This window comes from Clostridium frigoris (assembly GCF_018861865.1).
Lineage (GTDB): Bacteria > Bacillota > Clostridia > Clostridiales > Clostridiaceae > Clostridium_AD > Clostridium_AD frigoris.
Genome location: NZ_JAHLDV010000004.1, coordinates 115344 through 160273 on the forward strand (window position 1 = coordinate 115344; position 44930 = coordinate 160273).

A 44930-nucleotide genomic window follows, 5' to 3' on the forward strand; every position below is an offset into this window, starting at 1 on the left:
ACTACATTCATAATTTCTCACAGAATTTCAACAGTAATGGATTCAGATAAAATTATAGTATTAAATCATGGGAAGATCGAAACCGTAGGAACCCACGAAACGTTAATTAAAAAAGATGGTTTATATAAAAGAATATGGGAAATACAAACTAATATAGATGATATTAAGAATGATGATCAGGTAAGTTATGAATAAAAGGCAGGTAATAGTATGGCTAGAATAGATAAACGTAAACCAACTCAAAAAATAGATATAGGTATATGGAGAAAGCTTTTTAAATATCTTTCAGAATTCAAAAATGGACTTATATTTTTAGCATTTCTAATGGTTGGAGTGGCAGGTATAGACGTAGTAATGCCACTACTTACAAAGTATGCAATTGATAATTTTATAGTAGCTAAAACTGTAGATGGCCTTCCTATATTTGCAGTAGTGTATTTTTGTGTTATTGTTTTCCAAGGATTAAATGTAAGATTATTTATAATACATGCAGGCAAAATAGAAACACACTTGGCCTATCATATAAGAAAGATAGGGTTTAAAAGGCTTCAAGAGTTATCTTTTTCATATTATGATACATCCTCTGTGGGGTGGCTTATGGCAAGAATGACCTCGGATATAACAAAACTTAGTGAAATAATATCATGGGGACTGATTGACATGGTATGGGCACTAGTTATGATGGGTGGATTCATAGGAGTAATGTTTTATAATAATGTAAGATTAACTCTTATATGTATGAGTGTGGTGCCAATTCTATTTTTAATAGGAATGTATTTTCAAAAGAAAATTCTTAAATCCTATAGAGTTGTTAGAAAATTAAATTCACGATTAACTGCAGATTTTAGTGAAGAGGTATCTGGGGCTAAAACTACTAAAACACTTGTAAGGGAAGACGAAAACTTAAAAGAGTTCAAACTAGATGCAGGTAAAATGAGAAGCTCGTCGGTTAAAGCAGCAGTGTTTTCTGCTCTATTTCTTCCAATTGTTATATCTATGGGAAGTATAGGTGTGGGTTTTGTTTTATGGCTAGGTGGAAAAAGTATTATAGCAGGATCATTATCTTATGGTACTTTTGTAATGTTTATTGCCTATACGGTCCAGTTTTTTGACCCTATAAGTCATCTAGCTGGAACAATAGCAGAGCTTCAGAATGCACAAGCATCTGCAGAACGAATTATAGATTTAATAGAAACAAAACCTGATATATGGGACAATGAAAATGTTATTAAAAAATATGGCGACTTATTCCATGCAAAAAAAGAAAATTGGGAAGATATATATGGAGATATAGAGTTTAAGGATGTTTGTTTTACATATAAAAATGGAGAAAAGGTATTTGAGAACTTTAACTTAAAGGTTAATAAAGGGGAAACTATAGCACTAGTCGGAGAAACGGGTTCTGGTAAAAGCACCTTAGTAAACTTGCTTTGTAGATTTTACGAACCGTCAAATGGTGAAATCTTAATTGATGGTATAGATTATAGAAAAAGATCATTATTATGGCTTCAATCAAATATCGGATATGTGCTTCAAAGCCCACATCTGTTTAGTGGAACAATTAGAGATAATATTATATATGGTAAACTAAATGCATCAATACTCGAAATTGAAAATGCGTCAAAGCTTGTAAATGCTCATAGTTTCATAAGTAAACTAGATAAGAAATATGATACGCAAGTAGGTGAAGGTGGAGGAAATTTGTCAACAGGAGAAAAGCAACTTATCTCCTTCGCTAGAGCAATTCTTGCAGATCCAGCATTATTTGTTCTTGATGAGGCTACATCATCTATAGATACAGAAACAGAAAGAATGATACAAAATGCTATAGAAAAAGTTCTAAGTAGTAGAACTAGTTTTGTAGTTGCTCATAGACTTTCGACCATTGTATCAGCTGATAAAATTCTTGTTATAAGAAATGGAAATATCACTGAATCAGGCTCTCATAGAGAACTATTAAAGAAAAAGGGATATTACTATAGTCTTTATACAAATCAGCTCATAGAGGATAAGGAGATGGAAAGTAAAGGCATATTATCTTAAGAGTGTGTGATAATAAATTATTTATAATTTTATTAAAACTAGAATTGTTAGGGGCGGTTAATAACTTATATTAAAGTTATTAACCGCCCCTATAAACTTTAACATTTAGTTAACATGGACTTAACTTATGTCAAGTAATATAAAATTGACAAGATATCCAATTTTATCTAAAGGGGTTGCATCCAATGAATGTAAAAGCAATGATTACTAGATTAGCTACAAAAATTATATTTATAACATCTAAAACTTTCGCAAAGGTTAAAAAATTAAAAGGTTTTAAAAATATTTCAATTCCTATAAAAGTTATTTTGATAGTAGCTGGAACCTTAGTTTTTTTTATGGTTATAGAAAATGTTATTATATATAGGGTTACTTATAATAAAATAGTAAGCACGAATAAACAAAACATGAAGCTAGTGTCTAATGAAGTATATGAAAATTTTAAAAATTTGATAAAAATACAAACTAGTGATGTTGAGAAAAATGCTTTAAATGATGATGTTATTGGACTTGTAAAACATAAAAATAGTACAGAACGTGATGAGTTTAAGATTAAATATAAAGGTGAAATTGTAGAAATGACAAATAAACTAAAGACATATGCTAAAAGTAACAAGACTGATGAACATGAGTTCATTACAGATAAAGATGGAGTAATTATAGCTGATAGCGATGAGGAATATTTAAATAGTGATTTAAGTCAAAATGATTACGCAAAAAAAGCTTTGAATGGTTCGCCTTCCGTAAGTTCAGTATATACATCCGTCGTAAATTTCAAGCCAGTAGTTACATTTGTACAACCAATTAAGGACGAAAATAATAATGTAATCGGAATAGCTGGAAAAAGTGTATACATAGACTATTTTTCTCAAAGATTTGATAAATTTAAATTCTTAGACGATGGATTTTTATTCGTGGTAGATAGCTCTCAAAATATAATATATCATCCAGACAAACATCGTATTAATAAAAAGCTTGATATTCCTGAATTGATTAGCCTTACTAAGGACAATAACAATTTTAAAAAAGGTAATATGAAGGAATTTACATATAAGACTGGTAAAAATAAATTTAATGCATTTTACATTAGTGTGCCAGAACTTAAAAGTTTAGTAGTGCTGACAGTAAATGAGAGTAATATGAAAAGTGCTTCTAATACAATAGGAAAACTTATAGTGTTAATGACTTTTATAATGCTAATAGTAATGGTTCCAATATGCTATATATGCATAAGGAGAATTTTAAGGCCACTGAATACCCTTGTGAAAAATACAGTAGAAATTTCAAATGGAAATCTTGCAGTTATGAATGTAATAAAAAATGATGATGAAATTGGCAAATTAGCCTCCAGTTTTAATATTATGACGGAAAACATTAAATCCTTAGTTTATGACGTAGCTAAGGTAACGGAGGAGCTTTTGCACATTAACAAAGTTACTGGTACAACGCAGCATAATATAGTAACCGGTATGGAGATAATCACAGAAAATACTCAAGTAGTATCTAATGATACTGATAAGCTAAATAATGTAATAGATATATGTGTGAGATCATTTGAGTCAATAACTAAAAAGGTTCAAATTATTAAAGAACAATCTACAAATATGTTCTTAAAGGCTGAGAATATTAAGGAGATTAATAATATAAATATAAGTTCAGTAACTAGCTTAAAATATATAAATAAAGAAAGTACAAATAAATTAAATAGCGTAAATGATTCGTTCAAGGAGTTATATTTAGATTTTATGGGCATTAACAATATAGTCGATGTTGTAAATAACATATCTAAAAGAACCCATATATTATCTTTAAATGCATCAATTGAAGCTGCGACAGCTGGAAAATATGGCAATGGGTTTAGTGTTGTTGCTAGAGAAATTAGAAGTTTATCAGAGGGTATTGGTGAACAAATGATTAAAATACAAGATATAGTTAGTAGTGTCAATAGTAATATGGTAAGGACTGAAAATAGCATAGTCGAAGTTAATAGGGTTTTTAATGAGCAGGATGGTGCTATAAATGATACTATTGTAAGTTATAAAAAGGCATTAAGTTCAACAGAAGATATTGCAGGGTCTATTGGAAACATTCACTTTAGTATCGATGAATTAAATAATGAAAATAGAAGCGTTATAAATAATCTTAAAGAGGTAAATGTTATTTGCAGTGATTTTACAAATTCTGTTGGTCAAATAAGTTCTGTAATTGAAAATCAATATGATGAAACTAAGAATATGGATGGTCTAGTACAACAATTAGAAGATTCAACTAACGAACTTAGGGAAAAAATGAATAAATTTAATTTATAAAAATATAATATACAAATAAAAAAAAGAAACCAAATAATTATTTGGTTTCTTTTTTTTATTTGTATATTATTTAAAACTTTGGCTTAATCTTTCAATAACACGTTTTTCACCCATAGCTTGCATTACTTCATGTAGATCTTGAGTTTGTGTTCTATTAGTTAATGCTACTCTTACAATTGTTGCAACATCTGATAATTGACCTTTAAACAAATCTGGATTTTTTTTATACGTTTTTGCGTTTTTAGCATATCCAAGGTTTAAAGCCAGTTCTTTAAGCGTTGCAAACCAAGTGTCATTATCATGAGAAAAATCATATACACCTATATAACTTGAAAGTACACTTCTTACCTCATCCATTGGGATATGATCAGGAAAATTGTAACCTTGCGTAAGGCTAGTGTTATAAAGATCATCAAAGAAATACACAATATGTTCTTTTACATCTAACCATTTTACAAAATCTTTTCTTGGCTTGTCATTTTCTCTCTCTATATTAAATATCTTTTTAGAATATTCTTCACTTTCTATTAATAATTCTGCCATTTTAATATCATAATTTTTAGCCCAATTAAGATAAAGTTCATATACTGTAGCTGCATCCATGGTAGCTATAACATCTTTACTAATATCGTTAAGTTTTAAAATATCAAATAAAGCTCCACTTTTGCTCATATTTTCAAGGGTAATATTAAAGCTTGTGCAAGGTATATTAACATGCGTATCTCGCCATTCTTGAAAATCTGAATTAATTAAATTTACAAGATATTCAGTTACAGCTACAAAAGGATAACCTTTAGATCTATAAAATTCAACTGAGATTTCTGGGTCTTTTCTCTTGCTAAGCTTGCGTTTTGATGTTCCATCCATTTTCATAATTGTAGGTATATGAGCGTATTCTGGGGGCGTAAAGCCCAATAGTTCAAACAACTGTAAATGTATAGGGAGAGATGAAAGCCACTCCTCACCACGAATTACATGGGTTGTTCCCATTAAATAATCATCTATAGCATGAGCAAAATGGTATGTTGGAATTCCGTTTGTTTTAAGAATTACAATATCTTGGTCATTTTCTGGCATACTTATGGTACCTTTAATTAAATCATTACAAACAACTCTTTTCCCACATTCCTCAGGTGCTCTAAGCCTTATAACATAAGGAGTACCCTTTGCGAGCTCAGAAGTAATTTCATCCATTGTTGAATTCCTGTGAATGGCCCATTTTCCGTGATATCCGGTATTAATTTTAAGTTCTTGTTGAATTATTCTTGTTTTATCTAAATCTTCTGCAGTGCAAAAGCAAGGATAAGCGAGGCCCTTTGATATTAGAGATTTTACAAAGGCATGATATATATTAATTCTGTCGCTTTGCTTATATGGACCATAAGCACCTTTCTCGCTAGTAGAATCTATAACGCCTTCATCAAAGTTAATACCAAAATCTCGAAGCGTGTTAGTGCTATCTTCAATGGCACCAACTACCTCTCTTTTTTTGTCAGTGTCTTCTACTCTAAAATAGAATATACCTTCACTTTGGTGTGCAAGCCTTTCAGATATAAGAGCAGCAAATACACCTCCAAGATGTTGAAAACCAGTAGGACTAGGTGCATATCTTGTAACCATAGCATTAGGTTTAAGATTACGTTTTGGGTAAAGATTCCTATAGAATTCTGGAGTTTCTTTTATGTCAGGAAATAATAAATCAGCCAGTTTTAAATAATCCATATTAATCATCCTTTCTTATGTAAGTATTTTAATTTAAAATAAAAAACCTCTCATCCTTTAATATAATAGGACGAAAGGTAAACTTCTGCGATACCACCTAAATTGAAATTATACACACTTATCTTTTTTATTACATTTAAATTTAATTATACATATATTTTTGTGAAATGTCAATATACAATGGTTTATAATCTTTGGAGGATTAAATCAGATACATATATTCACTTTTTTTGATAAAGACCATATGTTAGTAGTAGAGGAGGAATATTGTGTTTAAAATTCTCATAGATTATGAAAAAGAAATAAATATATATTAATGTATAGGTTTTCATAATATGATATAATATATAAAATAAAGAAAGTTTTATAAGAAAAATTAGTTCTAAACTTATATATAGGCATATTGTAACGAAATAGATGTAAGAACATAAAAGTGAGGTGAAAATAATATGGGCGCTTTAGTTTTGCTCAGTGGTTTTACGAAAAAGGATAATGTGAATTTAATAAAGAGGATCAAAGAAATATTTTTAGATAGAAAATATACTGTGAGTTATATACCTTCAATAACTGATAAGAAATTAGAAAATTTTAAAAACACAAAAATGCAATTACGTGAATATGGAAATTTTGAATTTAACTATTTTGATATAGATGATTTTTGTAGTATAGATACTATAGATGCAATATTTAAGTCAGACGTAATATATTTATCAGGCGGAAATGCTTATTATTTTTTAAATAACATTAAGAAAAGATATTTTATAACTAGGTTAAGACGATATGTAAAAAATGGTGGTTGTATTATAGGGTTATGCGCAGGTGCAATAATGATGGCAAATGATATATCAGCTGCACAATTTGGCAGTGAGGATATAGTAGGTTTATCAAATCTATCATCTTTAGCACTAGTTGATTTTAATTTTATGCCACATTGGAATAAGCGTAGTAAGTATTTAGATGATATAAAGAAGTATTCTAATAATACCGGGAACACAGTTTATACTTGTAATGACGGAGATGGGATAGTTGTAATTAACAATGAATTACAATTTTATGGAGATATAAATATTATAAAAGAGGGAGAAATAGAACAAGTCTAATAAAAAATCAATGTTATAATTTATTTAACATTGATTTTTATTAAATTATATTTTTGTTTTGAAGAAATATATTAACTAGCAGTTCTAGCAATACTAGCTATTTTAATTTTAATCTTATTAAGTTTTAAAATTTGATGTCTTTCTAGTATTTGAAGGGACGTATAAGTATACCTTATAAATATAGCTGCAGTAATAAAGGATATTACATCTGAAATTGGATAAGCAAGCCATGCTCCGGATACACCCATATCTAAACCAATTACAAATGAATATACAATAGGTATAAATACTATTATTTGCCTAAAAATTGACAATTTAAAAGATGCCTTAACTCTGTTTATAGCTTGGCAATAAGAAATTGCTAAATAATATACCCCAATGCAAGGGAATACAGCTATAACCATTCTAAAAGCCTTAGAGGTTTGTTCAATAATGGCTTTATCATTTATAAATAGGCCTATAAGTTGGTTTGAAAAAATCATAAATATTGCCCATAATAAAGTTGAACTTACAGAAACTGCAATTATAGATGATTTGACAACTTCTTTTAACCTTGTATAGTTTCCGGCACCAAAATTATAGGCAGCAATTGGTTGCATAGCTGAGCTTATACCCATTACCGTCATAAATAAAAACATTGAAACCCTTGTTGTTAAACCTATTGTTACAATGGCTGAATCTCCACCATAGGAGAATAGTAGATTATTTAATATAGCAGCTACTAATGCATCTGATATCTCTACTATAAATGTTGAAAATCCAACACATACGATTCCAATAGATACTGCCTTATTAAGACTTAATTTAAAAGAAAACTTCAAACTTATTTTTAATTTTATAAATATAATTAAAACATATACAAAAGCTATTATTTGGGATGCAACTGTTGCTATAGCGGCTCCTTTTACTCCGTATGAGAATACATTTATTAGAAAATAATCTATAATTACGTTGAAAATTGCTCCAATAGAAGTGCTTAATAAAACTATTTTGGTGTTTCCGAAAGAAGTTATAATATATGATGCAATTACAGTAAAAGATTGAAAAAGTACACCGATTAAGATTATGCTTATATAATCTTTTGCAAGAGAAAATGTATTTTTAGAGGCCCCTAGGCTAATTAGGATTTTGTCTTGGAAAACAAAAATGCTAATAGCAATTACGGATACTATTATAAACATTAGAATTATAGCATTTGGTATAATTACTTTAAGATTTTCAAAATTTTTGTCTCCACAGCTCCTTGAAACGGAAGTTGAAGCACCGATAGCTATAAGCATAGATATGGCAAAGAATAGCCTTTGAATTGGGAATGCTATGGTTAAAGCACCTATTGCATTGGCACCGATTGCTTGACCTAAAAACATGGAGTCCACCATGTTGTACATTTCCGCTACCATTAAGGAGATTATTGCTGGTACTGAGAATTTATATAATAGTTTTCCAATCTTTTCTTCACCAAACATTTTGTTGCTTTCTGTGATGTTACTCATTGTCATTAAATTCACTACCCCTTAAAATTTCTATTTCTATAATACTATTTTACGCTATTATGCATTTTTTAACATTCACATACTTGCTAGATAAAAAGTACGAAATTGCTAACATGTGAGTTTGTGTTGCATGAAAATAACAAAAAAACACCCTAAAATGGGTGCTTTTGTACTTCTTGAAGAACTATTAATGTAGAACCATAACCTTCTATCTTTATTATGTTATTATAAACTGCCGTTTTTTTAGCATATGATAAGGAAATGTTAGGAGTAGAAATCTTAGTTAGAATTTTCCACTCATCATAACCAAGTCTTTTTGGCTTACCCATGCGTAACCAGATATCATAAGCTGAGCCAACTTTCTCTCCAATTTCATATTTAATAACTTTATAATCATGAATCAAATTTTTAATTGATAAGGAAATCTTTCTTTCAGTAATATTCTTAATACCTTTACCTTTAGATAGATCCTCTAGCTTAATTAGTGTATTAAGTTCATCACTGTAACTGTAAAGTAAAACCTGGATATCTTCATCTCTTCTTGTGATAATATATCCATCGCCTTTATCTATAACCTCATCTCCTAGTTTAGATAATAAATAATAGGCATAATACGAAGCTTTTTTTATTCCGTCTAATGTAAGGAGTCCAGGTGATCCGAAAAATAGTTCATTATTTAAAATTGAGTTTTCTTCTACGGTGTCAAAAGCCTTTAGTGCATTTAAGCTGCTAGTATCATTAATGAAATTATGAATAATATATGGAAGCATATACGAAGAGTCATAAATAGTGTTTATAGCTTCTGGACTATTAAAAGGTTCTTCTATTAAATCCTGCAATTGATATTTGTCGAAAATTTGTTTTGAAATATCTATATATTCTATAGAGAGATCTTTTGAACTTTGAAATTTCCACAACTTTACAACTTCAATTCCATATATATCAGCAAAATATAATATAAAGCTTTCTAAAAGTTTTATGAAAGAACTTTTATCTTCAAAGATTTGATCTAAAATTATTACTGGCACAAGGGATATATCCATTAAAAATTCTAATAGTTTTTCAACTTCATTCCAATTTAAAAAATTTACATTTTCATTAAAATATATTTTCATTTCTTTTCCAAAGAGATTTTGAACTATACCATTTTTAAAACCTATAGCCTCTTGAAAGGTTCTTAGGTATTCCTGTTCTCTTGCTTTAATAAGTTCCTTTGCTTGACCTAAATTTATATTCTCCTCCCATTTATGGTATAACTGTGTACTTGGGAGAGTAAAATCTGTTTGTAGTTTTATAATTTTATTTTTATAGTTAAATCTATCGTAGTCTTCTAAATAAGTAGATAAATATAGAATGGAAGTAGATAAATCATAAGTTTGTATTTTTTTAAAATTATCAAATTGATCAGCTGGTATATCATACTTTTTTCTGAATTGTAGTGGTGTACACTTATAATGATCTTTAAAACTTTTATTGTAATACCTAGCATGAGAAAAACCAACATCAAAAGAAATATCCGATATGTTTTTATCAGTATCTAATAGCAATTTAATAGATTCATCTACTCGTACATTATTAACTAATTCTTTTAAATTTGTTCCTGACATCTCTTTTATTTGATGACATAAATAATAAGAGCTTAAATATTCTATACTCGCTATATCTTGCAAACTTATCTTGTTCATATAGTTATTATATATATATCTAATAATTCTATGATATCTTTGAAATTGCGTTACATTTTCTTTTATGTCTTTCTCATCATATGAAAGATAGTGAAAATTATTTATTAAATGGAATAATAATTTTACTAAAATTGATTCTATCTGATCATCAAAATTCTCGCTTTTTTGTATTACTTCGCAAGCTAAAATAGATAAATATTTTCGTAGAACATCATACTTGTCTTCTCTTTGGGCTCCTTCTTCACTTGAATTTGTATAAAAATATATATTTTTCATATCATCATAATACTTTTCAAAAAATGTAGGATCTAAGTGAAAAATTAATACCTTATTTTCAACGCTAGAGTAAATTCTATGTGCTTCATCACAATTTATAATCTCAAGTTCACGCTCGTATACTTCATAATTACCTGATTCTATAAGTACATTAACAGTGCCCTCTAGTACAAAAATTATTTCTATAGAATTATGCCAATGTATTGGGTAGTCATTTATATTCTTAAGGGAGATACTTATAGGTAAATCATTCATATAACTTATATATTCTTTTCTCATTGTAGTAACCCCTTTACTCTGATTATGTGTATATATTATACATCTTAAATTATGATATGATATACTTTATAATCTAAATAGTAAGTTTAATTTTATATTCTATGTAATAAAGAAATATTATGTTTAATTTTATAATTTGTCAATAAGAATTTTATATATAATGAATCACATAAAAATTGGATAATTGGTAATAATATAGTCATGAGTCTAGAATATATTAATTTATAAAGATATATTATATAAAGATAGTTTTTGTGGAAAATAATTATGTTAAAGTTTATAATATAAATAATTTCATTTTTTTTATTCTAAAAATCATTATTTGTGTGATATAAAGTTTAGACACATTTTATAAGGAAAGTCACCTATTCATATAAGTGGTAACAAGGAGAAATCGAATGGAAAAATATATCTATGTTGTTATTTCAAGAACACCAACAGCTACAGGGAAGTTAGTTAGAAAATTTTTAAAAGAGAAGTACAATCATGCTTCAATTAGTTTAGATAAAAATTTAATCCAAATGTATTCATTTTGTAGGTTTTCAGTAAGTAATCCTCTTGTAGGTGGTATAGTTCGTGAGAGCGCATTTACTCTTACTATAGGATTAAAGGGAAATGTGCCTATTAACATATACCGGATACCCGTTACAACAGAAAAATATGAATTGATAAGTAAATTTATTTATGAAGTTTATAACGATACAGAGGTTTATTATTACAATTTTTTTCAAGCTATTGGGCTTATTAATAATAAAAAACATGCCATTTATAAGACATATATATGTACGGAATTTGTTATGGAGACTCTAAGTCGAGCTGGAATAAAGCTTACAACATTAGAACCATATCAGATAACACCAACAGATATTTGTAGTATTATGGGTCAATTTATTTGTTACTCAGGAAATCTGGATGAATATCCATTTAGGGCGAAGACAAAAACAAAGGCAGATGAACTCTTTTTTTGTAAAACTGGCTTTTTTTACGAAGGGTTACATACTATTAAACATTTTTGGATGGTTGTTTCTAGAGATAGGGATAGTAAAAGAGCTAGTAAAAATAAAAGAAGTAGAATTTAGGTTAAGGTAAATACTAGGGGGAAAACAATGGATGGGTATAATCATACTATTTGTATGAAATTAAAATTAGATGAGGAAGACAACAAGGCGGTTAGGAGCCTTTGTGCTATTTGTTATGAAAAACAAAAAATATATTTAAAATTGGAGCTCAATTATAAAAAATGGCAAAGAAAACAAATTAAAATGGATGAACCATTAGTAGAATTCCTTTATTATGAAAATAAGATTTTAGTAGGGTATTTAGGAGTATGCAATTTTGGAGGGAATGAAGTTGAAATAAGCGGTATGGTACATCCTGACTTTCGGCGACGCGGAATATTTAGAAAATTATATCTCATGGCGAAGGAAGAATGGCAAAAAATATTATCAGCTGATGTTCTAGCGCTATGCGACCATACATCTATTTCTGGATTAGCATTTGTAAACTCTATTGGAGGTGAATATGTTTCCTCAGAGTATAAAATGTGTCTAAATATAAAAAAATTAGAGGATAAGCTTAATCATACACAAGAGAATGCTAGTATTATTAAACTTAGATTAGCAACTAGTGAGGATGCAGCTGAAATTGATAGTCAAACTTCAGTTTATTTTGGAAAATCACAAAAAGAGATTGATGGTGAAGAGGTTAAAGGTGACATAGAAAACTCTTTAATTCAACAAGGAAATAATTTTATTAGTTACATGGCGTTATTTAAAGAAAAAATTATAGGTAAAATTCATATTAGTATAATTAACAAAGAAGGTTTTATATATGGATTAGGGGTGCTTCCAGCTTTTAGAGGTAAGGGTTATGGACGAGAAATCTTATTAGCTACATTAGACATACTAAAAGAAAAAGGCGCTGACAATATTTTTCTTGAAGTTGCGACGCAAAACAAAAATGCAATTGGACTTTACGAATCTTGTGGGTTTGAAGAGATTTCTGTAATGGACTATTATGTAATAATTTAAAGGGATTGGTGATAATAATACTTAAATAAAACCTAACAATTATTTAACCTGTTCTTAACCTTTCGTGCATATAATGAAAGCATAGAGAGGAGAGTGAAGGCATTATGAAAAATTTAAATATATGTATTGATATTGATGGAACAATAACAGATGCTTATTATTGGCTTAATATTACTAATAAATATTTCAATAAAAATATAACACAGGATGATGTAACGCAGTATTATATACATGAGATAATGGGTGTTACTTTAAAAGAATATGATGAATTTTATAAGCAAAACAAATTTGAAATCCATTCAGAGCAGATACTTCGGGAAGATGTTCAAATTGTTATAAAAAAGCTAAGTAAACTTCATAATATCTATTTTGTTACAGCAAGAGAAAAAGAACTCACTATGTTTACTCATTCATATCTAAAGAGAAATGAAATTCTATATGACGAGTTGTTTGTTTTAGGTAGTCATTATAAGGTGGATAAAGCAAGAGAATTAGATTGTAATGTATTTATTGAAGATAATTACGATAATGCGGTGCAATTATCAAATGCAGGATTTAAGGTTCTTTTAATAGATACAAATTATAATAGAAAAGCATTAAATGATAATATAGTTAGGGTTTATAACTGGAAAGAAATATATTATACAATAAATAAACTGTTATTACAAAGCTTCGCGGTGTAATAACAGTTTGTTTTATTTTTTTTGCACTAAATATTTTTCTTTGAATTCTAAATATCCTTTTTTCCTTAATTTGCAAGAGGGGCAGTCTCCACAACCGTTACCTTTTATTCCATTATAACAAGTTAATGTTTGCTCTTTGACAACATCAAGTACACCTAAATCATAAGCCATTTTCCAAGTTTCTGCTTTGTTAATCCACATCAAAGGTGTTTCAATTACAAAATCATAACCCATAGCTAAATTTAAAGTGACATTTAAGGATTTAATAAACACATCTCTGCAATCTGGGTATCCACTAAAATCACTTTGAGATACACCGGTTATAATATTACTGATACCTCTTTGCTTTGCAAATACGGCTACAAAAGTTAAAAATAATAGGTTACGCCCATCGACAAAAGAATTAGGAACGCTATCTTTGGGTGCTGACTTGTCTACTTTCATATCTTTTCTTGTTAAAGAATTTGGTGCTAACTGATTAAGTAAGCCTAAGTCTAAAACATGAAATTCAACGTCATGTTCACTGCATATAGTTTTTGCACATTCAAGTTCTAATATATGTTTCTGACCATAATCAAAAGAAACAGCTATAACTTCTTTATATTTTTTTAATGCCCAAAATAAACAAGTAGTGCTATCTTGTCCGCCACTAAATACTACTATTGCTTTTTCTTTATTCATAATTTACAGGCTCCTTTAATTTGTTTTAAAGATCGTTTATTTAGCATAAAGCATAATCAATTTATTATTTAATATTACATCAGTATTAAATCTTCCTCTGAAAGTGGTTGACATGGTTTTAGTACCTGGTTTTTTTATTCCGCGAGTAGTCATGCAAGCATGTTCACCTTCTATAATAACAGCTATGTCTGGTGAATCAGTTACTATTTGCATGATTTCTGCAATATCTGTTCCTATTCTTTCTTGAAGTTGAAGTCTTCTGCCTACCATATCAGCTATTCTTGCTATTTTACTTAGACCAATAATCTTTTTATTAGGAACGTATGCTACTGTTACTTTCATATCATACATAAGCGCTAAATGGTGTTCACAATGACTAAAAATTTGTATATCTTTCATTATAACAATATCACGAGAATCATCTTTAACTATTAAATCATCAACAAATGTTGTATCAAACATTTTAGCAATTTCAGCATTGCTGTAACACATTCCTGCAAATACTTCTTCGTACATTTTAGCTACACGTTTAGGGGTATCTATAAGTCCCTCGCGGGTGGGGTCATCGCCTAGTGCTATTAAAATGCCTCTTATATGTTTTTCAATTGCTTTTGTATCAATCGCCATAATTTATACACCTCTCTTATTTGGATCCCAAATGATTTTATGAAGTTGAACTTGAAGATTAACGCCATTCATTTTATTGGTTTTCATAAATTCTACAATCTCTTCTAGGTCAATTTGTCCAAATACTGGACTAATATATACATTTGTTTTATTTGTTAATGCATATTTATCTATTATACATTTAGATTTTTGTAAATCTTCCATGCTACTAGCTACAAACTTGACTGTATCTTTATAAGTTAAATAAGCAAAGTTATTTAAATCCATTGATTCTTCCATACCGCTTGCGGGTAGTTTATAATCCATATTAAAGCTTGGTGGGTTGTCTATACTTGCAAACTCTTCTAAATTAATACTCCCATTAGTCTCAATTTCAATATGAATGGAGTCATCGAAACATAAAATCTTTAAGAGTTCTTTAATTCCTTCCTGTAATAGTGGTTCACCACCAGTTAAGGTTACATTTCGGATTTGGGTAGATTTTATGTATTTGTATATATCGCCAGCCGTCATAAGATCATAACAGGCATCTTCATTATTAGCCCAAGTGGTGTCACAGTAGTCACAATTAAGGTTACAACCTGCAAATCTTATAAATACTACAAGTTGTCCTGATAGTGGACCTTCTCCATTAACGCTTATAAATTTTTCAACTACTTTATATTCCACTTTAATGTGCCTCGCTTTCTTCATATGATGCGCTATTATTAGGTGTTTCATAAACAGTAGTTCGTTTTACATTATATCCTTTATCTTTCATTTGTTTAAAGAAAAATTTTGCGAAGTTTTCAGCAGTTGTTCTAAAATCAACAAGTATTACTTTAAATCCGTCCTGTTTTATGCAATTTAGAGTCTCATCTCTCATGCTTCCGATTTGTATAATTAGAGCATGGTCATATGAGTCAGCCATAGACTTAACATCCCTTTTTAAATCGCCAAAATCTATTACCATACCTTCTAATTGGCCACCCTTTGTTAAGTTTTCTGATTGCACTTCGACTTCAACTTTCCATCTATGACCATGAATATTTGCACACTTACCATCGTATTCAGAAAGAAAATGTGCGCTGTCAAAACTGTGTTCTGATTTTAAAATATACATTTGGGACATCCCTCCTTAAATTTATAAAAACTTACTTCCGTAATAACAACATCCAATGGCTCCATTAAATTGAGGTTCTTTAATAGACACTATTTCATCGTAATTGTTACTTAAATACCTTTTAATTGCAACATTACTAGCAACGCCACCAGTTAATATTAATCTTTTACCACGAAATTTATTAAGTAGTGGTAGAAGCCGTTTGTATAGGGAGTAATTAACGCTAGAGCACAAACTTTCTATACTTACACCTTCAGCTATTTTGCCAATTAATTCCGATTCAGAAAACACAGCGCAAGTTGAATTAAGCTCTACAGCATTTTCGTAATGTTTGCTCATCTCGCCCATTGATACTTCTAGTACATTTGCCATATTTTCTAAATATCTACCACAAGATGCAGCACATTTTTCATTAAGTTCCAGGTCTGTTGTGATACCTTTTTCTACTTTTACAATTTTAACATCCTGACCACCTATATCTAAAAGTATAAAATCTTTTAAACATGTTTGATAAAATCCTCCATACACATGGGCTTTTATCTCATTAATAGGCGAAAATAGTGCTAAATCAGTATTGTTTTTACCATAACCTGTAGAAACTGCCTTATCTATTTGTTTAATATTTAGTTTTTCTAAATCAACAATAATTTTACCATTGAAATTACAGTAATTTCTGTAAAAACTCATGGTGCTTACTTTTTTCTTTTGTATTATCTTATTGTCTTCCATTAAAACTATTTTGACTTCGCGGCTTCCAAGGTCTATACCTAGTACTCTCATTTTTTAGCCTCCTTTAAGTCAAGTAGCATATCAAGAAACGCTTCTAATCTAAGTTTTGTTCTTGCATCTAGGACGTTTAATTTGTCACCTTCGATATTCAATATGGGAATATTTAAATTTTCCTTTAAAACAATATGATTAACCGCTCTATAGCAAAATGCTTGAGTGTAGTGAATTATTCCATCTAATTTCCGCTCGCATATTTGTTTTTGAAGCTCTAAAATTCTAAAATTAGTATCATAAGGATAAGTGTAATCATAATATTGATTATATATATCAAGGGTATCATTAGCCCTTGGAAAAGCAAATTCTCTTTGAACTTCATTGTATACAAAACTAGCATTAAGATTTTCAACAAAGTCGTAGATATCTGTAGTCATAGGAGGAACACCTATGTACCCGAGTCGAAGCTTTCTAACTATTGGTTTTCTATTTTTTATTTCATAAATAATATTCTTTAGTTCAACGTCAAAATCATCTATGTTACAATTAAAATCACTTGAACTTACTTGATAAAGATGATTTTCAAAGCCTGTTGCTTTATTATCTATATAGGTTAATTCATCAATTTCTTTAACTAAGGAGCGAGTCTTATTAAGGCGCTTCCTAATTATTTCAACTTCCTTTATTGTTACATTAAATACATCCATAAATTTTTTTATTTCATGTTCTACATCTTCTAACTTGTGATCGCAAGGAAATGAAAATGGATAGACCTTTATTCCTCGAAGTTCAAGTACTTCAATAAGGGCTTTTGTATTGGAACAATCACCCTCAACAACGCCAACTATCTCTTTTATGCCATTTTGTAAACAGGCTCCATAAATTCCCTTTATCCAAGTGCACAGGCTCCTAGGGAAGCCATCTCTTTCTGCAATATCTATATAGTTTAAATAGTCATTTGAAGTTATAAAAATATTATTTAAATCAACAGGCGTATAACCTGCTGCAATTAGAACTTCTACTGGAACAGTAGTTGTTAAACCTATTTTCTTCATTATAAATCCTCCTAAAAAATAAAAAGGCTCTAACCGTTAGTAAACAAAAAAAACTACCCTAAAACGGTAGTTACGTCCTAGTTTTGTTTATAGACAGGATGGTTTAGAACTGTCTTATTTAAGTTTTATATTAATAAAGTTTACTATATTTTAATTGCTATGTCAAATTGACTCAAAAAATGGAAACTGCCACAGAAATAATATCTGTAGCAGTTGTTATAGGATTTTCTATAATTAAATATATCTAATGTTTAGTTTAGTATATGCACCGTTACGTATTTTACACCCCAATTACACGCTTCACCGTTAGTATTAAAGTATAAATCTATAAAGTTCCCTTTTATTGCTGAACCTGTATCAGCTGCAATAGCATTTCCATAACCCTCTATATATAATCTTGTTCCCAGAGGTATGACACTTGGGTCTACAGCTACAGTACTATATCCATTTGGATTTCTTGCTGCTTTTTTTCCTGAGGCAGTATAAGCGTTACCAGAAGATGAATAAGCAGTAGTTTTTACAGAAAAAGTCTTGCCAGATGTTTTTGTAGAGATTTTCATTACATTTGAGTTTACATCCTCTCTAGAAGTTGTTGATCCTCTTGAAAAGGAAACTGCTGGCATTGTACCTTGAACTATAATTTTATCTTTAGGTTGTTTAACTAATGTTTCTTTAACAACTTTCCTAGTTACTTCTTTTCCATTTTCATAAGTTACATTCAAAGTAATACTTTTTACACCTTTAACTCCATTTTGTGAAACTTTTTTTTGTGATTTTAGTATACTATTATCTTTTTTAATAACAGTTTTAAAAGCGATAGGTTTTGATTGCTTTATTGTTTTTGAATTAACCCTAGTTATTGTTATACCTAGGCCACTCGATAATTTAGTTTCTTTTGAAGGCGAAATTTTATCAGTAGGGCTAACCATTATTTTTTGCGCATTTAACATTAAGGCAACATCTTTTTCGGCAGATTTAACATTAAACTCTTTGTTATCTACGAAAACTTTAACATTTATTGCACGGGTTATAGTTATAACACCATTGTCTTGTACTTTAGAGTTTAAATCTTTATCAATCTTATCTTTTACATCTATGCTTATTCCAGATTTTTTTAGAGCGTTACCAAATGTATTTTGATAAGTTACGAGATTAGTTGATTTGCCGTCTATAACTACTGTAATATTTTTTCTAATGAAGCATACAAAAATAGTTGAAGTTGTAATTATTGCCACCAGTATGAATCCAATTACAAATTTTATTCGTCTACCTGTCATAAATCTAAATATAAAAATCATCTCCTATTATTAATTTAAGTATAAGGCGTCAATGGTTTATTATTATAGATGCCTACGTACTTAGGTCTACAGTACTCTTGGGTATACTATAATTAAGAGCACTCTCATAAGATGCATGAGAAGTAGGGGAGTCATGTATACTTATACCAATATATGCATTGGTAATTATTGTAATAGCATCATAACACATTTATCAAGAACATGCAAATGATAACGATTTCTTACCATGCATTTGCTTAAGTTCCTTATTTATTATAGCATATAAAAGCTTACTTCATATAAATTAAGTCATTTTAGTAGTATTATTAATTTAGAGGTGATTAGCGAGTGAAGTTAAACGAGTTACAAAGTATAATATTTAAATCATCTTCAGATAGTATGAGAAGACAGGGTAACAAGGCTTTTAATAATGGATTAGTTACTAAGACTAAAGGAAAAAAAATTAATAATATGTACAATATTTATGGAAAAGTTAAAAATGATACTAAATCAAAAGAATTAAACACACATATAAAAATAGATTTATCAAAGAAAAAGTTAGATCGTGTAAAATGTACTTGTGATGATTTCAAAGATGTTTCGATTCTAGGACATTCATTTATGTGTAGCCATTTAGCAGCTACAGCATATAGTTTTTTGAGGCTAGCTGTAAAAGATAATTCTGAAAAATCATATAAAGAAAAAAAGGTCGAGAAACTAGGGAGTAATGATACTGGTAAGAAGGACCTAGGTAGTATTATAAAGTTAAATAGAAAAGTAACTAAAGAATCAATTTATTATGAGGCTCAGCAACAAATAGGGATGGAAAAAATAAAAATTGAGACCGCTTACTTAAAAGTTTTTTTTGAAGGGCTTAATGATAAAAAAGTTAGATTGAATTATGATGGCTTTGAGTTTGAAGCGCTAATTGTAAAGCAGGATCTACCTTTAGCTTTTACGTTAAAGATGCGACAAAAGTATTTTGTTTTAACTACGCATAAGCAATTTCCGATATCGTTAAATGACAAAAATGATGTGTATTTATTTAATTGGAGGTTGTACTTACCATCAAAGGATCAAGTGCAAAGGTATATTGTTATTTGTGAAAAGTTAAGAGAAAATGGTGAAATCTTATATGGTGGAGGTATTGATAACTATAATAAAATTACATCTTTTCTAGGTACTATTTCAAGTAATATAAATATTGGTGAAGAAGTAAAAACTTTTGCATCAAATTTTATAAAAATAGAATTCTACTTGTATGAGGTAGAGCATGATATTTATTGTGATTTATTAGTAGTTTATGGTAATGAAAAAATTAACATATTAAGGAATGATAGAAGTAAAGATAGTATGTCGCATAATTATAAAACGAGTACGCGTGATTATAAATTTGAAGAAAAAATAATTATGGAACTGGAGAAGTATAGGTTTGTAAAAAGAGATGAGAGGTTACTTTTTATAGGGTCGGATGAACAGCTATTTGATATACTAAATAAGAGTAAAAACAATCTTTATTCCCTTGGAAATGTTACTTTAGGAAATGGACTTAAGCATATGGAAATACATAATGCAAAGAATATAAAAGCAGAGCTTAAAGAAATGGAAGGTTATTATGAGTTTTCGTATAGTATAGACGATATTTACGATAATGAATTAAAAGATGTTCTCAATTCGTTTAAACAAAATGATAGATTTTATAAAACTAAGAAAAATAATTTTTTGAACTTTGAAGATGAAACAGTTAAGAGTTTTTTTGACCTAATATTGGTATTAAGTGCTGATGAGTTGTTAGAAAATGGATCAATTAGGATAGAAAAAAATAAGGCATTATATTTAGAAAACAAAATAAAAGATAAAAAGTTTGATTTTATTAAGGGGTGCGAACTGCTAAAAGATATAGAAGATATCTATGATAATATAAATAAAATGGACATAAGGGTACCTATAAACTTAAAGGCTAAGCTTCGCAAATATCAAATCGATGGTTTCAAATGGCTTAAAAGTTTAAGTGCCTTAGGTCTTGGAGGTATACTAGCAGATGAAATGGGCCTTGGAAAAACAGTTCAGACAATAGCTTTCCTTTTATCAGAAGAAAATAAAAAATCTATTATAATTAGTCCAACTTCCCTTATTTATAATTGGAAGGCTGAACTTGGGAAATTTGCGCCTAGTTTAAAGGTTGCAATTGTACATGGAGAAAAAAAAGGAAGATATGAGCTAATTCATAATGTAGCAGATTATGATATAATACTCACGACTTATGGAACTTTAAAAATGGACTTAAATAAATATGATAATATTGTTTTTGATTTTTGTTTTATAGATGAGGCACAAAACATAAAAAATCATTTAGCGCAGAATGCAAAGGTTATTAAAAAAGTTAAAGCTAAAGTACGATATGCAATAACTGGCACACCTATTGAAAATAATTTGACAGAACTGTGGTCTATTTTTGACTTTGTAATGCCTAACTATTTATATTCCAAAGAAATTTTTGAAAGTAAATTTATTTCTGGAAAAAAGGTTGATTTAGGAGAACTAAAATTACTTATTAAACCTTTTTTATTAAGAAGAACTAAAAATGAAGTGCTTAGAGAATTGCCAGATAAAATAGAAAAGAAATTTCTAGTTGAGATGACTACATCTCAAAAGGCTGTATATAAATCCTATATCAAAGCTGTTAGGGATAAAATGAAAAACAATACTGATGGAAAAATGGAGGTTTTTTCTTATTTAACAAGTCTCAGACAAATATGTTTGGACCCATCACTTGTTATAGAAGGATATAAAGGCGGAAGTGGAAAGATAAAAATTGCAACAGAGCTTATTCAAAAGCATGTAGATGATGGTGGAAAAATACTACTGTTTTCACAATTTACATCTGCTCTTAAAAATATAGGGGAAAATTTAAAAGAAAAAGGGATATCATATTTTTATTTGGATGGTAAAACAAAATCTAAGGATAGAATTAAGTTGGTAGATGAATTTAATAAGAGTTGTCAAACATTCGTATTTTTAATATCACTAAAGGCAGGGGGAACAGGTCTTAACTTAACATCAGCAAATTTGGTAATTCATTTTGACCCTTGGTGGAACCCGGCAGTTGAAAATCAAGCCACAGATAGGGCTCATAGAATTGGTCAAAAGAATGTGGTGGAAGTAATTAAATTAGTTGCTAAAGGGACTATTGAAGAAAAAATAATTCTACTTCAAGAAAACAAGAAAAATATAATTGATAGTGTGATTACAGGGGAATTTACGAATAGCGATGCTTTAGCAAAGCTTACAAAAGAAGAACTTTTGGAGATACTCATGATTTAAGGTGCCCTCCAAAATGTTAAGGAACTATGATATAATGATGCAAGAAATAGTAGATACTTTAATGTAGTACCTTCAACTATAGGTAAGTTGATTTCTTGTAATAAAATGCCACTAGTCACGTGGGTGGCACCAATAGGAGATGAAATTATGTACGTAGAATTTAATAGTATAATTGTGGAAAGTAAAGATATAAAAGAAACAATTGAAAAAAACACAGAATTTAAAGTACTTAAAGATATGAGCAAAGGGTCCAAAAGAGAGGATATACTAGCATATAATTTAAGTATTGCTATTAATACCTTAAATGATTTAATGGAAGGCGAAAATAATTTAAGTGATTTAACTGAAGATGAATTATTTGAAGAATATCTATCACTTGCAGAAGAAATTGCAATGGATATTGAAGAGGATGTTCCAGATGGTGCAGTACTCGATATTAAAGCTTATAAATGGGATAAATCAGATGATGGTATAAGACTTGTTATAATTATAGCTCCAGAAGTCACCACAGATCTTAAATTAAAGGACATTATGAGGAAACTTATAACTCAAGTAGAGTAATTTATAAATTAATGTTGAAATAACTAGGTTTTACAAGTAACATACCCTTTGAATTGGTCTATATGCCACCCTTAATTATTTTTGGTGGCGTATATATTTTCAAGAATATTCACAGTATCATTTTTCATTTTATGATTCATATTTATATAAATTTCAGTACTATATACACCTTTTTGAATATTTTGTAGCACATTTGTGTATATTTAACGTAGGACAAGCCCATAATAATAAAATTAAATTTGGAAGTTAAATATAAGTGTTTGTGAGGCAGTGAGCAAATGTTAAATGAAAATTCATAATGTAGTTGTAGTCCGTATAGAGTATACCGTAGACGAACGAGAACTAATAGACTTCAAAGTTGCATTATATCGTGGTTAATATACATATAATTAGTTCGTTTAATATGTACACAGTATTAACTTCTAAAATTTATTCTAAATATAATGACTCTAAAACTTGAGACACAATATAATCTCGTATTGCATAGTCATAAATTTTATGATATTATAATATTATTAATTAAATAACAATTATGAATGTTAAAAGGGAGTAACTGCCTATTTATAGGTGATAAAGTCAACATACCAGACCTTAAAGTCTGGCTTTATCGTGGCTAATTCCAGTCAAGTGAGACTTTTAACGCAATGATCTATAAATGGATCGTTGTGTTAAAAGTCTTTTATTTTTTTATGCTTTTTTCAAGCGAAGAGGGAGTAACTACTCGTAAGGGTGATAAAGTCAACATAACTGCTTTTAAAAACCTGGCTTTATCATAGCATTTGCTACAGTGAGACTTTTAGCACAATGAAATCGTTGGTGTTTCGGTCTGCTAAGAGTCTTTGTTTTTTATATATAACTTTGTGTAAAGGAGGAATAATTATATTGAAATTTTAATCAAGGTGTAAAGTTTATAAAAATAAAGGGGTTGACAACATTAAATATTTTAATCAACAAAGCTTAGAAGTTTTAAACAATTTTAAGGTTGATAGTAGCAAAGGATTATCGAGTTCTGAGATTAAACAAAGACTAGAAAAATATGGTGCTAATGAATTTACTAAACAAAAGCAAGGGTCTATATGGGATAGTATTAAAGCTGCAATAACTGAGCCTATGATGATAATACTTTTAGTTGCAGCTGTAATTAGTGCACTAGTAGGACAGTACCATGATGCTATTGGTATAGTATGTGCTGTAGCAATTGGAATTGGTATAGGTATTTTCACAGAAGGAAAATCACAAAAAGCTGCGGATGCTTTATCAAAAATGACAGAGAATATAGAGGTAAAAGTATTACGGAACGGGAAAATCATTCAGGTTAATAAAAATGAACTAGTACCTGGGGATATAGTTTCAGTAGAGACTGGAGATATGGTTCCAGCAGATGGCAGACTTGTAACTAGTTTAGATTTGGCTGTTAGAGAGGATATGCTTACAGGAGAATCAGAGGATGTAAATAAAGACTGCGAACTTGTAATAGAAATGGAAAACATAAAAGCCAAAGATAAAAGTATTGTACAAGATCCAATTCCTGCAAAACAAAAGAATATGGTTTTTGGAGGAACACTTATTGCTTATGGTAGAGCTACGTTTGTAGTTACATCTACTGGTGATAGCTCCCAAATGGGAGAAATAGCTAGAAATCTTGAAAAAGGTGATTTAGAAACACCACTTCAGTCAAAACTTGGACATTTAGGTGGTACGATTTCAAAAATATCAAGTGCAATAGCTGCGATATTATTTATAGTTATGATTATAAAGTTGGTTGTAGCAAAAGAGATATCACCTGATACAACTAGTGTATTTGCTTTTTTAGAGTCTGTTGGACCAATAAAAACTGCCTTTGTTGTATGCGTTGCTTTAATTGTTGCAGCTGTTCCTGAAGGCCTTCCAACAATGATAAATATGACACTTGCAATAACAATGCAGAAAATGGTTAAAATAAATGCACTTGTTACTAAAAAAGAAGCCTGTGAAACAATAGGTTCAGTAAGTGTTATATGCTCAGATAAAACAGGTACACTTACTCAAAATAGAATGACAGTTGAAAAAGTTTATTTAAACGGTAAGTTTAAGGGTCGCGATGAATTAAGTAATAGAAATAACTATTTTATAGATAACTGCCTTGTAAATTCTACAGCAGACATTGAAAGAGATGAAAATGAAGTTAAGTATCTAGGTAGTGCAACGGAATGTGCTCTTCTTTTATACAATGATGCCTGTGATTACGTGCAAGAAAGACAAAATGCAAAAATAGCGCATGTAATTCCTTTTAGTTCAAAACGAAAGAGGATGAGTACTGTTATAGAAGAGGATGAAGGTGCTACAGTATTAACAAAGGGAGCACCAGAAATAATTCTAGAATTATGTAAATTCGAACACGTTAATTGTGAAGAAGTAGAACTAAACCAGGCAAGGCGTCAAGAGATTTTAAATGAAATTGGAAAACTTCAAAAGAATTCTATGAGAGTTCTTGGATTTGCATATAGAAATATAAGTGAAGAGGTAGCAATGGCGTCAGAGAAAGGAACGCTTGAGAATAATTTAGTATTTACAGGGTTTGTAGGAATAAGAGATCCTCTAAGACTTGATGTTAAAGAGGCAGTAGAAACTGCTAAAAAAGCAGGAGTTTCTACAAAAATGCTTACAGGTGATAATATAATTACAGCTATTGCTATAGGAAAAGAGCTAGGACTACTTACTGGTAATAATAGAGCAGTAGAAGCTACTTATATAGATACATTAACAGATGACGAACTTAGAGAGGAAATAACTACTATATCAATAGTAGCACGTTCAAAACCTGATACGAAAATGAGAATAGTTGAGGCTCTTCAAGATAATGGAGAGGTAGTAGCTGTAACTGGGGATGGAATAAATGATGCTCCAGCACTTACAAAAGCTGATGTAGGTATAGCTATGGGTATAGCGGGCACCGAGGTTAGTAAGAATGCTGCAGATATAATATTAACAGATGATAGTTTTGGAACTATTGTAAAAGGTATTAAATGGGGAAGAGGTATTTATGAGAACTTCCAGAGGTTTATTCAATTTCAGATAACAGTAAATATAATTGCTTTTTTAACAGCAATTTTATCTGTATTATTTGATTTCCAAATGCCATTTACTACAATACAATTATTATGGGTAAATATTATAATGGATGGTCCACCAGCTCTATCGCTTGGACTTGAACCAGTAAGAGATGCTGTTTTAAGGAGAAAACCTACTAATAGAAATGCTAGCATTATAACTAAAGAAATGATGACAAGTATGATTGCTAATGCTCTATATATAACGGGTATTATCATGGTTCAGATGAAGTTTGATATATTAGGAGCTGGATTCCCTGTAGAGGGCGCTACAGGAGCAAATGAAATGCAAACAGTATTATTTGCGGTATTTGCTTTTAGTTCATTATTCAATGCATTTAACTGTAGAGAATTTGGCACAAACAGTATATTACATAACATTGCAAAGAATACCATATTTTTAAAAATATTAGCGGTTACAGCAGTAGCTCAAATATTTGTGACAGAAGTATTCTCAGGATTCTTTAATGCAGTGCCTTTAAGCGCTATTATGTGGCTGAAGATAATTGGATTAGCTTCACTTATAATAGTAGTAAATGAAGTAGTGAAATTAGTTATGAGATTTTTTGTAAAAAAGAATAAACAAATCGTGTCAGAATCAGAAGAAAAGATAGCAGCTTAGACACGGTTCTAAAGTGGACCCTGTGTAAAGGACATTTAAAAAAAGAGACTTAAATGAAATACCCTCCTGTCATAAATATGATGTGAGGGTATTTTTCTATATGTTAATATGATATTCACCAGTTTTTAAGTAAGCGGCATATTTATTTGGTGATAATTTTGCTATTTACCATTGATATAGGTCATTGTTGTAATAGTCCATATAATCATCAATCACTAGGTTTAAGTCTAAGATACTATAGCATCTTTCAAGAGGTAACACCTCCATTAGTTGACCGCATTTTAAACACTTTCCCGGATCTCTGAAAAATTAATAATCATTAATTCTCTATAGGGTAGTTTTACATTGCCCGCCAAAAGGGTATATTTGGAAATACTTAAATAATGTTCGATAGCCTCAATGTGAAAGTAACTCAATTGCGATTAAAATACCTATTATTGATGTCAGTAAAACTACTATTTATAGATATAGTAATGTATTTTTTCCATTTTTAAATATATTAATATTGGTACAGAAATAGTAGAAAAGGCTTTAAATAACCATATACAGTTATTGTGAAACTATAGGTTTTATTATGCGGTTAACTTAATTAGTGATATATTATATGAGATATGCAATATACCCAATGCGATTATCTTTGACTTGTTATAAAACATATTATTGTTGCATAATTATGTGGTATTATGATGCAATATTAATATTTACATGTTTGTAAAAAAAAGATGGTAATTCGTTACATACATAGCGCGTATACACGAGTGAGGACATTTTAGTTACATCATATTATCATGATTTATACATTTATTAATAAGAAAACATAATAAAATTATAAAAAAAATAAATAAAATGTTGAATAATTATTCAAAATGATGTATAATTATTCAAATGGTCAAATAGTTATATTATTAGTAAAAATTAAGTATTAGGTTTGGAGGTTACAATGAATATATTAAATAATGAATCAAATAAAAAAGATTTTTTGCAAATGAGTAAATATGAGGGTAAAACCTTTGTTATAAAATATGGTGGAAGTATAATGAGCAATGACGTTGCTAAGGAAGCTTTTGTAGAAGATATAGAGCTTATGACAAAAGCAGGTATAAAAGTTGTTATAGTTCATGGTGGAGGTCCTTTAATTAGCAAGTGGGTAAAGAAAACTGGTGGTGAAAACAAGTTTGTTAATGGACTTAGAGTTACAAGTAAGGATACTATGGAAATTGTTGAGATGGTATTGTCAGGTAATGTTAACAAAAGATTATCTTCAATTTTAAGTCTTAGAGGGTTAAATGCAATAGGTATAAGTGGTAAAGACAGTAATTTAATTCAAGCTAAAAAGAAGTATGTTATAGAAGATGGCAAAAAAATTGATATAGGTTTTGTTGGAGAAGTTGCAAACATTAATACAAAGGTACTACTTACTTTACTTAAAAATAAGTATATACCAGTTATTTCTCCAGTAGGTGTAGGCTCCAAAGGAAATAGTTACAATATAAATGCAGATTATGCAGCAGCGGCTATAAGTGGTGTACTTAAAGCTGAAAAGTTGTTAATTATGACAGATATAGATGGCGTATATACAGATATAACTGATCCAACTACACTTTTATCATCAATAACGGTTGCGCAAACTAAAGAATTTATAAACAAGGGTATGATCTATGGTGGAATGATTCCAAAGCTAGAATGTTGCGTTGCTGCAATTAATAAGGGCGCTAAGAATGTTCATTTAGTAGATGGAAGAAAAAAGCATGGTTTATTATTAAATATAATTAAGGATAGTGGAACTAAAATTATAACAGCAAAAGGGGTAATATAATGGAAGAAAATTGTGTAATGAACACTTACGGAAGATATGACGTTACTTTTGAGAAAGGCCTTGGTTGTAAGATTTATGACTCAAATGGTCAAGAATATGTGGATTTTGTTTCAGGAGTAGCAGTAAATTGTCTTGGACATAGTAATCCGGCTATAATAAATGCGATAACTACTCAAAGTAGTAAGCTTATGCAGAGTTCTAATTATTATTGGAATACTCCTCATAAACTACTTGCAAAAAAATTAATAGATAATTGTGATCACGATAAAGTGTTTTTTTGCAATAGTGGTACAGAAGCTGTAGAGGCTGCACTTAAGATAGCAAGAAAATATGGATCATTAAAGGACACTAAAGATAAAAACGTGCTCATATATATGGACGAGTCTTTTCATGGTAGAACTATGGGTTCATTATCAGTTACTGGTCAGGAAAAATATCAAAAGGATTTCCGTCCATTAATTGGAGGCACACAAAAGGTACAATTTAATGATGTAGAAGATTTAAAAAATAATTTTAATGAGAAGGTATGCACTGTAATAATAGAACCGATTCAAGGAGAAGGCGGAATAAATATCGCAACAATAGAGTTCTTAAAAGTAGCAAGAGATTTGTGCGATAAATATGATGCTCTATTAATTTTTGATGAAGTACAATGTGGTATGGGAAGGCTTGGAAGTCTTTTTGCTTATAAGAAGTTTTCAGTTATTCCTGATGTAATATGTATCGCAAAAGCTCTCGGTGGTGGTTTCCCAATTGGGGCAACTATTACAAACGTTAAAGCGTCAGCAGCTTTTGTTCCAGGTGATCATGGAAGTACTTTTGGTGGAAATCCACTTGCATGCGCAGTAGGTGAGGCTGTTTTAACGGAGCTTGTTGATGGTGGCGTTATAGAAAAAATAGATGATAAATGCATATATATGAAAGAAAGATTACTTAAAATAAAAGAGAAATATGGTGTAATAGATGAAATAAAAGGTATAGGTCTATTGATTGGAATAAAAATAAACACAGATACAAAGAAATTTTGTAAATCTTGTTTTGATAAGAAATTGCTTGTAATTGCAGCTGGTAATAATGTGGTAAGATTACTTCCTCCACTTAACGTAACAAAGGAAGAGATTGATGAAGCATTAGATATCCTTGAAGTAGTAATATCGGAAATTTAATGAGTAAACAAAAGCTGCATAGCGAATTCGTTATGTAGCTTTTATTTTTAGAAATGTTGTTTCTTGTTTTGACACCTAAACTGATTTGGTGCTATTCCAACACTTTTAAAAAAAACTTTACTGAAATAGCTTGAATCAACATATCCAACATTTTGTGATATTTCCGTAATATTTTTATCTGTATTTAGAAGCAAATCTTTTGCTTTTATTACTCTAAATGATGATAAATAGTTAATAAAATTAATACCAATTTTACTCTTAAAGTATCTGCTGAAATATTGTGGGTTAAGATGAACATGAGCTGCAATTGATTGAAGACTTATGTATGTATTATAATTTTCATCAATATACTTCATAGCTTCTTTAATTAGGGTATCATCTTGGTTAGCGTTTATGACTCTATCATTTTGCGCATTTATTAAAGATATACTTCTATTAATAGATTCAATTAAATCGTTAGGTCTTATGGGTTTCAATAGGTAATCGATTACTTTTATTCTAATTGCACTTTGAGTAAAAGCAAAATCATCGTAAGCAGATAAAATGATTGTATGTACATTTGGTAAAAATTTAATTATTTCTTTTTGAGCTTCAAGGCCGTTAAGTTCAGGCATTTCCACATCCATTAAAATAATGTCGGGTGCGCTTTTTTTAGCCATTTTAATAGCTTCTAAGCCACTTTTAGCTTCACCACAAATATTAATACAACTTAGTTTATCTTCAATGATGTATCTAAGCGCTCGTCTTTCAATATTTTCATCTTCTACTATTAGTAAATTGTGCATTAGTTAGACCTCCCTTTTATCTAATTTAATACAAGGAACATTTATTGTAGCGGTAGTTCCAGTTTCTTTAGAATTCTTAAGGTTAATGCCATATTTAGGACCAAAGAAGTGTTTAATTCTGCTGTCTACATTTTTAATTCCTAGACCAGTAAGGTTCTCATAAGAGTTTTCAACTGCAAAAATTGTTTTAAGTCTGTCTTCATCAATTCCAATGCCATTATCAAATACTTCAATTGTGAGATAACTATTATTAAAATTTTTACCAATTATTTTAACTTTTCCATTGATCGTCATGTTTTTAAGACCATGAATTATTGAGTTTTCTACTAATGGTTGAAGGGTCATTACAGGAATTTTAAAGTTGAGTATTGAAGGATCAATATCTATTTCGTAATCAAATCTATCACCAAATCTTGTCTTTTGAATATAAAAATACTTTTTAATATTAGTTATTTCTGAATCTATAGTAACCATGTTATCTGAATTTTTAAGACTATATCTTAACAGGTCAGAGATTGCATAAATGAGATTTTCGGTATCAGGTGCATTTTCCATTAAAGCCATTCTTGCAATAGTGTTTAGCGTATTATAAAGAAAATGGGGATTAATTTGAGCTTGAAGCGCTTTGATTTCCATATTTTTAAGAAGTTCCGTAAGTTTCATTTTTTCTTTTGTTTCTTCCAAAAGTTCGGATTTTGTAATTGTTGCTATTCCCATCTTAGCGATAAAATTAGAAAAAAGAAAAAGATAATCAGCAGATACTAGAATCTTTTCATAATTAACTACTGGAACTTCAGCGAGTGCATCAAATAGAGCATTCTTAGATAGATTAAGCTCACGTGATAATCTACTAACATCTATAATTGATTCATTTTTAAAGTTTGAACTTGTTACTTGTCCACATAACATAGATCCAAGATAGTTACCGTTTACAATTATTGGTGCTGCAAAATCAATGAGGCCAGTGTGACAGTTATAAATAACAGGCTTACCTGCCTGCATTGCAGTTGTTCCACCAACTGAATCACAATGTTTACAACGTTTATAGCCTTCTGCGCTGCTTCTAATTAAGCTGCACCATTTAGTAAAATAACTGGCGGGTACAACAGGTGTTCCATCCCCATCAACTGTTACAGTGGAAAGTCCAACTATTTTTGCAAATTTATCTTGAATATCTTTAAGAGAGGATACATCGATAATTTCTTTGAGTTTATACTTGGGATTTGTTATCATAATATTTCTCCTTTATAAGAAGTTTTAATAACATTAACTATATAGTAAGTATATTACCATCATTTATAATAAAAATATACACTATCTATCATAGAAACATACTACATTTAACATAATGAAAATATATTACCACTAATTATATAGTAATAATAATACCTAAGAATGTCAAAATATTTCGTAAATATAAAATCAATATTATACTTAAATAGCACAATATATTGACATCAAAAAGTGTGAAAATTCAGTATAATAAAGATATAAAATAAATGGAGGTGTTTTTATGGGACAAGAATCATTAGGAATGATAGAGACAAAAGGTTTGATTGGTGCAATAGAGGCAGCAGATTCAATGGTTAAAGCTGCAAATGTAGTTCTTATAGGTTATGAGAAAATAGGTTCAGGACTAGTTACTGTTATGGTTAGAGGAGATGTTGGAGCTGTTAAAGCTGCTACTGATGCTGGCGCCGCAGCTGCAAAAAGAGTTGGAGAAGTTATATCAGTTCATGTAATTCCAAGACCTCACACAGATGTTGAAAAAATATTGCCTAAATATCCAGTTTCAGAATAAATAGTGAGAGGTTGATGTAAATGAATACACAGCTAATTGAAAAAGTTTATGAAGAGGTTAGACGTAAAATTGCTAGCGGAGAAATAAAACCGAATAATATTGAAGTGGCAGTTAAAGAAATTGCAAATTGTGAGAATGAAAGTAAAGTTAAAAATGAAGTTATAGAGATTGAGGAAGTTAAGAAAGTTAAAAAGGAGGGGAAATTTATGCAGGCACCAGGATTAACCGAATTTGTTGGAACAGGGATTGGAGATACAATTGGTTTAGTTATTGCAAACATAGATTCAGCACTTCATGAAGCAATGGGAATTGATAAGAAATTCCATTCAATAGGGATTATAGGAGCAAGAACCGGAGCAGGTCCACAAATAATGGCGGCTGATGAGGCAGTTAAAGCTACCAACACTGAAATCGTTTCAATTGAACTTCCAAGAGATACAAAAGGCGGAGCTGGTCATGGTTGTCTTATAATATTTGGAGCTGAGGATGTTTCAGATGCAAGGCGTGCTGTTGAAGTTACATTAAAAGAACTTCCTAGAACTTTTGGTGATGTTTATGGTAATGATGCAGGACATCTTGAAATGCAGTATAGTGCAAGAGCTAGTTTAGCAATAGAAAAAGCCTTTGGCGCACCTGTTGGGAAGGCTTTTGGATTAGTTATTGGAGCACCTGCAGCAATAGGAGTTATGATGGCAGATACTGCTGTTAAAACTGCAAATGTAGAAATAGTTGCTTATTCAAGCCCATCTAAGGGCACATCACATTCAAATGAAGTTATTCTTGCAATAACTGGAGATTCAGGAGCAGTAAGGCAAGCAGTAATAGCAGGAAGAGAAGTAGGAAAGAAACTTTTAAATGCGTTAGGTGATGAACCAACTTCAACTACCGAACCGTACATTTAAATTAAGGATGGAGGGTTGATATTATGAAAAGATCAAAAAGATTTGAAGCGTTAGAAAAAAGAGAAGTTAATAAGGATGGTTTTGTACAAGATTGGCCAGATGTAGGTCTTATTGCAATGGATGGTCCCAATGACCCTAAATCTAGCTTGAAAATTGATAATGGTAAAATTGTTGAAATGGATGGAAAGAAAAGAGCTGATTTTGACTTTATAGATATTTTCCTTGCAGATCATTCTATAAACCTTGGCGATGCAGAAAAATCAATGGCAATAAGTTCGCTTGAAATTGCTAGGATGCTTACAGATATAAATGTTCCTAGAGCAAAAATTGTAACTATTGCTACATCAATTACACCTGCAAAATTAGTTGAGGTTGTAGATCATTTAAATGTTGTTGAAATGATGATGGCACTACAAAAAATGAGAGCAAGAAAAACGCCATCTAATCAATGCCACATTACAAATGTAAAAGATAATCCAATTCTGATTGCGGCTGATGCTGCAGAGGCAGCTTTAAGAGGTTTTGATGAAATGGAAACTACAGTTGCTGTAACTAGATATGCACCGTTTAATGCACTTGGATTGCTAATAGGAGCACAAGTAGGAAGAGGTGGAATATTAACTCAATGCGCTCTCGAAGAAGCAACAGAACTTAAACTTGGAATGCTTGGTTATACAGCATATGCTGAGACTATATCAGTTTATGGTACAGAGCAAGTGTTTACTGATGGAGATGATACTCCTTGGTCAAAGGCTTTTCTTGCATCCGCATATGCATCCCGTGGACTTAAAATGAGATTTACGTCTGGTACTGGTTCGGAAGTTTTAATGGGCTATGCTGAAGGTAAATCAATGCTCTATCTTGAAGCAAGATGCATAATGATTACAAAAGGTGCTGGAGTTCAAGGACTTCAAAATGGTTCTATAAGTTGTATTGGTATACCGGCAGCTGTTTCAGGTGGAATAAGAGCTGTACTTGCAGAAAATCTAATAACTTCAATGCTTGACATGGAAGTTGCATCAGGAAATGATCAAACATTTACACATTCACCAATAAGAAAAACTGCTAGGACTATGATGCAATTCCTTCCTGGTACAGATTTTATATTTTCAGGATATAGCGGAGTTCCTAATTATGATAACATGTTTGCAGGTTCTAACTTTGATGTTGATGATTATGATGACTATCTTGTACTTCAAAGAGATTTAAAGGTTGATGGAGGGCTCAAACCAGTAAAAGAAGCAGATGCAATTGCTGTTAGAAACAAGGCTGCTAAAGTGCTTCAAGGAGTATTTAAAGAAATGGGATTACCACAAATAACTGATGAAGAAGTTGAAGCCGTAACATATGCTCATGGAAGCAAGGATATTCCAAACAGAAATGTTGTAGAGGATTTAAAAGCTGCTCAAAGCATACTTAAAAAAGGAATTACAGTTCTTGAAGTAGTTAAAGCTCTTTCAAAGAGTGGTAATGAAGAGATTGCAGAGAGAGTTCTAAGCTTAGTTAAACAAAGAATTGCTGGAGATTATTTGCATACCTCATCTATTTTTGACGATAAATTCAATGTAATTACCGCAGTAAACGATCCTAATGATTATATGGGACCAGGAACTGGGTATAGGCTTGAGGGAGCAAGATGGGATGAAATCAAAAACATTAATCAGGCTCTTGATCCTAATAAAATGTAGTTAGAGGAGTGATGTTATATGAATGTAATGTCTAATGAAGAATTAATCAAAATTATAACTAATGAGGTTGTTAAAAAATTACAATCGCAAGACGATTTACATGAGGAAATAGCGAATAATAAAGTAGATACTTTAAATTCAAAATTAAATCTTATTGAAGTAGGAGAAGCGAAACCAGGAACAAGGCGCGATGAAGTTGTTATAGCAGTAGCTCCTGCATTCGGAATTTATCAGACAAAAACTATTGTTGATATTCCACATAATGAAGTACTTAGTGAACTTATGGCAGGAATTGAAGAAGAAGGTGTTACTCCAAGAGTTATTAGAGTAACTCGTACATCAGATGTTTGTTTTATGGCGCATGATGCAGCAGTTTTAAGCGGATCAGGAATTGGTATTGGCATTCAGTCAAAAGGAACAACTGTTATTCATCAAAAGGACCTTGAAATGTTAGAAAATCTTGAACTTTTTCCACAAGCTCCATTAATTACAAGAGAAACTTTTAGAGCAATTGGGAAAAATGCTGCTAAATATGCAAAAGGTGAGTCGCCAGATCCTGTGCCTACATTAAACGATCAGATGGCAAGACCTAGATATCAAGCAAAGGCAGCAGTTCTTCATATCAAGGAAACACAGCATGTTGTGCTAAATGCAAAACCTATGCAGCTTAAAGTTGTATTTAAGTAAGGGGTGAATTATATGGATGATAATATGAATATTGAACAAATAGTAAAAGAAGTCATGAAAATGATGAACAATGAACCACAAGAGGTTAAAGTAGCAAGTAATGATAATGTTAAGAAATTAACACTTAAAGACTATCCATTAGCAACAAAGAGTAAAGAACTTATTAAAACGAAAAATGGTAAAGGTCTTGACGATATAGATGTTAAAAGTGTGCTTAGTGGAGATGTTAAACCTGAAGATATAAAAATAACTGCTGAAGTACTTTTATATCAAGCACAAATTGCAGATGAGGTCGGAAGAGTTCAATTTGGTAAAAATTTAAGAAGAGCTGCTGAAATGGTTATAATTCCTGATGCAAGAGTTCTTGAAATTTATAGTGCACTTAGGCCATTTAGATCTACAAAGCAGGAGTTACTAGATATTGCAACAGAGCTTGAGAATAAGTATAATGCTACAATAAATGCTACATTAGTAAGAGAAGCCGCTGATGTATATGAAAAGAGAAGTAGGCTAAAAGTTTAATGATGATTTAAGAGGTGATTGGTTTGAAATTTATTGCAGGTGTAGATGTGGGTAATTCTACAACGGAAGTAGCTATTGCAGATATTGAAAAGGGTCTAAATTTTGTTTCTAGCAGTTTGTCTAAAACTACAGGAATAAAAGGAACTTTAGATAACGTTGTTGGAATTTTAAATTCTTTAACTGACGCATGCAAGAAAATTAATATAGAATTATCTGCATTGGATTCCATATGTATCAATGAGGCAACGCCTGTAATAGGTGATGTGGCAATGGAAACAATTACAGAAACAATAATAACCGAGTCAACTATGATTGGACATAATCCAGATACACCAGGTGGACTAGGTATTGGTATTGGTAAGACTGTATATATTGATGAAATAGTAAATCTACACAGTATGGAAGATGTAATTTGTATAATTCCAAAGTCAGTAGATTTTGAAACTGCTGCTATGAGAATTAATAATGCACTTGACAATAATGTGAAAATTAATGGACTTATTGTTCAAGCAGATGATGGCGTTATTATTTCTAATAGGCTAAGGAAAGTTATTCCGATTGTTGATGAAGTTTCCCTTATAGAAAAAGTACCTATGGGAATGATTGCAGCTGTCGAGGTAGCAGCCCCTGGTTCTAATATAACAGTTCTTTCAAATCCTTATGGTTTAGCTACAATATTTAGCTTAACCCCAGATGAAACAAAACATATAATTCCTGTTGCAAGAGCGTTAATTGGAAACAAATCAGCTGTTGTAATTAGGACACCAGAGGGAGATGTTAAGGAAAGAACAATTCCCTCTGGTAATCTTATTTTATTTGGAAAACAAGAAAAAAAAGTTGGCATCGAAGAGGGCGCAGTTAAAATAATGAAAGCGCTAAGGGATGCTTGGCCAATAAATGATGTGGTTGGTGAGAGTGGAACAAATGTTGGAGGAATGATTGAACGAGTTAAGCAGGTCATGGGTCAATTAACTAAGCAGAAAAGCTCTGATATAAAAATTCAGGATATTCTAGCAGTAGATACATTTGTACCTCAAAAAGTAAATGGAGGTATAGCGGGTGAGTTTGCTTTAGAAAATGCAGTTGCATTAGCAGCAATGGTTAAAACAAATAGACTTCCTATGGAGAGTATAGCAAGAAAACTTGAACAGGAGACAGGTATTAAGGTGTTAATTGGTGGAGTTGAAGCAAACATGGCAGTTCTTGGGGCGTTAACTACTCCAGGTACGGATAGACCAATGGTAATACTTGATTTAGGTGGTGGATCAACAGACTCTGCCTTTATAAGTAAAACAGGAGAAGTAAAATCTATTCATCATGCAGGGGCAGGAGAGATGGTGACAATGCTTATAAACTCAGAGCTTGGAATAGATGATTATAACCTTGCTGAGGATATCAAAAAGTATCCACTTGCGAAAGTTGAAAGTTTATTTAATATAAGGTATGAGGATGGTAGTGTTTGCTTTTTCCAAAAGCCGTTTAGTGCTTCTATATTTGCAAGAAATGTTGTTGTAAAAGAAAATGAGATGGTTCCAGTTCATTCAAAACATTCAATAGATAAAATAAGAATTGTACGTCGCGAAGCTAAAAATAAGATATTTATAACAAATGTTGTAAGAGCTCTTCAAGATATAGCACCAGGTGATAACCTTCGCGCTATTGAGTTTGTTGTACTAGTTGGTGGCTCAGCACTTGATTTTGAAATACCTGAGATGATATCAGATGAGCTTTCTCATTACGGCATAGTTTGTGGAAGCGGTAATATAAGAGCAAAGGAAGGCCCTAGAAATGCAGTAGCAACTGGTCTTGTAATATCGTACTACAATAGCTTGAAAGGAATATAAAATGGAGAATAATAGTAGACCTTGCATTGTTGTTGTTACAGATAAACCGGATATTAATATACTTAAGCATATACTCGCAGGAATTGAAGAGGAAGGTATCCCATATGAGGTTGATGTAGTTAATGGTGATGAACTTTTAAAAATCACTCATAAGGCTGCAGTGTATTCAAGGATGGGGGTGGGGATAGGAATAAAAGAAAATAGAGTTTTGCTACACTTTAGTAAACTTAAAATTGATAAACCAATTCTCGACGCTAACTTGAAAGAAAATATTAAAGTTGTTGCAAGAAATATTGGTAATAATGCTGCAAGATTATATAAAATAATGCCTTTTAAAAATATGGGTGAGGGTATTATGTCAGCATTAAACCAAAATTTCGCCAGGGAGGAAAACATATGAGCAGAGGTGCCCTTGGGTTAATTGAAACAGTAGGATTAGCTGCAGCAATTGAAGCAGCAGATACTTGTATGAAATCAGCAAATGTTGAGCTCATAGGGTATGAATTGACTAAAGGTTATGGCATGGTTACAGTTAAGATTAAAGGTGATGTATCAGCAGTTAAGGCGGCAATTGAGTCAGCTAAAGTAAGCGCAGCGAATGTAAACACAGTATATGCAACTCTTGTTATACCAAGACCTGTGGATAAACTAGATTTAATGATTGAATCTAGTAAAACTATTGGGTTAGAGAATAAATTTTTTAATAAAAAAGAAATGATAGAGATTAATGAAGAAAAAATAGTGGAGGAACAAACTATAGTAGAAGAATCAGTTGTAGTTGTTAATTCAATAATTGTGGATGGAGCAGTTCAGGAACAACCTGAAGTCACTAGTAAGGATACATCTGCAATCATTACGCAGGAGAAACCCTCAGAGGGGATTTGCAATTTATGTTATGACCCTAAATGTAGTAGGAAGAAGGGAATGCCTAGAAAGGCATGTATACATTATAAGGATAGCGAAGGTGATAAGAAATGAATGAATTTGATGATGCTCTTTTAAAGGATATAGTTGAAGAAGTTTCAAGAAAATCATGTATTAAAAATAGAGAATATGCAATTCCGGTTGGAGTGTCAAGTAGGCATCTTCATGTGACCAAGGAAGATCTTGAGCTTTTATTTGGAAAAGGATATAAGCTCACTGTAAAAAGTAAGGTTAAACAAATAGGTCAGTTTGCAGCAAATGAAACTGTTACGTTAGCAGGACCTAAAGGAAGCTTAACTAAAGTTAGAATACTTGGGCCTATAAGAAAAAAAAGTCAAATTGAAATATCGCTTACAGATTCTTATACACTTGGAATAAAAGCTCCACTAAGAAATTCTTCAGACGTAGTAGGATCAGAAACACTTAGTGTAATTGGACCAAAAGGAATGAAGATATTTTGCGAAAAAGTAATTGTTGCTACTAGGCATGTTCATATGGTACCAAGCGATGCAATAAAATTTGGAGTTGCGGATGGGGACTTTGTGGATATTGAAACTAAAGGACTTAAAGGTATTATTTTAAAAAATGTACTTGTTAGAGTTGGTAATAAATCAGTTTTAGAGGTTCATATAGATACTGATGAGGCAAATGCAACAGAAATAAAAAATAATGGACTTATTAGGATTGTGGGGTTAAGTAGATAATTATGATGGAGAAAGCAAATGCGCTTATATTGCAAATGGAAAAATGTATAGCTAATAAGGAGCCAGTAAAGGTAGAGGGAAAGCTTAAGGTTGGAGTTGATCTTGGAACTGCAAATATTGTTATTACAGTGCTTGATTCTAATGATATTCCAGTTGCAGGGGCAATTTATCCAGCAGATATTGTACGGGATGGAATAGTTGTTAACTTTGTAGAGGCAGTACAAATTATAAGAAATCTTAAAGCTCAACTTGAGAAGCAACTTGGGCGCGAGCTTATATATGCAGCAACTGCAATTCCACCAGGGATTATGGAAGGTAATGTACGTGTTATTAAGAATGTTGTTGAAGGTGGTGGGTTCATTGTTACAAATGTACTTGATGAGCCAACAGCAGCAGCTAATGTATTAAATATTAACTCTGGAGCAGTTGTGGATATTGGTGGTGGTACTACAGGAATTTCGATACTCAAAGATGGAAAAGTTATCTATAGTGCAGACGAACCAACAGGTGGAAGACATCTGACACTTGTGACAGCAGGAGCTCTAAATATGGAATATGAGGATGCAGAGAAATATAAAAAAGACACTAACAATTATAATATGGTGTTTACAATGGTTAGGCCAGTTATTGAAAAAATGTCATCAATTATACAAAAACATATAAAAGGTTACAATATTGATACAATATATCTCGTTGGAGGTACTTGTTGCCTTAAGAATATTGAAAATGTCGTAGAGGAGTATACAGGGGTTAAAACTGTTAAAACGTATAATCCACTTCTAGCAACTCCACTGGGAATTGCAATTAGCGTAAAGTGAGGTGATTTAGTTGGATATTGAAGAGCTAATAAAAGCAATTACAATTCAAGTATTAGGGTTGGTTAATAAAAAAGTATTAGTTTTTATTTCAGGTGGGATGGTAAATGTAGAAGAAGAATTTAAGATTTTAAAAGAATTTAATAATTTACGATATAGTGTGGTTTTATCTGATTCTGCGAAGAATATAATTCCTCATAAATTTATTGAAGACCTAAATGCAGAGTTAATTTTTGATAAAAAATTAATGTCTAAAAAGATAGATGAAGTTGATTTTATATTGATACCGGTTATGACAAGAAATGTACTTGTAAAAACAGCTCTTGGTATTCGTGACACATTTATTACAACAGGAATTTCGGATGCGATTATGAAAAACAAGAAAATAATTGTAGTAAAGGATAGTTTTGATCCTGATAACCAAGTTAATGTTTCACTAGGTTATTCACAAAATATTTCATATAATGAAATGATAAAAAATCATATAAAAACAATAGAGAGCTTTGGGGTTTCATTTATTAATGCATATGAACTCAAAAAGGCTATAAATGAATTACTTATTATAGAAGAAAAGAGAACAACACAAATTACTAAGATTAAAAAAGTTGTGACAAAAGAAATAAGACAAGTAACATTAAAAGGAATAATAACAAAAACCGATTTGCTGTCTATTGGGAGTTGTAGGAATATAAAGATTTCAAAAGGAGCGGTTATAACATCTCTTGCAAAAGATTACATAGACTCAGAAAACATTAAAATAGATTACATTGAGGGGTGAGGATATGTTTTTGGCAAAAGTAATTGGGACGCTTGTTTCCACAAAGAAAGATGACAGATTAATTGGAAGCAAGCTTTTGATAATTAGAAAAATTAATGAATTTGAGGAAGAAGAGAAAGATACGTTAGTTGCAGTTGATACAGTAGGTGCAGGAAATGGTGAAATAGTGCTTGTAATTACAGGTAGTGGAGCAAGACTACTAGAAGATAATATAGATACACCAATTGATACGGCTATAGTAGGAATTGTAGATTACCTTGAAGTAAGCAAAAAATAATTTAAACTCCAAGTAAGGAGATGAATTTATGAAAATATATACAAAGACAGGGGATAAAGGTCAAACAGGTTTAATTGGGGGAAGTAGAACTTCAAAATCTGATTTGAGAGTATGGTCATATGGAACATGTGATAGTGCGAATTCGACCTTAGGTTTTGCAAGAAGTTTTATAAAAGATGAAGAGATAAAAGACATAATATTCACAATTCAAAAAACACTTTTTGAAGCAGGTGCGGAACTTGCATCGCTTGGTACTGATAAATTCAAGGAAAGAATAGTAAAACAAGATATAGAGTATTTAGAAACAGTAATAGATAAGTTAGACATGATTATCCCAAAGATTAATAGTTTTATTGTTCCTGGTGGAACAATCGAATCGGGAGCGCTTGATATAGCAAGAACTAAGGTACGCGAAGCGGAGCGATATATAGTAGAGCTTTGCGAGAGTTATGATGTAAGTGTTAATTTATCAAAGTATTTTAATAGATTATCAGATGCTATATATACCATAGCAAGATACGAGGATTATAAGAATGTATTAATAAAGGTTCAGGCAAATATATCAGAGGTGCTTTGCAAAAAAGTTCATAGAGAAAGTGGTGAGAAAATGAATAGTGAGCTTAGTGAAAAGATAATAAAAAGTTGTATTGAAAAAGCATTGCAAATACAGGTGGCAATGGTGATTTGGGTCATGGATGAACATGGAAATCCTGTAATGTTTGAGAGAATGGATGGATCACTTCTTGCAAGTATTGAAATTGCAAAAGGAAAGGCTTATAGTGCAGTAGCATTTAAGGTACCTACACATGAACTGAATGAACTAGCGAAAAACGGAGAACTTTATGGTATTAACAATTTAGAAAATGTTATTACATTTGGAGGAGGATACCCGTTAAAGATAAACAATTTTATAGTTGGAGCAGTTGGTGTAAGTGGCGGAACAGTTGCACAAGATATGGAGGTTGCTACATATGCTGTTAAAAAGTTTGAGGAGAGGATAAGTTATGGAGATAAAAAATGATGAAATATCAGCAATGGTTGAAAAAGTGCTTCAAGAAATGAACAAAAGAGATCTTAACGTCTCTGAGAGTGATGGCGTTTTTGATGATATGGATGAAGCCATTGAGGCTGCATCAATTGCGCAAAAAGAGCTTATATGTATGAGTATCTCACAGAGAGAAGCGCTTATAGCTGCAATGCGAAAAGCTATACTTGATAATGCTATAAAAATTGCAGAAGTATGCGTTGAAGATACTGGAATGGGAAGAAAAGATCATAAGTATTTAAAACTTAAGCTTGTAGCTAATAAAACTCCTGGAACAGAAGTACTTAAAACAATGGCAATATCAGGTGATAAAGGATTAACACTTATAGAAATGGGACCATTTGGAGTAATTGGTGGAATAACTCCTTCAACTAATCCATCTGCCACAGTTATGTGTAACAGTATAGGAATGATTGCATCAGGTAATGCAGCGGTATTTTCTCCACATCCAGGAGCAATAGAAAGTTGTCTTATTTCCGTAAGAGTTCTTAATAAAGCAATAACCGATGCTGGTGGCCCTAGAAATTTAATTACGACGCTCAGGAAACCATCACTTGAAAGCACTGATCTTATGATAAATAATCCTAAAATAAGACTTGTAGTTGCAACTGGTGGACCTTTTATTGTTAAAAAGGTGTTATCATCAGGCAAAAAAGCAATCGGAGCAGGAGCAGGAAATCCACCAGTAGTTGTTGATGAAACTGCAGATATAGTTAAAGCTGCAAGGGATATAATAGCCGGTTGTTGTTTTGATAACAATCTTCCATGCATAGCAGAAAAGGAAGCAATTGTTGTTGAAAGTGTATATGAAAAATTAATTGCAGAGATGCTTAAAAATGGAAACGTATATGAATTAGATGAGCAGCAAAAACAAAAGGTTCTAGATGTAGTAATGAATAAAACTAAAAAGAATGGAAAAATAAAATATGGAGTTAACAAAAACTTTGTTGGCAAAGATGCTGCAGTTATTTTACAAGCAGCTGGAATTCAGGCTCCTAAAGGTGTTGAATGTTTAATTTGTAGAGCAGAGAATTTACATCCATTTGTACAAGAAGAGTTAATGATGCCAATACTTGCGATTGTTAAAGTTAAAAATGTTGATGAAGCAATAAATACAGCCGTAATAGACGAACATGGAAATAGGCATACTGCTATGATGCATTCGAAAAATATTGATAATTTAACCAAGATGTCAAGACTTATAGATACTACAATATTTGTTAAAAATGCACCATCATATGCAGGAATAGGTTTTGGAGGAGAAGGTTGGACAACCTTTACAATAGCTGGGCCAACAGGGGAAGGTATTACAAACGCTACATCATTTACTAGGCAGAGAAGATGTACAATGGTTGATTCTTTTAGAATCATATAAGGAGCATTCCTGTTATGAATTAAAATGAACTTTGAAAAAAAGAGCACCTGCTGATAAAATACAGGGTATAACAGTTGCAACTTTTATCCCTAATTTATAATTATCAGTGGAGGTACTCAATATGAATTATACACAAAATGAAAAGATAATGTCAATAACAGAAAGTACATTAGTTATAGGAATTGATATTGCAAAGCAATTTCAGTATGCGAGAGCGTTCGATTATAGAGGTATAGAGCTTAGTAAAGTTAAATCGTTCGAAAATACAGCAGCAGGATTTAAAACATTTCAAGAATGGTTAGATTCGGTAGCTAAAGAGAATAAAAAAGATAACATAATTGTAGGTCTAGAACCTACAGGGCATTACTGGTTTACATTGGGAAACTTTTTAAAGGAACTAGGGATTAAACTTGTTCTCGTTAATCCGTTTCATGTTAAAAGAAGCAAAGAGTTAGATGATAACTCTCAGACTAAAAATGACCTTAAAGATCCAAAAACAATTGCAAAGCTTGTTATTGATGGTAGGTATTCTCAGCCTTACATTCCGGAAGGAATATACAGTGACCTAAGGATAGCAATGGGTATGAGAGAAAGCCTTACTAAAAATTTAAATATAATTAAAAATAAAGTAGATCATTGGTTAGACAAATACTTTCCTGAATTTAATGATGTTTTTGCCGATTGGGAAGGGAAAGCTGCATTAATGTCATTAACGGAGTTTGCTACACCAGAAGAAGTTTTATCAACAGGCGTGCAGCAAATAGTTGCGACATGGAGAAAAGAAATTAAACGTGCCGTAGGCAATCAAAGGGCAGTGCGACTTATTGAGGCAGCTAAGATTTCTATTGGAATTAAAGAAGGCATTAAAATGGCTAAGAGAGAGCTTGAAGCTAACTTGGAACAATATGAACTATATTTGAAACAAAATGAACAATTAGAGATAGAAATTGAGGAATTAGCTTTTCAGATCCCAGGGGTAAAGGAGATGGTATCTATTAAAGGTGTAGGTATAATGACGGCTGCAGGGTTCATTGCTGAAGTTGGTGATATAAAAAGATTTACACATCCAAGCCAAATTCAAAAACTTGCAGGGTTAAATCTGATTGAGAATAGTTCAGGT

Annotated in this window: 39 protein-coding genes (1 of these 39 only partly in view); 27 read left to right on the forward strand and 12 right to left on the reverse strand. The window is 31.0% G+C overall.

Going from position 1 to position 44930, the window contains the following annotated elements:
- The 3 genes from KPL37_RS03305 to KPL37_RS03315 all read left to right on the forward strand — a co-directional run.
- On the forward strand, positions 1-195 hold the 3' portion of the coding sequence (locus KPL37_RS03305; RefSeq protein WP_216146009.1) for an ABC transporter ATP-binding protein. It extends 1608 nt beyond the left edge of the window; the window shows 195 of its 1803 coding nt (coding positions 1609-1803); its start codon lies beyond the left edge, outside the window; the stop codon is at positions 193-195.
- Positions 196-210: 15 nt separating this feature from the next.
- Positions 211-2043, forward strand: a complete 1833-nt coding sequence (locus KPL37_RS03310) for an ABC transporter ATP-binding protein (RefSeq protein WP_216146010.1) — start codon at positions 211-213, stop codon at positions 2041-2043.
- 185 nt (positions 2044-2228) lie between these two features.
- Positions 2229-4352, forward strand: a complete 2124-nt coding sequence (locus KPL37_RS03315) for a methyl-accepting chemotaxis protein (protein ID WP_216146011.1) — start codon at positions 2229-2231, stop codon at positions 4350-4352.
- A 66-nt stretch (positions 4353-4418) separates the two neighbouring features.
- Here the strand turns inward: KPL37_RS03315 and gltX are convergent, their stop codons facing one another.
- A complete protein-coding gene (gene gltX / locus KPL37_RS03320; RefSeq protein ID WP_216146012.1) occupies positions 4419-6074 on the reverse strand; it encodes a glutamate--tRNA ligase in 1656 nt (551 codons plus the stop codon).
- Between the two features lie 449 nt (positions 6075-6523).
- On the opposite strand from gltX, the gene KPL37_RS03325 reads away from it, so the two are divergent.
- Positions 6524-7174 carry a Type 1 glutamine amidotransferase-like domain-containing protein gene (locus KPL37_RS03325; protein ID WP_216146013.1) on the forward strand — a complete coding sequence of 217 codons (651 nt, stop codon included), beginning with the start codon at positions 6524-6526 and terminating at the stop codon, positions 7172-7174.
- A gap of 71 nt (positions 7175-7245) precedes the next feature.
- Here the strand turns inward: KPL37_RS03325 and KPL37_RS03330 are convergent, their stop codons facing one another.
- Positions 7246-8667 (reverse strand): MATE family efflux transporter, encoded by a 1422-nt coding sequence (locus tag KPL37_RS03330; RefSeq protein WP_216146014.1) that lies wholly within the window; start codon positions 8665-8667, stop codon positions 7246-7248.
- A 152-nt stretch (positions 8668-8819) separates the two neighbouring features.
- Entirely contained in the window at positions 8820-10907 is a 2088-nt protein-coding gene (locus KPL37_RS03335) for a helix-turn-helix domain-containing protein (protein ID WP_216146015.1), read from the reverse strand.
- A gap of 398 nt (positions 10908-11305) precedes the next feature.
- Here KPL37_RS03335 and KPL37_RS03340 point away from each other — a divergent pair, with 398 nt between their 5' ends.
- The 3 genes from KPL37_RS03340 (at position 11306) to KPL37_RS03350 (ending at position 13620) form a co-directional block, all read left to right on the forward strand.
- A complete protein-coding gene (locus tag KPL37_RS03340; RefSeq protein ID WP_216146016.1) occupies positions 11306-11986 on the forward strand; it encodes a hypothetical protein in 681 nt (226 codons plus the stop codon).
- 27 nt (positions 11987-12013) lie between these two features.
- Positions 12014-12937, forward strand: coding sequence for a GNAT family N-acetyltransferase (locus KPL37_RS03345; protein ID WP_216146017.1), 924 nt, complete (start codon positions 12014-12016; stop codon positions 12935-12937).
- Positions 12938-13041: 104 nt separating this feature from the next.
- Positions 13042-13620 carry a 5' nucleotidase, NT5C type gene (locus tag KPL37_RS03350; protein WP_216146018.1) on the forward strand — a complete coding sequence of 193 codons (579 nt, stop codon included), beginning with the start codon at positions 13042-13044 and terminating at the stop codon, positions 13618-13620.
- Between the two features lie 12 nt (positions 13621-13632).
- Here the strand turns inward: KPL37_RS03350 and queC are convergent, their stop codons facing one another.
- The 7 genes from queC to KPL37_RS03385 all read right to left on the reverse strand — a co-directional run bounded on the left by queC (position 13633) and on the right by KPL37_RS03385 (position 19106).
- Complete coding sequence (queC, locus tag KPL37_RS03355; protein WP_216146019.1) at positions 13633-14301, reverse strand: 7-cyano-7-deazaguanine synthase QueC; 669 nt, start codon at positions 14299-14301, stop codon at positions 13633-13635.
- 36 nt (positions 14302-14337) lie between these two features.
- Entirely contained in the window at positions 14338-14928 is a 591-nt protein-coding gene (gene folE, locus KPL37_RS03360) for a GTP cyclohydrolase I (protein WP_216146020.1), read from the reverse strand.
- 3 nt (positions 14929-14931) lie between these two features.
- Complete coding sequence (queE, locus tag KPL37_RS03365) at positions 14932-15597, reverse strand: putative 7-carboxy-7-deazaguanine synthase QueE (RefSeq protein ID WP_216146021.1); 666 nt, start codon at positions 15595-15597, stop codon at positions 14932-14934.
- Position 15598: 1 nt separating this feature from the next.
- Positions 15599-16030: a 6-carboxytetrahydropterin synthase QueD gene (gene queD, locus KPL37_RS03370; RefSeq protein ID WP_216146022.1), complete on the reverse strand. Its 432-nt coding sequence runs from the start codon at positions 16028-16030 to the stop codon at positions 15599-15601.
- A gap of 21 nt (positions 16031-16051) precedes the next feature.
- The gene (locus tag KPL37_RS03375) at positions 16052-16810 is read right to left on the reverse strand and encodes an acyl-CoA dehydratase activase (RefSeq protein ID WP_216146023.1); all 759 of its coding nucleotides are present in this window, start codon (positions 16808-16810) and stop codon (positions 16052-16054) included.
- Positions 16807-17808 carry a 2-hydroxyacyl-CoA dehydratase family protein gene (locus KPL37_RS03380; RefSeq protein ID WP_216146024.1) on the reverse strand — a complete coding sequence of 334 codons (1002 nt, stop codon included), beginning with the start codon at positions 17806-17808 and terminating at the stop codon, positions 16807-16809. The genes KPL37_RS03375 and KPL37_RS03380 overlap by 4 nt, the downstream gene beginning before the upstream one ends.
- A 251-nt stretch (positions 17809-18059) precedes the next feature.
- Complete coding sequence (locus KPL37_RS03385; protein WP_216146025.1) at positions 18060-19106, reverse strand: resuscitation-promoting factor; 1047 nt, start codon at positions 19104-19106, stop codon at positions 18060-18062.
- 327 nt (positions 19107-19433) lie between these two features.
- Between KPL37_RS03385 and KPL37_RS03390 the strand changes: the two genes are divergently transcribed.
- The 5 genes from KPL37_RS03390 (at position 19434) to KPL37_RS03410 (ending at position 29663) form a co-directional block, all read left to right on the forward strand.
- Positions 19434-22409, forward strand: a complete 2976-nt coding sequence (locus KPL37_RS03390) for a DEAD/DEAH box helicase (protein WP_216146026.1) — start codon at positions 19434-19436, stop codon at positions 22407-22409.
- Positions 22410-22556: 147 nt separating this feature from the next.
- Positions 22557-22970, forward strand: coding sequence for a hypothetical protein (locus KPL37_RS03395; RefSeq protein WP_216146027.1), 414 nt, complete (start codon positions 22557-22559; stop codon positions 22968-22970).
- 933 nt (positions 22971-23903) lie between these two features.
- Positions 23904-26681 (forward strand): calcium-translocating P-type ATPase, PMCA-type, encoded by a 2778-nt coding sequence (locus tag KPL37_RS03400; RefSeq protein WP_216146048.1) that lies wholly within the window; start codon positions 23904-23906, stop codon positions 26679-26681.
- A gap of 940 nt (positions 26682-27621) precedes the next feature.
- Positions 27622-28497: an acetylglutamate kinase gene (gene argB / locus KPL37_RS03405; RefSeq protein ID WP_216146028.1), complete on the forward strand. Its 876-nt coding sequence runs from the start codon at positions 27622-27624 to the stop codon at positions 28495-28497.
- Entirely contained in the window at positions 28497-29663 is a 1167-nt protein-coding gene (locus KPL37_RS03410) for an aspartate aminotransferase family protein (protein ID WP_216146029.1), read from the forward strand. Before argB ends, KPL37_RS03410 begins: the two co-directional genes overlap by 1 nt.
- 47 nt (positions 29664-29710) lie before the next feature.
- On the opposite strand, the gene KPL37_RS03415 is transcribed toward KPL37_RS03410, so the two are convergent.
- Both KPL37_RS03415 and KPL37_RS03420 read right to left on the reverse strand, forming a co-directional pair.
- Positions 29711-30448 carry a response regulator transcription factor gene (locus tag KPL37_RS03415; protein ID WP_216146030.1) on the reverse strand — a complete coding sequence of 246 codons (738 nt, stop codon included), beginning with the start codon at positions 30446-30448 and terminating at the stop codon, positions 29711-29713.
- A 3-nt stretch (positions 30449-30451) separates the two neighbouring features.
- Positions 30452-31681, reverse strand: a complete 1230-nt coding sequence (locus tag KPL37_RS03420; protein WP_216146031.1) for a sensor histidine kinase — start codon at positions 31679-31681, stop codon at positions 30452-30454.
- 280 nt (positions 31682-31961) lie between these two features.
- Between KPL37_RS03420 and pduA the strand changes: the two genes are divergently transcribed.
- The 15 genes from pduA to KPL37_RS03495 form a co-directional block, all read left to right on the forward strand.
- Positions 31962-32249: a propanediol utilization microcompartment protein PduA gene (pduA, locus tag KPL37_RS03425; RefSeq protein WP_216146032.1), complete on the forward strand. Its 288-nt coding sequence runs from the start codon at positions 31962-31964 to the stop codon at positions 32247-32249.
- Between the two features lie 20 nt (positions 32250-32269).
- Positions 32270-33151: a propanediol utilization microcompartment protein PduB gene (gene pduB, locus KPL37_RS03430; RefSeq protein WP_216146033.1), complete on the forward strand. Its 882-nt coding sequence runs from the start codon at positions 32270-32272 to the stop codon at positions 33149-33151.
- Positions 33152-33174: 23 nt separating this feature from the next.
- Positions 33175-34839 (forward strand): propanediol/glycerol family dehydratase large subunit, encoded by a 1665-nt coding sequence (locus KPL37_RS03435; RefSeq protein WP_216146034.1) that lies wholly within the window; start codon positions 33175-33177, stop codon positions 34837-34839.
- A gap of 18 nt (positions 34840-34857) precedes the next feature.
- Positions 34858-35526, forward strand: coding sequence for a propanediol/glycerol family dehydratase medium subunit (locus tag KPL37_RS03440; RefSeq protein ID WP_216146035.1), 669 nt, complete (start codon positions 34858-34860; stop codon positions 35524-35526).
- Positions 35527-35538: 12 nt separating this feature from the next.
- On the forward strand, positions 35539-36048 hold the full coding sequence (locus KPL37_RS03445) for a diol dehydratase small subunit (protein WP_216146036.1): 510 nt from the start codon (positions 35539-35541) through the stop codon (positions 36046-36048).
- A gap of 23 nt (positions 36049-36071) precedes the next feature.
- Entirely contained in the window at positions 36072-37892 is a 1821-nt protein-coding gene (locus tag KPL37_RS03450; protein WP_216146037.1) for a diol dehydratase reactivase subunit alpha, read from the forward strand.
- Position 37893: 1 nt separating this feature from the next.
- Positions 37894-38292 (forward strand): glycerol dehydratase reactivase beta/small subunit family protein, encoded by a 399-nt coding sequence (locus KPL37_RS03455; RefSeq protein WP_216146038.1) that lies wholly within the window; start codon positions 37894-37896, stop codon positions 38290-38292.
- Positions 38289-38870, forward strand: a complete 582-nt coding sequence (locus KPL37_RS20035; protein WP_216146039.1) for a BMC domain-containing protein — start codon at positions 38289-38291, stop codon at positions 38868-38870. The genes KPL37_RS03455 and KPL37_RS20035 overlap by 4 nt, the downstream gene beginning before the upstream one ends.
- Complete coding sequence (pduL, locus tag KPL37_RS03465; protein WP_216146040.1) at positions 38867-39520, forward strand: phosphate propanoyltransferase; 654 nt, start codon at positions 38867-38869, stop codon at positions 39518-39520. The genes KPL37_RS20035 and pduL overlap by 4 nt, the downstream gene beginning before the upstream one ends.
- Before the next feature lie 2 nt (positions 39521-39522).
- Positions 39523-40338, forward strand: a complete 816-nt coding sequence (eutJ, locus tag KPL37_RS03470; RefSeq protein ID WP_246578110.1) for an ethanolamine utilization protein EutJ — start codon at positions 39523-39525, stop codon at positions 40336-40338.
- 10 nt (positions 40339-40348) lie between these two features.
- Positions 40349-41113: a flavoprotein gene (locus tag KPL37_RS03475; RefSeq protein WP_216146041.1), complete on the forward strand. Its 765-nt coding sequence runs from the start codon at positions 40349-40351 to the stop codon at positions 41111-41113.
- A 4-nt stretch (positions 41114-41117) separates the two neighbouring features.
- Positions 41118-41390: a EutN/CcmL family microcompartment protein gene (locus tag KPL37_RS03480; protein ID WP_216146042.1), complete on the forward strand. Its 273-nt coding sequence runs from the start codon at positions 41118-41120 to the stop codon at positions 41388-41390.
- A gap of 28 nt (positions 41391-41418) precedes the next feature.
- Entirely contained in the window at positions 41419-42411 is a 993-nt protein-coding gene (locus KPL37_RS03485; protein ID WP_216146043.1) for a cob(I)yrinic acid a,c-diamide adenosyltransferase, read from the forward strand.
- The gene (locus tag KPL37_RS03490; protein ID WP_216146044.1) at positions 42395-43810 is read left to right on the forward strand and encodes an aldehyde dehydrogenase family protein; all 1416 of its coding nucleotides are present in this window, start codon (positions 42395-42397) and stop codon (positions 43808-43810) included. The genes KPL37_RS03485 and KPL37_RS03490 overlap by 17 nt, the downstream gene beginning before the upstream one ends.
- A gap of 121 nt (positions 43811-43931) precedes the next feature.
- Positions 43932-44930 (forward strand): IS110 family RNA-guided transposase (locus KPL37_RS03495; protein WP_216146045.1); only part of this gene is annotated, 999 nt, incomplete at its 3' end.

What these genes read in the sequence shown, in the direction of transcription:
- KPL37_RS03350 (WP_216146018.1), top strand. Translation starts at nt 13,042, where the DNA reads ATGAAAAATTTAAATATATGTATTGATATTGATGGAACAATAACAGAT.
- pduL (WP_216146040.1), top strand. Translation starts at nt 38,867, where the DNA reads ATGAATGAATTTGATGATGCTCTTTTAAAGGATATAGTTGAAGAAGTT.
- KPL37_RS03410 (WP_216146029.1), top strand. Translation starts at nt 28,497, where the DNA reads ATGGAAGAAAATTGTGTAATGAACACTTACGGAAGATATGACGTTACT.
- KPL37_RS03480 (WP_216146042.1), top strand. Translation starts at nt 41,118, where the DNA reads ATGTTTTTGGCAAAAGTAATTGGGACGCTTGTTTCCACAAAGAAAGAT.
- KPL37_RS03420 (WP_216146031.1), bottom strand. Translation starts at nt 31,681, where the DNA reads ATGATAACAAATCCCAAGTATAAACTCAAAGAAATTATCGATGTATCC.
- pduB (WP_216146033.1), top strand. Translation starts at nt 32,270, where the DNA reads ATGAATACACAGCTAATTGAAAAAGTTTATGAAGAGGTTAGACGTAAA.
- gltX (WP_216146012.1), bottom strand. Translation starts at nt 6,074, where the DNA reads ATGGATTATTTAAAACTGGCTGATTTATTATTTCCTGACATAAAAGAA.
- queD (WP_216146022.1), bottom strand. Translation starts at nt 16,030, where the DNA reads ATGTATATTTTAAAATCAGAACACAGTTTTGACAGCGCACATTTTCTT.
- KPL37_RS03330 (WP_216146014.1), bottom strand. Translation starts at nt 8,667, where the DNA reads ATGAGTAACATCACAGAAAGCAACAAAATGTTTGGTGAAGAAAAGATT.
- KPL37_RS03325 (WP_216146013.1), top strand. Translation starts at nt 6,524, where the DNA reads ATGGGCGCTTTAGTTTTGCTCAGTGGTTTTACGAAAAAGGATAATGTG.
- KPL37_RS03440 (WP_216146035.1), top strand. Translation starts at nt 34,858, where the DNA reads ATGAATGTAATGTCTAATGAAGAATTAATCAAAATTATAACTAATGAG.
- folE (WP_216146020.1), bottom strand. Translation starts at nt 14,928, where the DNA reads ATGGCGATTGATACAAAAGCAATTGAAAAACATATAAGAGGCATTTTA.
- queC (WP_216146019.1), bottom strand. Translation starts at nt 14,301, where the DNA reads ATGAATAAAGAAAAAGCAATAGTAGTATTTAGTGGCGGACAAGATAGC.
- KPL37_RS03335 (WP_216146015.1), bottom strand. Translation starts at nt 10,907, where the DNA reads ATGAGAAAAGAATATATAAGTTATATGAATGATTTACCTATAAGTATC.
- KPL37_RS03385 (WP_216146025.1), bottom strand. Translation starts at nt 19,106, where the DNA reads ATGATTTTTATATTTAGATTTATGACAGGTAGACGAATAAAATTTGTA.
- KPL37_RS03485 (WP_216146043.1), top strand. Translation starts at nt 41,419, where the DNA reads ATGAAAATATATACAAAGACAGGGGATAAAGGTCAAACAGGTTTAATT.
- pduA (WP_216146032.1), top strand. Translation starts at nt 31,962, where the DNA reads ATGGGACAAGAATCATTAGGAATGATAGAGACAAAAGGTTTGATTGGT.
- KPL37_RS03375 (WP_216146023.1), bottom strand. Translation starts at nt 16,810, where the DNA reads ATGAGAGTACTAGGTATAGACCTTGGAAGCCGCGAAGTCAAAATAGTT.
- eutJ (WP_246578110.1), top strand. Translation starts at nt 39,523, where the DNA reads ATGATGGAGAAAGCAAATGCGCTTATATTGCAAATGGAAAAATGTATA.
- KPL37_RS03395 (WP_216146027.1), top strand. Translation starts at nt 22,557, where the DNA reads ATGTACGTAGAATTTAATAGTATAATTGTGGAAAGTAAAGATATAAAA.
- KPL37_RS03415 (WP_216146030.1), bottom strand. Translation starts at nt 30,448, where the DNA reads ATGCACAATTTACTAATAGTAGAAGATGAAAATATTGAAAGACGAGCG.
- argB (WP_216146028.1), top strand. Translation starts at nt 27,622, where the DNA reads ATGAATATATTAAATAATGAATCAAATAAAAAAGATTTTTTGCAAATG.
- KPL37_RS20035 (WP_216146039.1), top strand. Translation starts at nt 38,289, where the DNA reads ATGAGCAGAGGTGCCCTTGGGTTAATTGAAACAGTAGGATTAGCTGCA.
- KPL37_RS03455 (WP_216146038.1), top strand. Translation starts at nt 37,894, where the DNA reads ATGGAGAATAATAGTAGACCTTGCATTGTTGTTGTTACAGATAAACCG.
- KPL37_RS03490 (WP_216146044.1), top strand. Translation starts at nt 42,395, where the DNA reads ATGGAGATAAAAAATGATGAAATATCAGCAATGGTTGAAAAAGTGCTT.
- KPL37_RS03435 (WP_216146034.1), top strand. Translation starts at nt 33,175, where the DNA reads ATGAAAAGATCAAAAAGATTTGAAGCGTTAGAAAAAAGAGAAGTTAAT.
- KPL37_RS03345 (WP_216146017.1), top strand. Translation starts at nt 12,014, where the DNA reads ATGGATGGGTATAATCATACTATTTGTATGAAATTAAAATTAGATGAG.
- KPL37_RS03340 (WP_216146016.1), top strand. Translation starts at nt 11,306, where the DNA reads ATGGAAAAATATATCTATGTTGTTATTTCAAGAACACCAACAGCTACA.
- KPL37_RS03445 (WP_216146036.1), top strand. Translation starts at nt 35,539, where the DNA reads ATGGATGATAATATGAATATTGAACAAATAGTAAAAGAAGTCATGAAA.
- KPL37_RS03310 (WP_216146010.1), top strand. Translation starts at nt 211, where the DNA reads ATGGCTAGAATAGATAAACGTAAACCAACTCAAAAAATAGATATAGGT.
- KPL37_RS03380 (WP_216146024.1), bottom strand. Translation starts at nt 17,808, where the DNA reads ATGAAGAAAATAGGTTTAACAACTACTGTTCCAGTAGAAGTTCTAATT.
- KPL37_RS03315 (WP_216146011.1), top strand. Translation starts at nt 2,229, where the DNA reads ATGAATGTAAAAGCAATGATTACTAGATTAGCTACAAAAATTATATTT.